We start from the raw sequence: 47,352 nt of genomic DNA, 5'->3' as shown, positions 1-47,352 counted from the left end.
CCGGCGATGGCGGTCGCCATGAGGAGCGCGGCCCGGCATTGAGCGCGGACGGGCGGCGGCTGCTGTTTGCCCGTCAGCAGGGCCGTGGTGCCGGCTGGGACCTGTTCGTGGCCACGCTGGACGCGCAGGGCGCGCGAGGGGCGGCGACGGCGTTGCAGGCCTTGAACAGCGCTGCCGATGAAACCGATGGCGACTGGCTGGGCAGCGCAGGCGCGGTGGCCTTCAGCCGTGGCAGCGGTGACACCTCGCAGGTCTGGACCAGCGGTTGCGCGTGGACGGGCGCTGCGCTGCAGCCGTTGGGGTTGTCGTTCAACCAGGCCAGCGGCTGGACCGGCGCGCCGGTGGTCGACAACGCCAAGCCGGGCGAAATGATGGTGGCCAGCAGCGCGGCGAAGTCGCCACGCGCCGGTGGCGTGGACGTGTACCGGCTGGCCGTGCCGAAGGTGGTGGCAGTGGCGGAGTGCGTGCGGTAGATCCACGCCATGCGTGGATGATCGTTTGGAAGGTGCCGACCGGCTCCCTCCGGTAGGTGCCGACCGCCCCCTCCGGTAGGTGCCGACCTTGGTCGGCACAGAAACAAAACCGCCAACCAAGGTTGGCGACTACCAGTAGATCCACGCCATGCGTGGATGATGGTTCGGTGGAGGCCGACCGCCCCCTCCGGTAGGTGCCGACCTTGGTCGGCACAGAAACAAAACCGCCAACCAAGGTTGGCGACTACCAGAACACCAGATCAGCGCGACAGCACCTTCGCGCGCTGCTGCTCGTATTCCACTTCGCTGAGCTGACCGTTGTCCTTGCGCCGGTTCAGTGCGGCCAGTTCGGCCTGCACGCTCTCCGGCATGGCCTGCTCGCGGGCAACCTGGGCGGCAGCGGAAAGCTGCTCGGGCGGGCGCCTGGCGGCACGCCAGGCAGCGACGAACACGCCGACGATGATGGCCCCGAACACCAACGTACCGGTGCCCCAGATCAACCATTGCATCCAACCCATTTCAGGTCCCATCGCGTGTTCCTCCGTCCGTCGTGGGCGCTATTGTCAGCGCTCGCGCAGCCAACGCGCCACCTGCGGCGCGAAATAGGTCAGCACGCCATCGGCGCCGGCACGCTTGAAGCCCAGCAGCGATTCCAGCACGCAGGCGCGCTCGTCCAGCCAGCCGTTGGCGAACGCCGCCTTCATCATCGCGTACTCGCCGCTGACCTGGTAGGCGAAGGTCGGCACACCGAAGGTCTCCTTCACCCGCCGCACCAGGTCCAGGTACGGCATGCCCGGCTTGACCATCACCATGTCCGCGCCCTCTTCCAGGTCCAGCGCGATCTCGCGCATCGCCTCGTCACCGTTGGCCGGGTCCATCTGGTAGGTCTTCTTGTCGGCCTTGCCGAGGCTGGCCGCGCTGCCCACCGCGTCACGGAACGGGCCGTAGAACGCCGAGGCGTACTTGGCCGAGTAGGCCATGATGCGCACGTTGAGATGGTGGTCGGCATCCAGCGCACGGCGGATCGCACCGATACGGCCATCCATCATGTCCGAGGGCGAAATGATGTCCGCGCCCGCGTCGGCGTGCGACAGCGACTGCTTGACCAGCGCTTCGACGGTGATGTCGTTGAGCACGTAGCCCTTGTCATCGATGATGCCGTCCTGGCCGTGCGTGGTGTACGGATCCAGGGCAACGTCGGTCATCACCCCCAGCTCCGGGAAACGCGACTTCAGCGCGCGGATCGCACGCTGCGCCAGGCCGTCCTCGGCCCACGCCGCAGATGCGTCCAGCGACTTCTGCGAGGCGTCCAGCACCGGGAACAGATCGATCACCGGGATGCCGAGTTCCAGCGCTTCCTCGGCCACCTTCAGCAGTTCTTCGATCGACAGGCGCTCCACGCCGGGCATCGACGGCACCGCAACGCGGCCAGCCGGTTCGTGCACGAACACCGGATAGATCAGGTCGTCGGTGGTCAGCGTGTTCTCGCGCATCAGGCGGCGCGAGAATTCGTCATGGCGCATGCGCCGCGGGCGGTAATGGGGATGAGGCATGGCAGGCTCCGAGGAGTGGCTATTGCAACAGGTAGCCCTGCGGCAGCAGGGGTTCGGGCAACGGGCGTTCGCCGAGGGCATCGAGCTGGTCGATCTCGATGGTGCGCACCAGCGCGTCCAGCGGCAGGTCGTTCGGCTCCAGGCCGAACGGGTCTTCCATTTCTTCACCCAGCTGGTCCAGGCCGAAGAAGGCATAGGCCAGCACCGCCGACAGCACCGGCGTGGCCCAGCCCAGCGAACTGGCCAGGCCGAACGGTAGCAGTACGCAGAACATCCATGCGCAGCGGTGCAGCAGCAGGGTGTAGGCGAACGGCAGCGGGGTGGTGAGGATGCGCTCGCAGCCGGCCTGGATCGAGGACATCGCGTGCAGGCGCTCTTCCAGCTGGACGTAAAGAATGGAATCGAGCGTGCCTTCGCGACGGGCCTGGGCCAGTTCGGCGGCGATCATCGCCAGCAGCGCATCGGGCACGCTCTCGCGCTGGGCGAGCTGCCCGCGCTGTTCCTCGTCCAGCCATGGCACCGCGGCCAGCGCCACGTCGCGGGCGCGCAGGCGCGCGGCCAGTGCATAGGCAAAAGCGGTGGTCAGGTAGCTGATGCGCTGGCGGCGTGGCGCATCGTCGGCCAGCAGTACCTGTACCTGCCGCGCCAGCGAACGCGATTCGAACACCAGTTGGCCCCACAGCTTGCGACCCTCCCACCAGCGGTCGTAGCAGGCGCTGTTGCGGAAGCTGAGGAAGATCGACAGGACCAGGCCGAGCAGGGTGAACGGGGTGACCGAGACGCGCTCGATGCCGACCGGCGGCGCCAGTTCCACCACCGCGGCGACCGCGATGGAGAGGGTGAGGATGGCCAGCACCTTGGGCGCGATCGCCGGGACGATGGAGCCACGCAGGATGTACAGCAGTTGCCAGCCGTGGGGACGGGAACGAATGATCATGGGAGCAGCCGCGCGGCGCGCGGTTCGACAGGCACGCGGGGGGCTCGCGCAGCCGCCCATTCTACTCCCTGCCCGGCCAGCGGCCGTGTCCCTGCGACGCCCTGTCGCACCGGCCGGGGCCGGCTCAGATCACGCCGCCACCCAGCCCCAGGCGCAGGATGCCGACCACCACCACGATGCCGTTCAGGATCAGCCCGGTCCAGGCCCGGCCGCGCTTGCTGGGGTGGGTGAACAGGATGCCGAGCGCGGCGATGATCGCGCCGACCGCAGCAAACGGGATCAGGAACCAGTTGCCCCAGCCCAGCAGCGGTATCAACGCCAGGATCATCCACAACAGGGCCAGTACGCCCCACAACAGACTGATCACACCCATAGCGCGCTCCCGTGGTTGTTCGTGCTCCCAACCATAGCCGTTCCCGGCAGCGCCGCCTACCGCCGTTGCCGTCAACCTCACCGGCGCCGTGCTAGCGTGCGGCCATGGGTCGAGCCCCGATGTTGGCGCCGATTCAGAGTGCCCGGCTGATGATCCGAACCAGTCCTACAGGGGTATACGCCATGAACATCCGTTGGGTCGCCTTGGCGGCCATGCTGCTGACCGTTGCCGGTTGCGCCAGCACCTCCAAGGTCATGCTGGGCCGCGCCCGTGCGCCGATCGATCCGGCCCAGGTGCAGATCTATTCGACGCCGCCCGCCGGTTCGCAGGAAATCGCCCAGCTGGAGTCGTCTTCGGCGGTGGGCTTCGGCACGCAGGGCCAGACCGATGCCGCCGTGGCGCGCCTGAAGCGCGAAGCGGCTGCGCTCGGTGCCAACGGCGTGATCCTGATGGGCGTGGGCAGCAGTGGCTCACCGGTCGGCATGTCGGTGGGTGCCGGCAGTTACGGCTCACACGTGGGCGGTGGCGTGGGCATCGGCATACCGACCACGCAGAAACGCGCGGCCGGCGTGGCGATCTGGGTGCCGAATCCGGCGCCGCCGGCACGCCTGCCGACGCAGACGATCACCCCGCAACCGCAGCGGTGACCCGCACGGGTCACCGCGGGTAGCGCCGGGCCATGCCCGGCGTCTCTTCCCTTCCGCTGCGCTCGCCGGGCGTGGCCCGGCGCTACCGTTACTTCTTCTGGTACTTCGGCACGAACACCTGGTTCACCGCTTCGGCCAACTGGTCCGGCGGCAACAGGCCCTGGTCGAGCAGGAAGTTGTTGAACGCCAGGCGGTCGAACTTCGCGCCCAGTGCCAGCTCGGTCTGCATGCGCAGTTCGAGGATGCGGGTGTAGCCGTAGAAGTAGCTGCCCGCCTGGCCCGGCATGCGCACCATGTAGCGGTCCAGTTCCTGGGTGGCCATCGCCTTGGACAGACCCACCTGCTCGATCAGCACGCGTTCGCCGTTGGCACGGTCGGTCAGGCCGAGATTGAGCATTGGGTCGAGCATTGCGCGGGCGGCACGCAGCAGGCGGAACTGCAGCGCGATCATCTGCCCGTCCAGCGGTTCGTACGGCACCATCTCCGCTTCGGCGTACAGCGCCCAGCCTTCCACGTTCACCGAATTGAACGCGAACATCGTGCGCGCCAGCGACACGCCGCGCTCGACCATCGCGGTGAACTGCAGTTCGTGGCCCGGGCGGCCTTCATGCGCGCTCAGCGTCCAGGCCGCCGAACCGAAGTTGAAGTCGTCGTACTGCGCGCCCGCACCGGCCGCCGGGTTGCCCAGCGGCAGCACGAAGGTGCCCTGCTGCCCGGTGTTGTTGACCAGCGGCGCAGGCAGGAAATGCGGTGCCGGGCTGGCAGCGCTTTCGGCGGCCGAGCCCAGGCGCATCTGCATCGCACGCTGCGGCACATCGACAATGCGATGTTCGCGGATCAGCGGATCGATGGCATCGATCACCTTGCGGTAATGGCCTTCAAGCTGGTCATCGGCGATCTTCTCGCCCTTCAGCGCGCGGATCACCGCCACCGGGTCGCTCGGATCACTGACCTTCAGGCCCTTCTCTTTCGCCACCAGCGGGGCCAGCTGGCGCATCGCCGAGCGCGTTTCCATGAACTCCAGCTGCGCGCGCTGCATCAGCAGCTTCGGGTCGATATCAATGCCGACCTGCTTGAGCTGATACGCGTACAGCGGGGCCGGCAGGCGCGCATCGGCACGTGCCTTCGGCAGCACCTCCTTGCGGGTCCATGCGGCGTAGTCCTTCATCTGTGCGGCGAGCGCCTTCATCGCCTCGTCGGCACCAGCAACCTGGTACTTCTTCAGCAGCGACTCGATACCGGTGATGTAGGTCTCGACGTTGTCCAGCGACTGCTGCACTTCGATCTTCGTCGGCTGCAGCAGCGTGCTGTCCTTCAACCGCTCTTCGTAGTGCTGGCGGGCCAGCGTGGTGAACGCGGTGCCACCCGGCTGCAGGCCCGCGTAGGCCTTGAGGCGATCGACCGCCTTGGCCCGGCGCTCGGCCGGCACCTGGTCGGACAGCAGCAGGTTGAGGCCGCTGAACACGCTCTGCGGCGCATCGCGCCACGGCAGCAGGTACTTCTGGTTGAGCTCGCTGCCTTCGATGTTCTGGTTGGCGGCGGCGATCATGATCTCCAGGTCCTGGCGGACGTTGGGATCCTTCTCGCTGGCCAGCTTCGCCTTCAGCTCGTCGCGGGCCTTGGCCATCGCGGCGCGGTAGCGCCGGTCGTTGTCCGGGCCGAGGTCGGCGACCTTGTCGTCGTAGCCGGGCACGCCGAAGAAGCCGGTTTCCTCGGGCTGGAACGGGCCCTGGGCATCCAGCAGGATCTGCGCCAGCGCGTTGCTGCGCGCGACCCAGGCCGGGCTGGCCGGCGTAGAGGCCTTGGCGGCCGGTGCGGCCAGGGCCGGTGGGGCCGACAGCAGCGGGGCGGCGGTCAGGGCCAGGGCGATGGCAAGCGCGATCGGCTTCATGGAGCACTCCAGGACAGGGTTGCCCGCACCCTACGCGCTCATGGCGGTGGCGACAATCGCCCGGAGGTCACGCCCTCTACAGCGCGACCGTCAGCGCACAGTCTCCGCGCGCGCGACAGGCCTGCAGTTCGCATTCGCCGGCCGCTTCGGCATCATCCAGCGCGCTCAGGTCGAAGGTCTGCTTGTCTTCGGCCAGCACGTACATCACCGGGTAATCCCACACGTCGTCGCTGCGGGTGCCCTTCACGAACAGGCGGCCATGCGCATGCGGTCCTTCCAGCGCCACGGTCAGGCCGACATCGCGCTCGCCGTTGATGGCGGTCTGCATGCTGCCCAGCGGCAGCGTGCCGGCCTGCAGCGGTTCGCCGAACACCTGCACCAGTTCGACGCTGCAGCCGGCGCGACGCATCGCCTCGCGCATCGGCGCACTGTCGTGCGCGGCCTCGGTCCAGCGCAGCACACTCCAGGCGATGGCACCGCCGAGGGCGGCCAGGAACAGCAGCACCGCCAGCGGCATCGCCCAGCGCCAATGCCGGCACCACCAGCCGGAGGCCAGGTTGGAGGGAGCAGGAATCGGCGGCGGCAGGGTCATGGGCGGGCTCCTTCCCGGATGATGATCAAGGCTTCAGGCAACGTCCCAGGAAGGCTTCGGCAACGCGGTAGCGATGCAGTGCGTCGGCACCGGACAGGCCGTGCTTGGCACCCGGATAGGTCATCAGTTCAAACGGCTGGCCACGCTTCTGCAGCGCGCTCATCAGGCTGGTCGAATTGGTGAACAGCACGTTGTCGTCGGCCATGCCGTGGATCAGCAGCAGCGGCGAGCGCAGGCCCTCGATGTGGGTCAGCACGCGTGCTTCGCGGTAGCCCGCATCGTTGCGCGCCGGCAGGTCCATGTAGCGCTCGGTGTAGTGGCTGTCGTACAGGCCCCAATCGGTGACCGGTGCGCCGGCCACACCGCAGGCATAGCTGTCCGACGCCTTGGCCAGCAGCATCAGGGTCATGTAGCCGCCGTTGGACCAGCCCTGCACGCCGATGCGCGCCGGGTCCACCCACGGCTGCTGCTTCAACCACGCCACGCCACGCAGCTGGTCGGCCACTTCCACCGTGCCCTGCTTGCCATACAGCGCGCCACCGAAATCACGGCCACGACGCGGGGTGCCGCGGTTGTCCAGCGAGAACACTACGTAGCCCTGCTGGGCCAGGTACTGGTTGAACAAATGGTCGCCACGGCCGGGCCAGCTGTCGGTGACGGTCTGGCTGGCCGGGCCGCCATACACGTACACCGCCACCGGGTAGCGCTTGGCCGGATCGAAGCCGGCCGGCTTGATCACGCTGTAGTTCAGCGGCGTCTTGCCGTCGGCGGCAGTCAGCGTGCCGAATTCGACCGGGCGCTGCGCCTCGCGGTAGCGCGCATACGGATGCTTGGGATCGGCCAGATCGTTCTCGACCAAGGTGGCGATCTTCTCGCCATTGGCGCGGAACAGTTCGATCTGCGGCGGGGTGCTGTTGTTGGACCAGCTGTCCACGTACACGCTGGCGTTGCGCGCGAAACTGGCGCTGTGCATGCCGGGCGCCTTCGACAGGCGCTGCGGCTGGCCGCCCTGCAGCGGGACGGCGTAGATCTGGCTTTCGCGCGCCGATTCGATGCCGGCACGGAAATACGCCAGGCCGGCCTTTTCATCGACCGCCAGCAGTTCATCGACCGACCAGTTGCCGTGGGTCAGCGCGGTGGCCTTGCCCTTGCTGTCGATGCGGTACAGATGCTGGAAACCGGTGCGCTCGGACGACCACAGGATGCTGCCGTCGTCGAGGAAACGCAGGCTGTTGTGCAGCGGCACCCAGGTCGGGCTGGTTTCGTGGGCCAGCACACGCTGCTGGTTCGAGGCCAGGGTGACTTCCACCAGGTCCAGCTTCTTCTGGTCGCGCGACTGGCGCTGGAAACTCAGGTGCTGCGGATCGCGCCAGTCGACGCGGGCCAGGTAGATGTCCTGCTCCTTGCCGAGGTCGATCCACTGCGTCTGCGCCTGTTCCGCCGGCGAGATCACGCCGAGCTTCACCTGCACGTTGGCATCGCCCGCGGCCGGATAGCGCTGTTCGATCACATCGGTGCGGTCGGCATAGACTTCATAGCGCTTCTGCACCGGCACCGGGCTTTCATCGATGCGGGCGTAGGCGATGGCCGAATCGTCCGGCGCCCACCAGTAGCCGGTATGGCGGTCCATCTCCTCGTCGGCGACGAATTCGGCGATACCGTTGCCGATGGTGGTGCTGCCATCAGCGGTCAGCTGCATCTGCCTGCCGCTGGCCAGGTCGATCACCCACAGGTTGCGGCCGCGGATGAAGCTGACGAAGCCGCCCTTGGGCGACAGCTTGGCGTCGGTGGCAAAGCCTTCGCCGTGGGTCAGCTGGCGCACTGCCGCCTTGCCTTCCTGCTTGAGGTCGTACAGGTACAGTTCGCCGCCCAGCGGGAACAGCAGGCGCTGCGCGTCCGGCGACCACTGGTAATCGACGATGCCGGTCATCGCGGCGATGCGCTGGCGCTCGCGGCGGGCCTTTTCTTCGTCACTGAGGGTTTCGGTGCCCGGCAGCACCACCTTCGAATCGACCAGCAGTCGGGTCTGGCCGCTGCCGATGTCGTAGCTCCACAGGTCCAGCTGGTTGCGGTCGCTGTCCTTGCCGCGCAGGAAGGTCACGCGCGAGCCGTCCGGCGCCACCTTCGGCTTCATCAGGGTCGGGCCGGACAACGGCAATGGGCCGGTGATGGCTTCCAGAGTGAGTTTTTCAGCGTGGGCGACGGTAGCGGTGGCGAGCATGAGGGCGAGCGAGGCGAACAGATGGCGCATGGAGGATCCCGGCAAACGGCAGGTCCGTCACCGCGGCGGGCGCGGGACGGTCAGCCTCCATCCTAACCAAGCCGGTGCGGGAAGACAGCATGACCTTCTGCCCATGATGTCTTCCCATAATGAGTGCCGACCAACGGTCGGCACCCACCGTGCCGGGTCAGCGCTTGCCGAACAGGTGCTTGCGCTCTTCGTCGCTGAGCGGCTTGCCAGCGTCCGGGTTCACCTGCGTGCGCAGCGCATAGGCGCGCTGGGTGGCCGGACGGGCGGCGATGGCCTGGTGCCAGCGCTTGAGGTTCGGGAACGCGTCGAAGTCGGCCGGCAGCTTGTCGTAGGCGCCAACCCACGGGTAGCTGGCCATGTCGGCGATGGTGTAGTCCGCGCCGGCCAGGAAGGCGTGCTCGGCCAGGCGCTTGTCCATCACCCCGTGCAGGCGGCGCACTTCATTGTCGTAGCGCTCGATCGCGTACGGGATCTTCTCCGGCGCGTACACGTTGAAATGGCCCATCTGCCCGCTCATCGGGCCCAGCCCGGCCATCTGCCAGAACAGCCATTCCAGGGTGGTGACGCGGCCACGCGGATCGGCCGGCAGGAAGCGGCCGGTCTTCTCGGCCAGGTACAGCAGGATCGCGCCGGACTCGAACACGCTCTGCGGGGCGCCGCCGTCGGCCGGGGCGTGGTCAACGATGGCCGGCATCTTGTTGTTGGGGGAAATGGCCAGGAATTCCGGCTTGAACTGGTCGCCCGAGCCGATGTTGACCGGGTGGATGCGGTACTCCAGGCCGGCTTCTTCCAGCAGCAGGGTCACTTTGTGGCCGTTCGGGGTAGGCCAGTAATACAGGTCGATCATGGCGGCGGCTCTGGGGTACGGAAAGGAACCTGAAGTCTAGTGCGTGCGTTGGCTTGGCACCGTCATGGCGGGCCGGTAACCTCGCCTCTCCCCCGAAACGCAGCATCCTCCGCATGAGTGCAAACCGTCCGCTACTGTCCCCGCTGTCCAGCCTGATCTTCGCTACCCGCTGGCTGCAGCTGCCGCTGTACCTGGGTTTGATCGTTGCCCAGTGCGTTTACGTGTTCCTGTTCGGCAAGGAACTGTGGCACCTGATCTCGCACTCGGTGTCGATGGGCGAGCAGCAGATCATGCTGATCGTGCTGGGCCTGATCGACGTGGTGATGATCTCCAACCTGCTGGTGATGGTGATCGTCGGCGGCTATGAAACCTTCGTCTCGCGCCTGCGCCTGGAGGGCCACCCGGACCAGCCGGAATGGCTGAGCCACGTCAACGCCAGCGTGCTGAAGGTAAAGCTGGCGATGGCGATCATCGGCATCTCCTCGATCCACCTGTTGAAGACGTTCATTGCAGCCAGCCCGCTGAACGGCCTGCCGCTGTGCAAGCCGGAACAATGGGCGGCGGCGGCTTCGTCGGCATCGGCCAGCTTCTACAACGCCGGCCCCGATACCTGCACGACCCTGACCCCCGATGGCGTGCTGTGGCAGACCATCATCCACTGCGTGTTCATCCTGTCGGCGATCGGCATTGCCTGGACCGACAAGCTGATGTCCAACAGCCATAGCAAGGCTGCCGCGCACTGACGCCAACGCCGGTGGCGGCACGACTGCCGCCGCCGGCTCCGTTCCCGGCCCTTGTACGCATGGGTGGCCGGGATGCTAGATTGCACCCTCGCTGCAGGCGACGGTGACGCTGGGAAACGTCCCCCGCCACGCCCGGACCTTCGGTCCCGGCCATGCGTATCTACGTTTTTCGTAACGTCGTCTTCTTAGAGGGGAGCAGGATGTCGCACGTCGCAATGATCGCTGCCGCGCGCCGGTGGATGCCGGTCGCTCTGGCATTGGCCCTGGCTGCCTGCTCGGGCAAGGAAGAAGCACCGGCTCCGGCCGCGCCGGCTGGCGCCGCCCCCGTCGCTGCGGCGCCAGCCGCACCGGCCGTGGCCGCCAAGGTGCAGTCGATGGGCACCGAACAGCTGCGCGAATCGGCCAGCCAGGCACTGCGCGAGAACCGCATGTACGCCCCGGCCGGCGACAACGCCATCGAGTATTACCTGGCACTGCGTGACAAGACGCCGGACGACGCCTCGGTGAAGAGCGCGCTGACCGACCTGCTGCCCTACACCCTGATCGCCGCCGAGCAGCACCTGGGCCGCGAAGATTTCGCCGAAGCGCAGCGGCTGGTCGCCCTGATCGAAAAGGTCGACGCCTCGGCTCCGGCCCTGCCGCGCCTGAAGGAAGGCCTGAGCAAGGGCGTGCAGGTTGCGGCCAAGCGCACCGAAGACGAGACCGAGAAGGTCAAGAAGGACGCTGAAGACCGCACCAAGCAGCTGGCCGAGCAGCAGCGCCTGACCGAACAGCGCGCCAAGGAAGCCGAGGCGGCCAAGCAGATTGCCGCGCAGCAGGATGTTGCCCGTCGTGACAGCGAGCGCCAGGAAGCCGAGCGCCAGGCCGCCGCCCGCCGCGATGCCGAGCAGAAGCAGCAGCAGGCCGCGGCGCAGCAGGCCAACGCCGCCCGCCAGGCAGCGACCGCCGCCGCGCCAAGCCTGCGCCCGGTCAGCACGCCGGCACCGCGTTACCCTGCCGACGCGCTGCGTTCGGGCACTTCCGGCGAAGTACTTGTGGAAATCACCGTCGGCACCGACGGCTCGGTGACCAATGCGCGCGTGCTGCGTGCAACGCCCTCGCGCGTCTTTGATCGCGAAGCACTCAACGCGGTCAAGCGCTGGCGCTTTGAGCCGGTCAATGCCCCGGTCACCACCCGCCGCACGCTGGTGTTCGCACCGGGCGGCTGATGCCCAAGGCGGTAGCGCCGGGCCGCGCCCGGCGGATCTGGAGCAAGGCCCGGCATGTCCGGGCTTTGTTCGTTTCAGGCTGCGCCGTCGATCAACCGTTGCAGCGTCGGATCGCGTGCCGCCAGCACCTGGAACAGACCCAATGCGTGCAGTCCGGGCAGCAGACTGCGCAGATCGGCTTCGGCAGCGGCACGGGTGGCGGAGTCACCGGCCGGATCCTGCCAGTCGCGGACGCTGGCGAGGAAGGCGCCGACACTGCCCTTGCGCACGGTGAGACCGTTCACCTGCACGTCGTTCTGGTGATCGGGAAGGATGTCCTGCGGTTGCATGGCGTGCTCCTAGGGAATGGACGACCAGTGTCGACGCTCGCTTCCGACCGTTCTGCCGTATAACTGCCAATCGATATGGCAGAACAGACAGTCCAGACACCCCTGATCGATCCTGCACTGGCTGATGCCAGCGCGGGGCCCGCCCTGCTCGGCACGCAGTTGGCGATGCCGGGTTCACGCCGCACCGCCCGCCACCAGCACGCGCGCGGGCAACTGCTGGGCGCCCACACGGGCCTGCTGCGGATCGAGGCGGGCGACATCCACTGGCTGCTTCCGGCCGGACACGTGGCATGGCTTCCGCCGCAGCACCCGCATGCGCTGTCCAGCATCGGCAGCTTCGATGGCTGGAGCCTGTACTTCAGCAGGGAAGCCTGCGCAGGCTTGCCCACCACACCACGCATCTTCCAGCCCAGCGACCTGCTGCAGGTGGCAGTGCCGCGGGCACTGCAATGGTCCGGGCAGGCGTTGGATGCGGTACAACAGCGCCTGGCTGGGGTGATCATCGATGAAATCGCCGCCGGCACGCCATTGCCGCTGGCCCTGCAGCAACCCAGCGACCGCCGCCTGCGTCGCATCGCCTCGGCCCTGGCGCGCGCGCCGCATGACACCCGCAGCGTCGAGGACTGGGCCGCAGCGAGCGGCCTGTCCAGTCGCAGCCTCGCCCGCCGCTGGCAGGCCGAGACCAACATGACCCTGACCCACTGGCGGCAGCGCCTGCGCGTGCTGCTGGCGCTGCCGCAATTGCTGGCCGGCGAACCGGTCACCACCGTCGCACTGTCATTGGGCTACGACACGCCCAGCTCTTTCATCGCCGTGTTCAAGCGCGAGATGGGAGTGACGCCGGCGCGGTATGGGGACGGAAACGCCTCACTGCGCTGACATGAACAAGGCCCGGGGGATGACCGGGCCTCGTTCTGCATCCGCCGGGCATGGCCCGGCGCTACCGGTTCCGCTCAGCCGGAAATCGCCAGCCGTTCGTTGTGGTAACGGCGCACCGCAGCGAGCCACAGCACCGCGGCCAGACCCAGGCTTGCGCCAAGGTAGACCGCCCAGATCGTGGGGCTGATCGCCTCATGGCGGATCACCTTCAGCAGCATCTGGTTCTGCGACAGGAACGGCACCGCGTACTGCCACAGCTCGCTCTTCACCGGGTAGGCCATCAGCGCGTAGCCGGGCAGCATCGGCAGCAGCACCAGCCAGGTCATGTGGCTCTGCGCTTCCTTCATGCTCTTGGCGGCGGCCGAGAGGAAGGTCAGCAGCGAGGTGCCGATCAGCAGCATCGGCACCATCACCAGCAGCATCTGCAGCATCGAGCCGATGTTCATGTTGAGCTGCCGGCCGACATTGCCGGGCGCGATCTGCGCACTGGCCTTGAACGCGATCAACGTCAGCAGCAACGAGGCGAAGCCGACCACGCAGGCGGCGGCGATCTTGCCGCTGACGATGGCACTGCGCGAACCCGGGGTCGCCAGCAGCGGCTCAAGTGATTGCCGCTCGCGCTCACCGGCGGTGGCATCCATCACCAGATAGGCGCCACCGATGAACGAGGTCAGCGTCAGCAGTACCGGCAGCAGCATCGACAGCATCATGCCGCGCTTGGCCTCGGCACTGGCCATGTCCTGGGTGGCCACATCCAGCGGCCGCGCGACCTGTGCGTCGACGCCACGTGCCATCAGCCGCAGCGCACCGACTTGGCCGTTGTACGTCGCCAGGGCCGCCTGCAGGCGGGCGCTGGGTACCTCGGCGGCGCGCCGGGTGCTGTCACGGATCACTTCCACCAGTGCGGGCTTGCCGTTGGCCCAGTCCTTGCCGAAATCGGGGCTGATGCGCAGGGCCACGTCGATCTCCTGCGAGCGGATCGCCTCGGCCAGATCCTTCGGCGCCGGCGCGGTGTTCAACCCCTGCGCCGCCAGGAAAACCACCAGGTTCGGCGCATTCTCGGCACCGATGGTCGGGATCTGCAGCGGCTGTTCAATCTGGATGCGCACACGGCTTTCGGCCAGCTTGCCCATGCCCAGGATCAGCAGCGGGTACAGCAGTGGACCAAACAGCAGGGTCAGCATCAGGGTGCGGCGGTCACGCGAGAGGTCGCGCAGTTCCTTGCGCATCACCGTCATCATGGTCGACATCATGCTCATGCGTGCAGGCCCTCTTCGCTGCCGATCAGTTTCACGAACGCATCTTCCAGGTTGGGTTCGCCGGACTGCGCACGCAGTTCATCGGCGCTGCCGGCGGCCATCACCGTGCCCTTGGCGATGATCACGATGTGGTCACACAGCGCACCGACCTCCTGCATGATGTGGCTGGACAGGATCACGCAGCGCCCTTCCTCGCGCAGGCCCAGCAGGAAGCGGCGAAGTGCGCGGGTGGTCATCACGTCCAGGCCGTTGGTGGGTTCGTCGAGGATCACGTTGCGCGGATCGTGCACCAGCGCGCGGGCAATGGCGGTCTTGGTGCGCTGGCCCTGCGAGAAGCCATCGGTCTGGCGGTCGAGGATGTCGCCCATGTCCAGCGCATGCGACAGCACTTCGATGCGTTCGCGGATGCGCGACGCGGACAGGCCATGCAGCTCGCCGAAGTAAGCGATGTTCTCGCGCGCGGTCAGCCGCTTGTAGACGCCTCGCGCGTCGGGCAGTACGCCGAGATGGCGACGTACTTCCACCGGATTGCGGGCTGCGTCGATGCCATCGACGGTGATGCTGCCTTCATCCGGCGTCATCAGCGTGTACAGCATGCGCATGGTGGTGGTCTTGCCGGCGCCGTTCGGACCGAGCAGGCCGGTGATGCGCCCATCCTCGGCGCGGAAGCCGACATCGGCCACGGCCTGGATACGGCCGGTGCGGGTATTGAAGGCCTTGTGCAGGTTGTCGGCGACGATCATGGGGCCCATCCGTTGAACGAGGTGAACGCCGGCACGTAGCTCAGCGTGTCCAGGCAGCTGGCATCCAGCGCCTTGGCATCGGTGGTGTCGATGAACTGGCCGAGCAGGCGCGGCATGCAACCGGCGGCCAGGGTGCCGTGGCCTTGCCCGCGGGCAACCAGCGCACGTCCCTTCGGCAGCCCCTTGAGCACCTGTTCGGCGTAACGCGGCGGCGTCACCGGGTCCAGCTCGCCGGACAGCAGCAGCACCGGCAGATCACTGCGCAGTGGCGCTGCTGCTGCCGCCGGTGCCGGCTGGTGCGGCCACACCGGGCAGGCGGCAAAGAACGCACGCGCCGCTTCCGGTCCGAACAACGCATCTCCGCTTTCCGCCGGCGCCTGGTAGCGCGGTGCATCTTCGCTGCAGATCACCGACCACTGCATCCCGCGGTTGATCTGGAAATCCATGCTGCGGGTCGCACCGCGTACCAGCGAGGCCAGTGGCGCGTAACGCCCCTGCGCGGCCTCGTCCAGCACCAGTGGCAGCAGCGAGGAATACTGCGGCACGTAGGAGAAGGCGAACGCCAGGCCGACCACGCTGTCCGGGGTCAACACATCCTTGCGCGGCGCATTCGTGCCCGGATCGCGGTACTCGACGGTAACCGGCGTGCGGCGCAGGGTGTCCGCGACGCTGCGCAGCTGTGCGCGGGTATCGACCGGGAAGCGCTTGCTGCAGGCAGCATCCTTGCGGCACTGCGCCGACTGCAGGGTGATGGCGTTGTCGAAGGTATTGGCGAACTCACCCCCTACCACCAGATCGTTAGGTACCACGCCGTCGATGACGATGCTGCGGGTGTGCTGCGGATAGGCAGCCGCATAGCGCTGGGCAACACGAGTGCCATACGAGCCGCCGACCAGGTTGAGCGTGTCGGCGCCCAGCGCCTGGCGTACCGCGTCCAGATCAGCGATGGCCTCGGCGGTGGTATAGAAGCGCGGGTCGGCACGGCCCTTCAGCGACGCAGCGCAGCGTTCGGCGTACTCGCGCAGCAGCGCTTCGCTGGGCGCAGCCTCTTCATCCATCGGCAGCTCCTTGCCATCCGCGCCCAGGCAGCTGAGCGGATTGGAGCCGCCGGTGCCGCGCTGGTCGATCAGGAAGATGTCGCGCTGCTTGCGCACCTGGCGCAATGCCGTATCGACGATGACGGCCACCTCACTGGCCGCCTGGCCGGGGCCGCCGGCCAGGAAGAACACCGGGTCTGGCAGACCGGAACCGCTGTTGCCCGACTCCAGCCAGGCCACGCGCAGGTCGATCCTGCGGCCATCCGGACGGGACCGGTCTTCCGGCACCTGGAAGGTGGCGCACTGCGCCTCGACGTTGGCGCTGGCGCCTTCGGTGGCCAGCGTGCAGGGGCGGAAATCGATCTGGCCGTAGCGGCGGCTGGGCGAATCGCCTGCGCCGTCGGACCCTGCCTGCGGCGGTGCGCTGCAGCCGGCAATCAGCATGCTGGCCAGCAACCCGGCCCGCGCGAAATGGTGTCGTTGCATCGTGCGTGATTCCCCTGGGAATGTTCCTGTCCACCACGACGGTGTGCCGCGGCAGATGTGACCAAACAGATGTGACCCAACTTACACGCGCCGGGCGCTGGCGGCGACAGGCGGATGTCCTAGGCCGGCGTCGGCACCGCCACCAGGCGGTTGCGGCCCTCGGCCTTGGCCCGGTACAGGGCGGTGTCGGCCAGCGCGATCAAGCCGGAAAGATCGGTCCGGCCATCGTCCAGCACCAGTCCGATGCTGGCGGTCACCGCCACCGGACCGGTATCGAGCAGGGCCGGACGCTGCTGCAGCCCCTGGCGGATCGCGTCGGCCAGCGCTGTCGCCTCGTTGCCGCTGCTGCCAGGCAGCAGCAACAGGAACTCCTCGCCCCCATAGCGGCTGAGCAGATGCACGCGGCCGATCGCGCAGCGCTGCAGCACCCCGGTGAAATGCTGCAGCACGTGGTCACCCGCCAGATGACCCCAGCGATCGTTGACCTGCTTGAAATGATCCACATCCAGCAACAGCAGCGCCAACGGCGTACCGTGCCGGCGCGCCTGTTCCAGCTGCAGCTGCCCATCCGCCAGCACCGCGCTGCGATTGAGCAGGCCGGTAAGACCATCGATCCGCGCAGCCCGGCGCAGTTCCACCAGCATGCGTTCGACCAGCAGCAGCACCAGAGCGAAGCAACGGGCCAACTCCAGCATTACCCCGGCCAGGTAGGTCACGAACATCGGCGTGCCGGTGCGCATGATGTCCTCGCCGGCACCGGGCGCCACGGGCAGGAACAGGCGCACCACGTACAGCAGGCCCTCGGCGAGGAATACCGCAGCGGCCAGCCTGCAGCTGGTGCGCTGCTGTGGCGGGGCTTGGCGCAGCAGCAGCCAGGCGATCCAGCCGTCGATGATCGCAGCGAACACACTGAATACATGCAGGCGCACGACCAGGTTCGGCCACGGCACCAGGAACAGGAAGATGCCGGCCATGAACGCAGCTACCAGCAACAGCGGTCGCCATACCGGCAGGGGTTGGTCCAGATGCAGGGCCATGCCACGCAGCAGCAGCACCGCGCAGGCAGCCATCGCTGCGTTGCCGGCCAGAATCGCCGGCACCTGCGGCAGGTAGGGACGCAGCGCCAGCAGGGTCACCCCCAGGGTCAGGGCCCACAGGCTGAGCGTCCACAGCCGCAGCACCGGTTGCCCGCGCAACACCACCAGCAGCAACGAGAACCCCAGCGCGATGCCCACGCAGAGCAGGAAGCCAAGCACGGCGACGGTGGGGAAATCCAGGGACATGCGGCGCTGCAGGAAGGGCGGCGCGCGCATCTTAGCGCCTTGCGGCGGCCGCACGGACCGTTGCACCTGGGCAGGGCCAGGCGAGCCATCGAATCCGGTGGCGGAAAACGGCGAGCACGCGGCCCATGGCGCCGACAGAATGCGCGGAAATCCGGGAGACACTCCATGCATTCGTGGCAACTCAGTGGCATCGACCACCAGCCGTTCGAAGCGCTTTTCGAAACCAGCGACGACACCTTGGCCGCACGGGGAATCGTGCGGCGACGCGCCGGCGACAGTGGTGGCTACCCCTGCAGGGTCAGCCTGACCGACGCGCCTGCGGGTGCGGAACTGCTTCTGCTGCCATACACACACTTGGCCTCGCATTCGCCCTACCGCGCCTCGGGCCCGATCTTCGTGCAGCGTGGTGCCACCCGCTGCGTGCTGCCGGCAGGCGTGGTACCTGCCTACGTGCACCGTCGGCTGATGTCAGTGCGTGCCTATGACAGCGCGGACTTCATGCTGAGCGGCTTGGTATGCCAGGGCAACGAGGTTGCTGCGCACCTGGACCGGTTATTCGCCGATGCGACGGTGGCCTTCGTGCAACTGCACAACGCAGGGCATGGATGCTTTTCGTGCCAGGTGGATCGGGCAGGAAATCAACGGTCGTGAAGGTACGCACGAACGTGATCGTTGCCGCGATGCAGGCGTGACCGCCAACGCATTCGTTCAGTGTGGCGTGAAGCCTGCGGGAAGGGCTTCACACGCGCAGTCACGGATCGGCATCGACGAGGTTTCGCGCTGTGCATTGCCGCTCGATACTCGCGGCGGTACCGCTCATCGTCCGTCGCGCGGCACAGCGCGGGTACAGCGGTCACCGCTCTCTTCGACGACCACAAGGATGCGCCATGTCTCTGCGATACACCCCCTTGCTGTTGGCTACCGTCTTCGTTGGCGCCGGTGTTGGCGTTGCCGGCAACGCGGCCGCACACGGCACGATGATCACCCCGGTCAGCCGCGTCTATGCCTGTTTCCAGGGCAACCCGGAAAACCCCACCAACCCGGCCTGCGCGGCCGCCAAGGCAGTGGCCGGTTCGCAGGCGTTCTACGACTGGAACGGCATCAACCAGGCCAACGCCAACGGCAACCACCAGGCCGTGGTGCCCGACGGCAAGCTGTGCAGCGGCAACAACCCGACTTTCCGCGGCCTGGACCTGGATCGCAGTGACTGGCAGACCACGCCGATCCAGCCCGATGCGAACGGCAGGTTCACCTTCGTGTTCAAGGCCACCGCCCCGCATGCCACGCGTGACTGGAAGTTCTTCGTCACCCGCGCCGGCTGGCAGCCGGGCAGCCCGCTGCGCTGGGCCGACCTGCAGGAATTCTGCTCGCTGGGCAATACGCCGCTGTCGGCCGATGGCACCTACAAGCTGCAATGCACGCTGCCGCAGCGCAGCGGCCAGCATGTGATCTACAACACCTGGCAGCGCTCGGATTCGACCGAAGCGTTCTACACCTGCATGGATGTGCGCTTTGAAGGCGGCGGCGGTACCACGCCGGTACCGCAGTGGCAGGATGCCGGGCCGGTCACCGCGCGTACCGAGCTGCCGGTCGGCACCACGTTGGCGCTGCGTGTGTTCAATGCCAACGGCAACGATGTGGAACGTGTGGAAGCCACGCTCGCCGCAGGCCAGACCGCGCCAGCGCAGTGGCCGCTGGCGCTGGCCCGCAAGGTCAATGCCAGTGCCCAGCATGCGCGCGTGGGGGTGCTCAGCAACGGCGCGATCACGCCGATCGCCTCGGCCACCGACAACCGCGTGTACCTGAAGGACGGCAACCGCTTCCAGCTGGACACGAAGGTGCCGGACCCGGGCACGCCGTCGCCCGGCGGCGACTTCGACCATGTGTATCCGGCCGGCATCGGCAGCTACGTACCCGGGCAGACCGTGGTGAAGAGCAGCGACGGCAAGCTCTACGCCTGCCGCCCGTTCCCGGAAGGTGCGTGGTGCAACGTCAATGCCGAGGCGTACCGGCCGGGCGTGGGCTCGGCGTGGCGCGATGCCTGGGTGCCGTACTGAGTGAGTGAGAGATGGAGCGGGAGCGGCGCGCACGTGCCGCCCCGCTTCTGCAATCGGGCAGATGCAGACCCGCGGGTACAACATGAAGTGTTAACCCGTTCGCGCAGGCAATGCACATTGCGTCGCAACCTGCAGCTTTTCGGAATCGTTGAATGGATGGCGCTGTGCATCGTGTGGAGACTCGCTGGTCCTTCCACCGTTCACAGGATCCCCACCATGCAACCGCTCAATCGACTCGCTCTCGCGATGACTGCCATCGCCGGCCTGGGCGTCTCTGCCAGTGCGCTGGCACACGGCACCATGTCCAAACCCAGCAGCCGGGTCTATGCCTGCTACCAGGGCAATCCGGAGAACCCGACCAATCCGGCGTGCGCCGCCGCAAAAGCGATCGGCGGTGCACAGCCCTTCTATGACTGGTCCGGCATCAACCAGGCCAATGCCAACGGCAATCACCAGGCCGTGGTGCCGGACGGACAGTTGTGCAGCGGTGGCAACAGCAAGTACCGCGGCCTGGATCTGGATCGGTCCGACTGGTCGACCACCCCGATCCGCGCCGATGGCAACGGCCGCTACACCTTTGAATTTCTTGCGCCCGCCCCGCATGCCACCCGTGACTGGAAGTTCTATGTGACGCGCGAAGGATGGCAGCCAGGTTCGCCCGTGGGCTGGTCGGATCTGCAGGAGTTCTGCACCTTGGGCAACGTGCCGCTGTCGGAAGGTGGTGTCTACAAGCTGGATTGCCCGTTGCCCCAGCGCACCGGCCAGCATCTGATCTACAACACCTGGCAGCGCTCGGATTCGGCCGAGGCGTTCTACACCTGCATGGACGTGCGTTTCGAGGGTGGCGGTGGTGTAACGCCGCCGCCGCAATGGCACGATGCCGGCCCTGTCACCGCGCGCGGAGCCCTGGATGCGGGTACGACCCTCACCCTGCGCGTGTTCAACGCGAACGGCAATGATCTGGAACGCATCGACACCACGCTGACCACTGGCCAGACGCTGCCAACGCAGTGGCCGCTGACGTTGGCCCGTGCGGTCAATGCAGGCGCGCGGCATGCCCGCATCGGCCTGCTGGAGAATGGTGTGATCACGCCGATTGCCTCAGCAACGGCGAACCGCGTCTACCTGGCGCAGGGGCATCGGTTCCAGCTGGATACGAAGGTGCCCGATCCGGTGCAGCCGCCGGGCGACTTCGATTTCATCTATCCGGCCGGCATCGGCAGCTACGTGCCCGGGCAGACCGTGGTGAAGAGCAGCGACGGCAAGCTCTACGCCTGCCGCCCGTTCCCGGAAGGCGCGTGGTGCAACGTCAATGCCGAGGCGTACCGGCCGGGCGTGGGCTCGGCCTGGCGCGATGCCTGGGTGCCGTACTGAGGCATGGTCCAGGGGCGGCCGGGTGCCGCCTCCGGTTCATGAGGTTGCCGGCCAGCGGCCGGCACTACCCGGGTTCGTGGGGTTGCCGGCCAGCGGCCGGCACTACCCTTGGGTTTACTTGCTGCTGACGTACTTCTCGCGGCGGATCTGCGGATTGCCCAGGCCCGCCGCCTTCAGCGCTTCGGCGCAGGCGTCGACCATGTCCGGGTTACCGCACAGGTAGGCGATGTCGGTGGCCGGGTCCGGCGTGAATTCCGCCAGCGCCTGCTGCACGTAGCCATGGTGTACATCCGGGTGCGGCTCGGCCGGCGGTTCCCGCGACAGGCACGGCACATACCGGAAGTTCGGGTGCTTTTCGGCGAAGCTGTAGAAGTCTTCGCTGTACAGCAGCTCGCCCGGGCTGCGTGCACCCTGCAGCAGGACCACCTGCACGCCGCGCTCGGCCATCGCCGTTGCCAGCAACGGCAGCATCGAGCGGTACGGGGTGACGCCGGTACCGGTGGCAATCAGCAGGTAGCGGCCGTTGTGGTCGCCCGGATTCAGGCAGAACCGACCGTAGGGGCCGGACGCGCTGACCTGGCCGCCGATGTCCAGCGCCTCGAACAGGGCCGTGGCGGCGCCGCCGGGGACGAAGCTGACCGCGATATCCACCGCCTCGCCCGGGCCCAGCGCGTGATCGTGGATGGTCGCCAGCGAATAGCTGCGCTTGGTTTCGGTGCCATCGGCGTAGCTGAAATGGACCTGGATGAACTGGCCGGGCTGGAAATCCAGCGGCTGGCCGTCGTCACGCACGAACTGGTAATGGCCGATGGAGGGCGCCAGCATGCGGCGGTCGACCAGTTTGATGGGGAATTGGACAGGCACGACTTTTCGGGACAGTGTGTAGCCGGGGCAAGCCCTCGGGGTCTTCTATAATAGACCTTCCCCGCCCCTCTCCAGCGCCAGCCCATGGGCGCGAAGGCTTCGAGCTTGGCTTCCCAGAACGATACGGCGCCCGCCCTGCGCGTGCGCGACCTGCGTAAAACCTATGACAACGGCACCCAGGCCCTGAAAGGGGTCTCGCTGGAAGTGGCCCCGGGCGATTTCTTCGCCCTGCTGGGCCCGAACGGCGCCGGCAAGTCCACCCTGATCGGCATCATCAGCTCCTTGGTCAACCTCAGCGAGGGCCAGGTGGAGGTGTTCGGCAGCGACCTGGTGCGCAACCGCAGCGCCACCATGCGCCTGATCGGGCTGGTGCCGCAGGAGATCAACTTCAACTTGTTCGAAAAGCCCTTCGACATCCTGGTGAACTACGCCGGTTTCTACGGCGTGCCGCGCGCGGAAGCCGAGCAGATGGCCGAGGTCGAGCTCAAGCGCGCCCACCTGTGGGAGAAGGCGCAGGTGATGAGCCGCACCCTGTCCGGTGGCATGAAGCGCCGGCTGATGATCGCCCGCGCGATGATGACCCGGCCGCGCCTGCTGATCCTGGACGAACCGACTGCCGGCGTGGACATCGAGATCCGCCGCGACATGTGGCGGGTGCTGAAGGAGATCAACGCCGCCGGCACTACGATCATCCTGACCACCCACTACCTGGAAGAGGCCGAGCACCTGTGCCGCAACCTGGCCATCATCGACCATGGCCAGATCGTCACCCAGGGCCCGATGCGCGAACTGCTGGCCAAGCTTGATGTGGAAGGCTTCCTGCTGGACATCGACGGCGCCCTGCCCGCGCAGCTGCCGGTGATCGAGGGTGCGACCCTGATCGCCACCGACAGCCACACGCTGGACATCGACATGCCGCGCGCGATGGATCTGAACCGCGTGTTCGAAGCACTGAACGCAGCGGGCATCCGCGTGCGTTCGATGCGTACCAAGAGCAACCGCCTGGAGGAACTGTTCGTGCGCCTCACCGGCAACCAGGAGACGTCCGCATGAGCAGCACCCCGACCCCGGTCCTGACCGACGGCCAGCGCAACCGCATCGCACTGATGACCATCGTGCGCCGCGAAGTCGCCCGCATCATGCGCATCTGGGGCCAGACCCTGGTGCCGCCGGCGATCACCATGACCCTGTACTTCCTGATCTTCGGCGGCCTGATCGGTTCGCGCGTGGGCGACATGGGCGGCTACACCTACATGCAGTTCATCGTGCCGGGCCTGGTGATGATGAGCGTTATCCAGAACAGTTACGGCAACATCAGTTCGTCATTCTTCGGCGCCAAGTTCGGCCGCCACGTGGAAGAACTGCTGGTCAGCCCGATGCCGAACTGGGTGATCCTGTGGGGCTACGTGGCCGGTGCGGTGCTGCGCGGCCTGATGGTCGGCGTGATCGTGCTGATCATCGCGATGTTCTTCACCCCGGTGCGCATTCCGCATCCGCTGGTGACCCTGACCACGGTGATCCTGGGCGCGACGATCTTCTCGCTGGCCGGCTTCATCAACGCGGTGTATGCGAAGAAGTTCGACGACGTGGCAATCGTGCCGACCTTCATCCTGACCCCGCTGACCTACCTGGGCGGCGTGTTCTATTCGGTGAAGCTGCTGCCGCCATGGGCGGAGGCGGCCACGCACGCGAACCCGATCTTCTACATGGTCAACGCGTTCCGCTATGGCCTGCTGGGCAGCAGCGATGTGCCGGTGGTGGTGGCGTATGCGCTGATGATCGGTTTCGTGGTGGTGCTGACGGCGCTGGCGCTGTGGTTGTTGAAGCGTGGCGTAGGCATGCGCAGCTGAGGATGTTCTGCAGGGCCTGCGGCCCTGCACCCGCGGTGGTAGTGCCGGCCGCTGGCCGGCAACGTCAACGTCAACGTCAACGTCAAAAGCGAGCTATCCGTGGGATGGCGGGGTGGGTCCAGTGGCGGGGGACGCCGTGAACCCATCCATGGGGGCTTGGCCGCGGCATCCATGCCGCGGACACCCCCGCCACCGGACCCACCCCGCCTTTGACAGTTTCCCGATGCTGTTGGAACGGCGGTCTTTGCTGCTGTTGGTGGGTGTCGACCTTGGTCGACACGGCAGATCCACGCCATGCGTGGATGGCTGGAGATCATGTAGAGCCGAGCCAATGCTCGGCTCTTTTTGTTTGCGATCTGATGGATGTGGATCCACGGGAAAGATGATCGAGAGAACCGAGCGGAGCGACCCGCTGTTGCTTTTGATTTTCTTCTTTGTTTTCCGTGGTGGACGCACACGGAAACCGTCAGGGGTCGGGCGGTGTGGGCTCGCGGGGGTGTCCGCGCCATGGATGGCGCGGCCAAGCCTACAAGGACGTATTCACGGCGTCCCCCGCGAGCCCACCCCGCCCGACGCAAACACGGCTTGTGCTTCAAGCCACCACGAGGGGCGCAGCCGTTGGCCGCAAACTCCGGCACAATCACAGCAGTGAATCCCCCAACTGCAGTGAGCGTGCAATGCGTATCCTGATCCTCGGCGCCGGCGGTACCGGCGGTTACTTCGGTGGTCGCCTGGCCCAGGCGGGTGTGGACGTGACCTTCCTCGTGCGCCCTGCCCGCGCCGCGCAACTGGATCGCGATGGCCTGGTGCTGCGCAGCCCGGTGGGTGACGCCACGTTCCCGGTGCAGCATGTCACCGCAGATGCCCTGGCGACGCTGGCTGCAGACACGCCGTTCGATCTGGTGATCCTCAGCTGCAAGGCCTACGACCTGGACAGCTCGATCGATGCCATCGCACCGGCCGTGGGCGCGAGCACCACCGTGCTGCCGATCCTCAACGGCCTGCATCACTACAACGCGCTCGACGCGCGCTTCGGTCGCGAGGCAGTGCTCGGGGGGCTGTGCTTCATCAGTGCGACCAAGGCGCCCGATGGTGCCGTGCTGCACCTGGGCAAGCCGGCCAAGCTGACCTTCGGCGAACGCGATGGCGGTGCGGTCTCCGCGCGCGTGCAGGCATTCGCTGCAGCCTGCGCACAGGCGAATCTCGATCATCTGGCCAGCGAACACATCGGCCAGGAACAGTGGATCAAGTACACGTTCCTCACCGCGCTGGCGGCGGCTACCTGCCTGCTGCGTGCGGACATCGGCACCATCGTGGCCACCGACGACGGCGATGCCATCGTGCGCGGGCTCTACGATGAATGCCTGGCGGTGGCCGAAGCCGCGGATGAACCGGTGCCGCAGGCGGCGCAGGACACCGCGCGCGGTACCCTGACCCAGGCCGGTTCGGCGTTGAAGGCGTCGATGCTGCGCGACCTGGAAGCGGGCCAGCAGGTGGAAGCCGCGCAGATCGTCGGCGACATGCTGGCGCGTGCGCGCGCCGCGGGCCAGGAAGCGTTGCTGCTGCAGGTGGCCTACAGCAGCCTGCAGGCCTATCAGGCCCAGCGCGCGGCGTGACCCGATGAACCTGGCTGGCCCGTTGCCGAAGCGGGTACTGATCCTCGGCATGGGCTGGAGTGGGCGCGTGTTGGCTGCGCACCTTCAGGCCCTAGGCGTGCAGGTGGAAGGCACGGTGCGCGATCCGGCGTCAGCACCTGACGATGGCCTGCAGCGCCATCAGCTGCAGGCCGACGCTGCGCTCTCACCTGCCCTGCTCGCTGCCATCGCCCACACCGACGCGGTGCTGTGCAGCGTGCCACCCGATGCCGAGGGCGACCCGGCACTGCGACTGCTGCATGCCGCGCTGCGTGACAGCGTTTCCTTGCGTTGGCTTGGCTACCTGTCGTCGACCTCGGTCTATGGCGACCGTGACGGTGGCTGGATCGACGAGAGCAGCGTTGCCGATGCCACAGAACCCACGGGCATGCAGCGTCAACTCGCCGAAACGCAATGGCGTACGCTGGCGGATGCGCGCGGCATCGCCTCGGCGGTATTTCGCCTGCCGGGCCTCTATGGGCCCGGGCGCAATGCGCTGCTGCAGCTGTCCCAAGGCCGCGCGCGGCACGTGGTGCGGCCAGGGCTGGTGTTCAATCGCCTGCATGTCGAAGACCTGGCAACGGTGGTGATCGCCGCGATGCGACGCCCCACGGCCAATGCGCTGTATCTGCCGAGCGATGGCGAACCGGCGCCGTCGCAGGATGTACTGGCCTTCGCCGCACAGCTGGGCGGGTTCGCCATGCCACCCGCAGTGGCCTGGGATGATCCATCGCTCAGCGCGACATTGCGGCGCTTCTACCAGAGCAACAAGCGCATCGACAGCCGGGGCACGCGCGAGGCGCTGGACTGGACGCCGCAGTTTCCAACGTATCGGGAAGGGCTGACGGATCTTGCAGCTTCGCTCGCCGGGCATGGCCCGGCGCTACCGGATCCGGGCGTTCCCGGCTGACGGGTAGTGCCGGCCGCTGGCCGGCAGCACACTTTGATTGCCGGCCAACGGCCGGCACTACCGCCTGCTATCAGGCAGCGCCCGGCAGGCGGAAGAACGCACGCGTGGCAGCCGTGGCGTTTGCCGCCGTGGTCTGCACATCCTCGCCACGGTCCCGCGCCAGTTCTTCCACGATGTGCGACAGGAACACCGGTTCGTTGCGGCGGTCCTTCGGCATCGGCTTCAGGGTGCGCGGCAGCAGGTACGGTGCGTCGGTCTCGATCATCAACCGGTTGGCCGGAATGTTCTTCACCAGCTCGCGCAGGTGCCCACCACGACGCTCGTCGCACAGCCAGCCGGTGATGCCGATGTACCAGTCCTGGTCCAGGTAATCAAACAGCTCCTGCCGCTCGCCGGTGAAGCAGTGCACCACGGCCGGACCGATGTGGCCTTCGAAGTTCTTCATCTGCGCCATGAAATCGGCATGCGCATCGCGCTGGTGCAGGAACAAGGGCTTGCCATTGTCCGCAGCCAGCTGCAGCTGGCGTTCAAACGCGCGGTGCTGCGCCGGGCGCGGCGAGAAATCGCGGAAATAGTCCAGCCCACACTCGCCCACTGCGACAACTTCAGGGTGGGCATGCAGCGCACGCATCTCCGCATCGCACTCATCGGTGTACTCCACCGCGTGGTGCGGATGCACGCCGGCGGTGGCGTACAGGAAGCCGGGGTGCTGCTGCGCCAGCTGCAGGGCCAGCGGCGAATGCTCGCGACTGGCACCGGTGATGATCATCTGCACCACACCGGCCTGCCGAGCGCGGTCCAGCACGGCATCGCGGTCGCGGTCGAAGGAGTCGTGGGTCAGGTTGGCGCCGATATCGATCAGATGCATGAGGGCAGCAGGGACAGGAAAACCCGCGCATTGTACCCGTGCCCGCCATGGCCCCTTATCCTTTGCACATGAATGCCCCGCAATTCCCCATTTCCCCGCTGCTGCCGCAGATCCAGCAGCACCTGGCCGCACACCCGCGGCTGGTGCTGGAAGCCCCGCCCGGCGCCGGCAAGACCACCCAGGTGCCGTTGGCGCTGCTCGATGCGCCCTGGCTGCAGGGCCGCAGGATCATCCTGCTGGAACCGCGCCGGGTGGCTGCGCGCAGTGCCGCGATGTTCATGGCGCGCCAGCTCGGCGAGGAGGTCGGCGGCACCGTCGGCTACCGCATCCGCTTCGAGAACAAGGTATCGGCGCGCACCCGCATCGAGGTGGTCACCGAGGGCATCCTGACCCGGATGCTGCAGGACGACCCGATGCTGGAAACCGTCGGCGCGATCCTGTTCGATGAATTCCACGAGCGCCACCTCAGTGGCGATCTCGGCCTGGCGCTGGCCCTGGATGTGCAATCGCAGCTGCGCGACGACCTGCGTTTGCTGGTGATGTCGGCGACGCTGGACGGTGAGCGCCTGGCCCGCTTCCTCGATGCACCACGGTTGAGCAGCGAGGGCCGCAGCTATCCGGTGGCGATCAGCCACTTCCCGGCGCGGCGTGACGAGGCACTGGAGCTGCAGGTGCGGCGCGCGGTACAGCAGGCGCTGGCCGAGCACCCCGGCGACCTGCTGGTGTTCCTGCCCGGCCAGCGTGAGATCGCACGCGTGCAGGCCGGCCTGCAGGACAATCTTGATGGCGCTGCGGTGGACGTGCTGGCCCTGCACGGTGAACTGCCGGTGGAACAGCAGGCGCGCGTGCTGCAGGCCTCCAGCGACGGCCGCCGCCGCGTGGTGTTGGCCACCAACGTGGCCGAATCCTCGGTGACGCTGCCCGGCGTGCGTGTAGTCATCGACAGCGGTCAGGCACGCGAGCCACGCTACGACCCCAACAGTGGCTTCACCCGCCTGGACGTGGTGGCCATCGCGCAGGCCTCGGCCGACCAGCGCGCCGGCCGTGCCGGGCGTGTGGCCGAGGGCGTGGCCTGGCGGCTGTGGCCGCAGTCGCAACGGCTGGAGCCGCAGCGTCGCGCCGAGATCGACCAGGTTGAACTGGCCGGCCTTGCGCTGGAGCTGGCCGCCTGGGGCAGCAGTGACCTGCGCTTCCTCGACCCGCCACCGAGCGGGCCGATGGCCGCCGCACGCGAACTGCTGCAGCGCCTGGGTGCGTTGTCCAGCAGCGGCGCGATCACCGCACTCGGCCGTCGCGTGCTGGCGCTGGGCACCCATCCGCGGATGGCCGCGATGCTGCTGGCCGCACCCGATGCCCGCGCACAGGCCTTGGCCGCCGATCTTGCCGCATTGCTGGAAGCCCGCGACCCGTTGCGCCAAGGCGGTGATGCATTGGCCGCGCGCTGGCGTGCACTGGCGGCCTTCCGTAATGGCCGTGCGCCCGCCGATGCCAATCGCAGCGGCTTGGCCGCCATCGATGCCGCTGCCAAACAGTGGCGCCGTCGCCTGCGCTGTGAGGCCGCGCCACCGGCCAGCATCGAGGCGCACGAACTGGGCGACCTGCTGGCGCACGCCTTCCCCGACCGCATCGCCTTCCAGCATCCGAACGACCCGCTGCGTTACCTGCTGGCCAACGGCCGCAGCGCCCGCCTGCATGAACTGAGCGACCTGCGGGGCGAACCGTGGCTGGTGGCGAGCGAACTGCGTTTCGAGGCACGCGACGCGCTGCTGCTGCGCGCCGCACCGGTGGATGAAGGCTATCTGCGCAGGCGCTGGCCCGACCGCTTCGTGACCGAAGACGCGGTGCGCTGGGATGACACGCGCCGCGCCCTGGTCGCGCTGCGCGAAACACGCTTCGACCGCATCGTGATGGACAGCCGTTCGGCCGGCCGGGTTGATCCGCAGCTGGCGGCGCAGGCGCTGACTGACGCCGTTGCCGAGCTCGGCCTGCAGGCATTGCCATGGACCGAGGGTCTGCGCCAGTGGCAGGCGCGGGTGGAATCGCTGCGGCGCTGGATGCCCGAGCTGGGCCTGCCCGACTGCAGTGACGTCGCATTGCTGGCCAACCGTGCGCAATGGCTGCAGCCGGCATTCGCTGGCAGGACACGTCTGGATGCGCTGGACGAGGCCAGTTTCGGCGAAGCGCTGAAGTCGCCACTGGAATGGACGCAGCGGCAGCTGGTCGAGCGCCACGCGCCCACCCGGATCACCGTACCTTCAGGGCTGGAGCGGCCGATCACCTACGCGCTGGACGGCGAAAGCGGCGAGCCGCTGCCGCCCGTGCTGGCGGTGAAGCTGCAGGAGTTGTTCGGGCTGGCCGACACGCCGCGCATCGCCGATGGCCGGGTGCCGCTGACCCTGCACCTGCTGTCACCGGGCGGCCGGCCGTTGCAGGTCACCCAGGATCTGCGAAATTTCTGGGAGAACACCTACGCCGAGGTGAAGAAGGAGATGAAGGGCCGTTACCCGCGCCACCCCTGGCCGGACGATCCGTGGACGGCCACGGCGACCCACCGGGCCAAACCGCGCGGGACCTGAGTGGCGGGGTCGGATCCCTTTGCATGGCAAAGGGCTCTGACCCCAAGGATGCGCGCCGGGGTCAGAGCCCTTTCCCAACGGAAAGGGATCCGACCCCAGCCCGCCCGTTCCTGAATGGCTGCGTTAGAGTCACACCACGCGCCCGCCTGACTGACATACCGTTTACGGGCAACAGGCGACACTGGACTTCGACCCGAGGCAAGGACACCCCCGCATGAGCAAACTGACCGTAATCACCGACCGCGCCCTGGAGCGCGCCCTCGACCTGGCCCACACCGCGGGCGATGGCCTGAAGAGCGCTGGCGGCAGCCTGCGTCACCTCGGCCCGCAGGCCAGCGACTGGATCAAGACCGGCGCCGCGCTTGGCGCGGTGAAGACCGGCGGCAAGGTCGCCACCAAGTTCGCCCGCCGCAATCCGGCGGTGACCATCGCGGCGGCTGCCGTGGGCGTGGGCCTGCTGGGTTACGCGCTGTACCGCAAGCAGCAGAAGAAGAAGGCCGCCAATGGTCACGTCGTGAACGGCCAGGCCCAGCGCATCAATGCGCGCGACCGCCGCAACGACACCGTAGTCGATGAGCACAGCGATATCGGCAGCGACGCCTGATTGGCCGGGGTCGGATCCCTTCCGCAGGAAGGGCTCTGACCCCATGACGCTGCACGAGGGCCGGACGCCGCAAGGACTCCGGCCCTTTTTTGTTTCAGCCGATCTGCCGCCACTGCCCCGGCTGCAGGTCATCCAGCCGGTACGGCCCCATCGCAGCACGTACCAGGCGCAGCGTCGGCAGGTTCACCGCAGCCGTCATCCGCCGCACCTGACGGTTGCGTCCTTCGCGGATCGTGATCGCCAGCCAGCTGTCGGGCACCGTCTTGCGGAAGCGCACCGGTGGATCGCGGAGCCACAGCTCAGGCGCAGGGTCGAGGCGCTCGATTTTCGCCGGCAGCGTCAGCCCATCATTGAGCACCACGCCATCGCGCAGCTGCTGCAGCTGCTCGTCGCTGGGCGTGCCTTCCACCTGCACCCAGTAGAGCTTGTCCGCCTTGTGCTTCGGGTCGGTCAGCTTGTGCGCAAGCGTGCCGTTGTCGGTCAGCAGCAGCAGGCCTTCGCTGTCATGGTCGAGGCGGCCGGCAGCGTAGACGCGCGGCGGTAAACCAAAACCCGCGAGGGTCGGCCGCGGCGGCACGCTGCGGTCGGTGAACTGGCAGAGCACGTTGAACGGCTTGTTGAAGGCAATCAGCATTACGGGTACGGCAGGCGGCGGGTAAGGCATTGTCCCACGCCGCGCGTCGTGCAACCGACCTGTAGAGCCGAGCCAATGCTCGGCTCCTGTTGCGTTCCGTCGCGCTGTGCGCGATGAGCCGAGCATGGGCTCGGCTCTACAGCGGGGAATCCGTGCTGGCAGTACGACGTGCCGGCTTACGGCTTCACGAAACGCAGGGTCATGCGGTCGCTTTCACCGATGGCCTGGTACTTGGCGTCATCCGCCTTGTCATGCTGGTTGGTCGGCGGCAGGGTCCAGACGCCATTCGGATGGTCCTTGGTATCGCGCGGGTTGGCATTGACCTCGGTACGCGCATCCAGCTTGAAACCGGCGGCCTCGGCCATCGCGATCACCTGCTGCTGGCCCACATAACCGGTGTCGTCAGCGTCGGCCACGTCGGCCTTGGCGCGGTGCTCGACCACGCCGAGCACGCCGCCCGGCTTGAGCACGTTGAAGAAGCCCTGGAACATGCCCTGCGCCTGGCCGGCCTTGCGCCAGTTGTGCACGTTGCGGAACGTCAGCACCACATCAGCCGAGTTGGCTGCGCCGAACACCGGCTTGGCCGGGTCGTAGGCGACCACGGCGGTCTTGTCGAACTGTGCCGGTGCCGCGGCGTACTTCTTTTCCAGGCTGTCGCGGCTGCGCTGCTGGTAGTCGCGGCCGCGGCCTTCCGCCACGGCCTGCGGATCGACCACCGCAGCGATGTAATGGCCCTTGTCGCGCAGCAGCGGCGCCAGGATTTCCGAGTACCAGCCATTGCCGGGCGTGATCTCGATGACGGTCTTCTCCGGCGCCACGCCGAAGAAGCCCAGCGTCTGCGCAGGATGACGGAAACCGTCGCGCTTGACGTTGGCCGGGTCGCGGGTCGAGGCCTTCACCGCCGCATCGATCGCCGGCGACACCTGGATCTTTGCCGGTGCGACCGTGACCGGCGCAGCGAATGCGGGAACGGCGACCAGCAGCGCCGAGGCAAGCAGCACGCGGCAACCACGCAGGGATGAGGCAGCAATCATCGGGGCGACTCCAGCGGAAGATGCGGCGAGACTAGCAGCCGCCGCGCCGCAGGTGTTCACAAAACGTTAGCCGCGTGCGCGTCGCGGAACACAGTTTTGTGGTCAGCGCCGCAGCGCGGTCACACATCGCGCTCTATCCTGAAGGACTTTCCCCAAGGAGTCCGTGCCCATGACGGCAATCCGCGAACTGGGCCGTTCCGGCCTGCATGTAGCTCCGCTCGCCTTCGGTGGCAACGTATTCGGCTGGAGCGCCGATGAGAAGGCCAGCTTTGCGCTGCTGGATGCCTTCGTCGATGCCGGCTTCAACCTGGTCGACACCGCCGATGTGTATTCAGCGTGGGTGCCGGGCAACCAGGGTGGCGAGTCGGAGACCCTGCTCGGCAAGTGGTTCGCGCGCAGCGGCAAGCGCGACAAGGTGGTGCTGGCGACCAAGGTGGCCAAATGGGCCGAGCGGCCCGGCCTAACCCCGGACAACATCAATGCAGCGGTGGAGGATTCGCTGCGTCGCCTGCAGACCGATGTGATCGATCTGTACCAGGCCCACGAGGACGATGAATCCACGCCGCTGGAAGCCACCCTGGCTGCGTTCGGTCGCCTGATCGAGGCAGGCAAGGTGCGTGCGATCGGTGCGTCCAACTACAGCGCCACGCGTCTGGCCGAAGCACTGAAGGTGTCCACCGACTACAAGCTGCCGCGTTACGAAACCCTGCAGCCGGAGTACAACCTGTACGACCGCGCCGGCTACGAGAAGGAGCTGGAACCGCTGGTGCAGCGCGAGCAGATCGGCGTGATCAATTACTACGCACTGGCCAGTGGCTTCCTCAGTGGCAAGTACCGCACGCCGGACGATGCCGGCAAGAGCAGCGCGCGTGGCGCAACCGTGGTCAAGCGCTATCTGAACCCGCGCGGCCTGCGCATCCTGCAGGCGCTGGATGATGTGGCCAGCAAGCACAACGCCACTGCCGCGCAGATCGCGCTGGCCTGGCAGATTGCACGGCCGTCGATCACCGCACCGATTGTCAGCGCCACCAGCGTGGAACAGCTGCACGACCTGCTGGCGGCGGCGAACGTCGCGTTGAGCGTGCAGGACGTGGCGCAGCTGGATGCGGCCAGCGTGGAAGGTTGAGCAAGGACGGTGCCGACCAACGTCGGCACCGTTCAGTAGATCCACGCCACGCGTGGATGCAGCAGCTCAACGCGGCAGGCTGTCTTCGCCGACCAGCGCATGGTGCACGCCGATACCCGCACGCACCCCTTCGGCCATGGCCAGGGTGATGTTGCCGACCGTGGTCGCATCTCCGGCCGCATGGACGTTCGGCACCGAGGTCTGTTTCATCATGTCCACCTCGATCAGCACGCCCAGCGGACTTTCCACCAACGCGCAGCCCAGTTGCTGCACCAGCGGCGTGGCCATCGCCTGCCCGGCAGGCACGAACAGCGCACGCTGGGCGATGCGGCGGCCATCGGCCAGCTCGACCTCCAGCCATGTGGGCTGTTCGCCGTGCACGCCGACCACCGGCGTGGTTTCGATCTGCACGCCGCGCTGCTGCATGGCGGCCAGTTCCTCGTCGCTGATCGGCAAGCCCTGGCTGAAGAAGGTGACGTTGCCCCAATCGGCGAACAACGGCGCCTTGCCGGCCGACATCGGATGGCCGCCGAGCAGGCCGATCGAACCGCCACCCACTTCGTAACCATGGCAGTACGGGCAGTGCAGCACGGTGCTGCCCCAACGTTCGGCCATGCCGGGCAGTTCGGGCAGCTGGTCGGCGATGCCGGTGGCCAGCAGCAGCTTGCGCGCGGTCAGCATCTGGCCGTCGGCGGTATGCACCTCCACACCCTCGGCGCTGGCCGTGGCCCGCACCGCTTCGGCATTCAGCCAGCGCACGGTCGGGTAATCCAGCAACTGCTGGCGTGCGCTCTTCAGCAACTCGGCGCCACTGATGCCGTCCATGCCCAGTACGCCGTGCGAATGGCTGGCAAAGCGGTTGCGCGGTGAACCCGCGTCGATGATCGTGACCGGCCGACGCGCACGCGCCAGGATCAGTCCGGCGGCGATGCCGGCGTAGCTGCCGCCGACGATGAGGACATCAGGATTCATGGTGAGCTTCCAGGGAACGGTGATGGGCAAGATGGCGGGCGAAGTCGGCGCCAAGCTGGTCGAGGGTGGTTGCCTGCAGCCGCTGCTCGAGCAGGCGCTGCGCTTCGCGGGCGCTCTCCAGCAGGGCCTGGTTGACCAGCTGCTGGATCGGGCAGCCGCCCCGGCCTTCGCGGGTACCGACCTGGACCATCGGCGGCGCGCCGATGGCCTGGTAGACGTCGTGCAGGGTGATCGTCGCCGCATCGCGGGCGAGCTGGCTGCCGCCACCGTGGCCGCGCGTGCTGCGGACCAGTCCAGCCTTGTGCATCTGCGCCAGCAGGCGGCGGATCACCACCGGATGGGTCGGCAGGCAGGTGGCCAGCTGTTCGGAGGTTCGCGGCCCGGGCTGGCCGACCAGATGGGCCATCACGTGCAGGGCATCGGAGAGCGGATTCGCGGATTTCATGTAACTACGATAGTTACATTTAAACCAGCTGTCGAGGGTCTGCTTTCGTTCCATATGGACACATTTGTCCTATGAAACACATTCTTCACATCACTAAACAGAACGGGAATGTGACACGCATCGCACTTCAGAGACCTAAAGGATGGTCGATACCGCATCGCACCCCTTCCGAGATCTCGTCCCATGAAAGCCTCTTCCCATGCGCCGCGGCTGCAGTCGAAGCTGCTCGGCGCCGTTTCTGTTGGTCTGGCCGTTGTCCTGGTGTGTGCCCTCGCGGGCCTGGCATCTGCCTGGTTGAAGCTGTCCACCGAAGTCCCCCCGGAGGTCGCCCACAGCCGCGACGCCGAGCGCCTGCAGCGTGAGTTCCGCGGGCAGGTGCAGGAATGGAAGAACGTGCTGCTGCGCGGCCACGATGACGCGTTGCGCCAGCACCACCTGCAGGCCTTCGACAGCGAAGGCCGCCTCGTTGCCGAACTGGCCAAAGGCCTGGCCGCCAGCCCCGATGCGCGCACGCGTGAACTGGCTCAAGCGTTTTCCGGCCTGCATGCTCAATTGCAGCTGGATTACCACGCGGCACTGCAGGCCTTCGCTGCAGCCGACTACGATCCTGCGGCCGGCGATTCACTGGTGCGTGGCAAAGACCGACCGGTGGCGACCGCGCTGGATGCGCTGGGTACGCAGGCCACCCAGGTGGCCGAAGCCGCGGTGACCGCGCGTTCGCAGCAGGCACGGCAGACGCTGCTGCTGTGCGCCGCGCTGACCATTGGTGCGGCCGTGCTGCTGTTGATCGGCCTCGGCTGGTGGCTGCGGCGTGCCGTAGTGCAGCCGGTGCTGGCCGTGGAAGCGGCCGCGCGTGCGGTCGCTGCCGGCGATCTCGACTACCACGTGCAGGTGCGCAGCCGCGACGAGATCGGCCGCCTGGCGCAGGCGATGCAGGCCGTGCAGAGCACCGTGCGCGGCGTGCTCGACGCGCAGACTGCGATGGCCAAGGCACACGACGCCGGCACGATCAGCCACCGCATGGACAGCAGCGCCTTCCCCGGTGCCTACGGCACGATGGTGGCCGACACCAACACCCTGGTCGATGCGCACATCCAGGTGAAGATGCGCGCGATCGCGATCATGGGCCGCTATGCGGTGGGCGACCTCAGCCTGGACATGGAGCGTCTGCCGGGCGAAAAGGCGGTGATCACCCAGGCACTGGATGCGGTCAAATCCAACCTCGGCGCGATCAACAGCGAGATTCGTCACCTGGCCGAAGCCGCTGCCGCAGGCGACTTCAGCCAGCGCGGCGACAGCGCGCGCTTCGAGCATGATTTCCGCGCGATGGTCGATGGCCTGAACCGGTTGATGCAGACCACCGAACACAACCTCGGCGACGTCTCGACGATGCTGCGTGCCATTGCCGATGGTCGCCTGGGGGCACGCATGCACGGCGATTTCCAGGGCGTGTTCGCCCGCATTGCCGGCGATGCCAACACCACGGCGGCACAGCTGGCCACGATCGTCACCGACATCAAGCACGCCTCGGGCAACATCCACACCGCCGCCGCCGAGATTGCCGCGGGCAACAACGACCTGTCGCATCGCACCGAACAGCAGGCGGCGAACCTGGAAGAAACCGCTGCGTCGATGGAAGAACTGACCTCCACCGTGCGCCAGAACGCCGAGCATGCACGGCAGGCGAACCAGCTGGCGATCGGTGCACACAGCGTGGCCTCGCATGGCGGTGAAGTGGTCGGCCAGGTCGTGGCGACGATGGATGCGATCGAAGGCTCGTCGCGGCAGATCGCCGATATCATCAGCGTGATCGACGGCATCGCATTCCAGACCAACATCCTGGCGTTGAATGCGGCGGTGGAAGCGGCGCGTGCCGGCGAGCAGGGCCGCGGCTTCGCGGTGGTCGCCAGTGAAGTGCGCACGCTCGCGCAGCGGTCGGCGGCAGCGGCCAAGGAAATCAAATCGCTGATCGAGGCATCGGTGGAACAGGTGGGCCACGGTGCGCAGCGTGTGCGCCAGGCCGGCGACACCATGGCTGAGATCGTCGCTTCTGTGCAGCGCGTGACCGACATCATGGCCGAGATTTCGGCTGCTTCGCAGGAGCAGTCGGCCGGCATCGAGCAGGTCAGCCAGACCATCATCCAGATGGATGGCACCACCCAGCAGAATGCCGCGCTGGTGGAAGAAGCGAGTGCGGCGGCGCGCAGCCTGGAGCAGCAGGCGAACCGGTTGATCGACTCGGTGGATGTGTTCGATCTGTCGACCACGTCGACGGCAAAGGGTGTGCTGGCGCACGCGGCCTGAGTGTGTCGTGTGCCGGCCAGCGGCCGGCACTACCGGTAGTGCCGGCCGCTGGCCGGCAACCCACACAATGCATCAGCGCAGGTAATCCGATGCGGCCATCGCTTCACCCAGGTAATCCAGGAACGAGCTGATCCGCGCCGATACGGCCGTGTTGCGGTAGTACACCGCGTGGATCGGCTGGTACACATCCAGCGTCTGTGCGGCCAGCACCGGCACCAGCGTGCCGGCCGCGCGATCGCGTTCAGTCACGAAGTCGGACAGGCAAGTTATGCCCACGCCCTCCACCGCCAGCGTGCGCAGCGTCTCGCCGCTGGATACCGCGATATCCGGGCGCACCAGCAACTGCCCGTCGGCATCGCCCGGCAGCGGCCAGCGGTTCAGCGATTCCGGTTCGTTGAAGCTGAGCAGCGTGTGCTGGCCCAGCGCCGCCACGCTGGCCGGCTCGCCGTGCGCGGCGAGATAGCCCGGGCTGGCCAGCACCTGCAGCCGGCAGCGCCCCAGCGGCCGTGCATGCAGGGTGGAATCAGCCAGCGGGCCGATGCGGATCGCCAGGTCGGTACGCCGTTCCAGCAGGTCGATGTAGCGCTCGGAACTGTTCAACTCCAGCTGCACGTCCGGATAGCGCGCGCGGTAGCCAGCCACCAGCGGCGCGATCACGTGCAGCACGAACGGCATCGCCGCATCCACCCGCAGTCGGCCAGCCGGGCGCTCGCGGCGCGCGGCCATCTGTTCCTCGGCCGATTCCACTGCATCGATGATCGCGCGCGCATGACGCAGGTAGGCCTCGCCCTCGGCGGTCAGGTGCAAGCGGCGGGTGGTACGGGTCAGCAGGGTGGTGCCCAGCTTGTCCTCCAGCCGGCCCAGCGCGCGGCTCACGCCTGAAGGCGTCTGCCCCAGCTGCTCGGCAGCGGCGCTGATCGAACCGCTGTCGATCACCGCCAGGAAGGCCTGCATTTCGTCGAGGGTGGTTTTCATGACGCCATTATTGACCATCAGGCAAGAGTGATTGGCGTGAAGACCGGTTTTTCGGCAAAGGTCGGCCGCGCACACTGCGCCCCTTCCTTCGCTCTGGACACTGTCATGATCCGTGGCATTCCGCTCGCCCTGCTGGCGCTGACCCTCGGCGCCTTCGCCATCGGCACCACCGAGTTCGTCATCGTCGGCCTGATCCCGACCATCGCCGCCGACCTGCAGGTCAGCCTGCCGTCGGCCGGCCTGCTGGTCTCCCTGTATGCCCTCGGCGTGGCCGTCGGCGCACCGGTGCTGACCGCACTCACCGGCCGTGTGCCGCGCAAGACCCTGCTGGTCGCGCTGATGGTGCTGTTCACCCTCGGCAACGTCATCGCGTGGATGGCACCGGGTTACACCTCGCTGATCGTCGCCCGCATCCTCACCGGCCTGGCCCACGGCGTGTTCTTCTCGATCGGCTCGATCATCGCCACCGCCGTGGTGCCGAAGGAGAAGGCCGCCAGCGCGATCGCCATCATGTTCACCGGCCTGACCGTGGCACTGGTAACCGGCGTACCGCTGGGTACCTTCATCGGCCAGCACCTGGGCTGGCGCGCCACGTTCCTGGCGGTGGCCGGGCTGGGCGTGATCGCGCTGCTGGGCGCCCTGCTGTTCGTACCGCGCGGCCTGGCGCAGAGCGCGCCGGCCACCTTCCGCCAGCAGCTGGGCGTGCTTGCGCAGCCGCGCCTGCTGATGGTCTACGCCATCACCGCACTCGGTTACGGCGGCACCTTCCTGTCCTTCACCTACCTGACGCCGATCCTGCAGGACGTCACCGGCTTCTCGGCCAACGCGGTCAGCCTGGTACTGCTGGTGTATGGCGTGTCGGTGGCGTTCGGCAACCTGTGGGGCGGCCGCATGGCCGACCGCATGGGCCCGGTGCCCGCGTTGAAGCGCATCTTCGCGCTGCTGGCCGTGGTGCTGCTGGCGATGACCTTCACCGCCCACAACACCTGGTTGATGCTGCTGACCGTACTGGCACTGGGCGCGGTGGCATTCGGCAACGTGCCCGGCCTGCAGGTGTATGTGGTCAAGCAGGCACAGCGCTACGCACCGCAGGCCACCGATGTTGCCTCAGGCCTGAACATCGCCGCCTTCAACATCGGCATCGCGCTGGGTGCGTCGCTGGGCGGCCTGGTGGTCGAGCACATCGGCCTGATGCACACGCCGTGGCTGGGCGCGTTGGTGGTGGTCGGCGCGTATGGCCTGACCGTGCTGAGTGGCCGTCTGGACCGTCGCGACGGCATCGATGATCGCGCCGACGGCATCACGGTGGCGGCGCATTGATGAGCGCAATGCACCGTTGCCGGCATGCACACGGCCCCTGCCCTACCCTTTGCAATCACCTCCTTCCCCCGCTTTGGAGTTCCCCATGACTGTCCCCGCTTTCGGCCTTGGCACCTTCCGCCTGAAAGACCAGACCGTGATCGACTCGGTGCGCAACGCACTGGACGTCGGCTACCGCGCCATCGACACCGCGCAGATCTACGGCAACGAAGCCGAGGTCGGCCAGGCCATCGCCGAGTCCGGCGTGCCGCGTGACGAGATCTACCTGACCACCAAGGTGTGGATCACCGAGTTCAATCGCGATGCGCTGCTGGCAAGCCTGCGCACCAGCCTGGAAAAGCTGCGCACCGATTATGTCGACCTGGCGTTGATCCACTGGCCGTCGCCGAACGACAAGGTCGACACGCCGATGGAGGAGTACCTGACCGCGCTGGCTGAAGCCAAGGCACAGGGGCTGACCCGCGAGATCGGCATCTCCAACTTCACCATCGCCCAGACCCGCAAGGCGATTGAAATCCTCGGTGCCGATGCGATCGCCACCAACCAGGTCGAGATCCATCCGTACCTGCAGAACCGCCTGCTGGTGAAGTTCCTGCAGGACAACGGCATCCGCGTCACCGCGTACATGAGCCTGGCCTATGGCGAGGTGATCAAGGACCCGGTGATCCAGGCCATCGCCGGCCGCCACCAGGCCAGCCCGGCGCAGATAGCGCTGGCGTGGGCGCTGCAGCAGGACTACGCGGTCATTCCGTCGTCGACCAAGCGTGAGAACCTGGCCAGCAACCTGGAAGCGGCAGCGATCCGCCTGACCGAGGACGACATGGCGCAGATCGCCAAGCTGGACCGCGGCCATCGCCTGGCAAATCCGGAAGGCATTGCGCCGGCCTGGGATTGAGCAAAAGCCGCCGGGCATGGCCCGGCGCTACCGGTAGGTGCCGACCTTGGTCGGCGCTTTCCTCTGATCGATTGATGAAACACCGTGCCGACCAAGGTCGGCACCTACCAGAAGCGTGGATTCAATCCTCGCCTTGCAACAGCCACGCCCGCATCGCTGCACTCACCTCTTCCGGCTTTTCCATCGGCGCGAGGTGCCCACAATCGGGCACCACCACCAGCTGCGAATGCGGCACCAGCGCGTGTATCTCTTCGCTCACCGCCAAGGGCGTGATGCGGTCGTTCGCACCACAGACGATCAGCAACGGATCGCGGTAGCCGGCCAGCACGTCGTGGCCGTCACTCCGTTCCAGTGCGCTCTGCCGCAGGAATACCTCCGCACCCAACCGCGCGGTCATGTCGCGCACGCGCTGCACCAGCACGTAGTCGTCCAGCCGCGAGGCATCGATGTAGCTGCGCATCAGCACATCGCCGAAGCCATGGAATTTCCCCGGCAGGCGCACGCTGGCGCGCTGGCTGCGGCGTTGTTCGGCACGTTCCGGGGAGTCGGCATGGATCGAGGTGTCGATCAGGGCCAGTTGCAGCACGCGCTCCGGCGCGGTGCGCAGGATCTGCTGGGCGACGAAGCCACCCAGTGAGAAACCGGCCAGCGCGAATCGCGGGGGCGCCTGCGCCAGCACGTCCTCGACCACCGCCTGCAGGGTCTCGCCCCGGGTCTGGTCGCCCACGGTGCAGTCGGCGATATCGGCCAGGTCGGCCAGCTGCGCGCGCCAGAGTTCGGCATCGTTGAGCAGGCCGGGGAGGAGGAGCAGGGGAATACGGTCGGTCATGGCGGTATTGTGGCGCCTTCAAACCCACAAGACGACCAGACACCCATGGCCGATCCCTACAACAGCGGCACTCCCACCACCTCCGCAGCGCGCTTCGACGATTCGATGGTGACCACTGCCTTCGAGCTGCCCGGCTACCGCATCGCGCGCAACCTGGGCGTGGTGCGCGGCATCACCGTGCGCTCGCGCTCGATCGTCGGCAACTTCCTCGGTGGTATCCAGACGATTTTCGGCGGCAACATCACCATCTACACCGAACTGTGCGAGCAGGCGCGCGAGGAAACCTACCGCGATATGGTCAAGCACGCGCGGCAGCTGGGTGCCAACGCGGTCATCGGCATGCGCTACGACGCCACCGACGTGATGACCGGGCTGACCGAAGTGCTGTGCTATGGCACGGCGGTGGTGGTCGAGCCGCTGCGTTGAATCCGGCGTTCCGCCGGGCATGGCATCAAGTGCAGCCGAGCGTGGGCTCGGCTCTACAGCAGAGGCGCAGCGACTTCCACCTGCTGCACCGGCAACGTCACCATCATCACCGTCGGGTCGTCCGGATCCAGCCGGGTCTTGAAGCCCAGGCTCTGGCACATCGCCAGCATGGTGCTGTTCTCGCGCAGCACCTGCCCTTCCACCACGTCCAGGCCCAGCCATTTGGCGTACTCGATCATGATCGCCATCAGCCGCCAGCCGATACCGTGCCCCTTCAGGTCCGAACGGATCAGGATGCCGTACTCGCCGCGGTGGTAGTCCGCATCGGCATGCAGTCGTACCGCACCGAGCATCTCGCCGGTGCGCGGCTCAATAGCCACCAAGGCGATCGAGCGCGCGTAGTCCAGCTGGGTCAGGCGGGCGATGAACTCGTGGCTGAAGTGCTTGACCGACTGGAAGAAGCGCAGGCGCAGATCCTCATCGCTGACGCGCGCGAAGAACGCGCGGAACAACGCGTCATCTTCCGGCCGCACCGGGCGTACGAAGGCGCGACCGCCATCGGACAGTTCGATGGTGCGCTCCCATTCCTTCGGATACGGGAACACGGCGAAGCGTGGATGGCCACGCCCTTTGTGCAGGATGCGCGACGGCGCAACCGCCACGCGCGCGTCCAGCGCCAGGATGCCCTTGCTGTCGACCAGCAGCGGATTGATGTCCAGCGTGCGCACTTCGGGAATATCTGCTGCCAGCTGCGCCAGCTTGACCAGCGCCAGCGCCAGTGCGCGCTCGTCGGCCGCTGGCACATCGCCGTAGGCCTTGAGGATGCGCGAGGCGCGGGTCTGGCCGATCAGCTCGTGGGCCAGACGCAGGTCCAGCGGCGGCAGTGCCAGTGCCTTGTCGTTGATCACTTCCACCGCCGTGCCACCACGACCGACCACGATCACCGGGCCGAACGTGGCGTCGTCGGCGATGCCGACGATGAGCTCGCGCGCCTTCGGGCGGACGATGGTCGGCTGCACCAGCAGGCCGTCGATACGCGCGTCCGGACGTAGCTGTCGCGCACGGGCAAGGATTGCCTTGGCCGCGCTCTGCACCGCAGGCAACGTCGCCAGGTTCAGGCGCACGCCATCCACTTCGGATTTGTGCGGAATATCGGGAGACAGGATCTTCAGCGCGACAGTCGCACCACGCTCCAACAGCGGTTGCGCCAGGTCCATCGCCTCGTGCGCATCACGTGCGTGCATCACCGGTGCAGAGGGGATGCCGTAGGCCTTCAGCAGTTCATGGGTGGCCAGTGGATCCAGCCAGCCTTGACCGTTGGCCAGCGCGGCCTCGACCAGCGCACGTGCACGCACGGTATCCACGCTGAAGTCCTGCGGCAGGCTGGGCGGCGTTTCCATCAACGCGTTCTGTGCTTCGCGGTAACGCACCAGATGCTGGAAACCGCGCACGGCCTCGGCTTCGGTGGGATAGGTTGGCACGCGTGCCGCGTTGAGGGTGGCGGTGGCCTGGTCGTCGTTGCCCAGCCACACCGCGAATACCGGCTTGTCGCGGTGATGGCGCGGGCGCAGGCCGAGCGTGCGGGTCAACGCCTGCGCGGCGTCGGCCGAGGAGGTGAACGCCGTGGGCACGTTGACCACCAGCACCGCATCGTTCTCGTTGTCGGCCAGCAGCGCCTCGATGGCCGTGGCATAGCGATCACCATCGGCGTCGACCACGATGTCGACCGGGTTGCTGCGCGACCAGCCCTGCGGCAGTACCGCATCGAGCTTCTGCACGGTGCTGTCGGACAGTTGCGCCAACGTGCCATGCAGGGCGATCAGCTGGTCCACCGCCAGGTGGCCGACACCGCCGCCGTTGCTGAGGATGGCCAGGCGACGCCCGGGGAAGGTCCCCAGGCGGCCCAACGATTCGGCCGCGGTGAACAGTTCGTCCAGCGCGCTCACCCGCAGCAGGCCGGCACGGTTGAATGCCGCGCCGTAGACATCATCGGCGCGCGCCAGTGCCTGCACGTGGGTATCGGCGCTGCCCGGCTGCACCCGTTCGGCGCGGCCGGACTTCACCACCACTACCGGCTTGGCACGCGCCGCGGCACGTGCGGCCGACATGAACTTGCGGGCGTCCTTGATCTGCTCGACGTAGAGCAGGATGGCGCGCGTGCGGTAGTCGGTGGCGAAATAATCCAGCAGGTCGCCGAAGTCCACGTCCATGGTGTCGCCCAGCGAGACCACGGCGGAGAACCCCACCGAACGTGCCACGCCCCACTCCACCAGGGCGGCGGCGATCGCCGAGGATTCGGAGATCAGCGCGAGGTCGCCGGCCTGCGGGAAATGCGCGGCGATACTGGCATTGAGCCGTGCATGCGGTGCGATCACACCCAGGCAGTGCGGGCCGAGGATGCGCAGGCCATGCGCGCGCGCGGCGGCCTCCACCTGTGCCCACGGCGAGCCTGGGCCCTCACCCAGATGCGCAGTGAGGATGATCGCGGCCTGCACGCCACGTTCGGCAGCGGTGCGTACCACCTGCGGCACGATCGCCGCCGGCGCGGTGATCACCACCAGTTCCGGCACCCAGTCCAGGTCCTTCAACCGCTTTACCGTGCGGATGCCATCGATCTCGGCGTGGCGCGGGTTGATCCATGCCACCTTGCCGGGGAAGCCGGTGCCACGCAGGTTGCGCATCACTGCGCGGCCGGCCGAGCGCTCACGCGGGCTGCCGCCGATCACCGCGACCGACTGCGGACGGAACACGGACTGCAGGTGGTAGGTACTCATGTGCCTACGGTACACGGACCGGCGCTGCGGCGGCATGATCGTGCGCAGGAACCTGGCATCGCATCCACGCATGGCGTGGATCTACTACGGCGGCCAGGACCAGTAGATCCACGCCATGCGTGGATGACGCCCCCCTTACAGTAGATCCACGCCATGCGTGGATGACGCCCCCGTTACAGCAGGGTGCCGTGCAGAATCATCGCGGCGATGCTGAAATAGATCACCAGGCCGGTCACATCCACCAGGGTGGCGACGAACGGGGCCGAGGCGCTGGCCGGGTCGAAGCCCAGCCGCTTGAGGATGAAGGGCAGCATCGACCCGGACAGCGAGCCGAAGGTAACGATGCCCACCAGCGCGGCGCCGATGGTGATCGCCAGCAGGATCCAGTGCTCGCCGTAGTCATGGAATCCGCCGAGCTGCCAGATCACGATGCGTACGATGGCCAGGCAACCGAGGATGGCGCCGAGCACCATGCCGGTGGGCACTTCGCGCAGGGCCACCTTCCACCAGTCGCGCAGGCGCAGCTCGCGCAGGGCCAGGCTGCGGATCAGCAGCGAAGTGGCCTGCGAACCGGAATTGCCGCCCGAGCTCATGATCAACGGAATGAACAGGGTCAGCACCACCGCGCGCGCCAGTTCGTCTTCGTAGTGCTGCATCGCGCTGGCGGTCAGCATCTCGCCCACGAACAGCACGCTCAGCCAGCCGGCACGCTTGCGCAGCATCTCGAAGAAGCCGATCTGCATGTACGGCTTGTCCAGCGCTTCCATGCCGCCGAACTTGTGCGCGTCTTCGGTGGACTCTTCGATCAGCGCATCGAGGATGTCATCGACGGTGACGATACCCAGCATGTGCTGCTGCGCGTCCACCACCGGAATCGCCAGCAGATCGTGGCGGCGGATCAGCCGTGCCACGTCTTCCTGATCCATCTGCGCATCCACCATCACCGGTGGATTGACCTGGGCCACGTCCAGGATCGATTCCTCCGGCAGACCGGTGATCAGCCGCCGCATGGTCACCACCTGCTGCAGCCGCTGGTTGGCCGGGTCGAGGACGTAGATCGCGTACACGGTCTCGCGCGTGCGCTCGACCTGGCGGATGTGCTGCAGGGTCTGGGCCACGGTCCAGGTGGCGGGCACGGCGACGAACTCGGTGGTCATCAGCGCGCCGGCGGTATTCGGCGGGTAGCTCAGCAGCTTCTGGATGGTCTGCCGGGCTTCGTTGCCCAGCAGCGGAATCAGCCGCGCGCGTTCTTCTTCATCCAGCTCGTGGACAATGTCGGTGGCACGGTCGTCGGCCATCAACCCCAGCAGCGCGGCGGCGCGTGCCGGCGGCAGCGCGGCAACCAGTTCGCCGCTGCGGTGCAGCTCCGGCGCCTCCAGCATCTTCACTGCACGCGGCAACGACAGCGCGGCCAGCGTCTCGGCGGCGCGCTGCAGTTCGAGCGTGTTGAGGAATTCCACCGCGTCGGCGGTGTTGTAGTTCGCCAGCGGTGCCGACAATGCTGCGGCATCGGCCACCGGACGCAGCAATTGCTTCTGGTTCATGGTGATTCGCCTTCATGGGGTGCGACATCGCGCAACGCCAACGCAGGCAAACCGTCCCGATGTCAGGCGGTGGCCATCGCTGGCGTCGACCGAGGTCGACTTCTACTGTCGCTGGACATGGGTTGGGGACTCCGGAAGGGTGTACTGACGGACATGCCGGCAGCGGCGGGCAGTCTGGACCTGCGGTCGGTGCAGGTCAACCCGCGGTCGGTGACCGGGCAAGCGGCCCACTGCCGTTCTCGTGCGTACACAGCCGCGCGCGCATAATGGCCAAGTGGCATCCGCCGCGCTTCCCCCCGCCGAACGGACGCACAGCCGGCCTCCCGATGACCAGGTATTCCCATGCATAGCGGTGGTCTAGAACTGGCATTGGTGCTGCTGCTGGCCGCGGTGATCGCGGTGCCGGTGTTCAAGAAGTTCGGCTTCGGCGCGGTGCTGGGCTACCTGGCGGCCGGCGTGGTGCTGGGGCCGGATGGCCTCGGCTTCGTACAGGACGCCGACCGCATCCTCGGCGCGGCCGAGATCGGCGTGGTCATGCTGCTGTTCGTGATCGGGCTGGAGCTGTCCCCTGCCCGCCTGAAGGTGATGCGGCGCTCGGTGTTCGGTGCGGGCGCGGCGCAGGTGGCGCTGTCCGGGCTGGTGCTGGGCGGCCTGCTGCTGCTCGATCACTTCCAGTGGAAGAGCGCGCTGGTGGTGGGCGTGGCGCTGGCGCTGTCGTCGACCGCGGTCGGCCTGCAGCTGCTGTCCGAGCACAAAGCGATCAACAGCGACCATGGCAGGCTGGGGTTTGCCATCCTGCTGTTCCAGGACCTGATCGCCATTCCGCTGCTGGCCGCGATTCCGCTGCTGGGTGGGGTCAAGAACGAGACACTGCGCTGGGAAGATGCAGCTGTGGCGCTGGGCGCGCTGGCAGTGGTGATCCTGTGTGGACGGCCGGTGCTGCGCCGTCTGTTCGGCATCATCGCGCGCACCCGCAGCCCGGAAGTGTTCACCGCTACGGCGCTGCTGGTGGTGCTGGGCACCGCCTGGTTCATGCAGGAAGCCGGCCTGAGCCCCAGCCTGGGGGCGTTCCTGGCCGGCGTGCTGCTGTCCGATTCGGAATTCCGGCACGAGCTGGAATCGCAGATCGAGCCGTTCAAGGGTTTGCTGCTGGGCCTGTTCTTCATCGCGGTGGGCATGGGCATCGACCTGGACCGCATCGCCGCCGAACCGTGGATGATTGCCGCGGGTGTGGCGATCCTGCTGGTGGTGAAGTTCAGCCTGCTGTACGCCATCGGCCGCATCGCCAAGCTCAGTTCGCGGCAGTCGCTGCTGCTGGGCAGCGTGTTGTGGCTGGGCGGCGAATTCGCCTTCGTGGTGTTCAACGAAGCGCAGCGCGCGCACCTGCTGGGTAATGCCAACCATGACCGGCTGGTGGCGATCGTCGGCCTGTCGATGGCGATCACCCCGTTGCTGATGATCGCCCTGCTGCGCCTGCTCGGCGAGGAGAAGGTCGCGCCACGGCAGGCGGCGGAGGCCGACAAGGTGGCGCCGGACAATCGGCCGAAGGTGCTGATTGCCGGCATGGGCCGCTTCGGCCAGGTGATCGCGCGCCTGCTGACCGCGCAGAAGGTGCCGTTCGTGGCGCTGGAAGCGAACCCGGACACCGTGGCCGACCTGCGCCGCTTCGGCAACCAGCTGTACTACGGCGACCCGACCCGGCCGGAGATGCTGCGCGCCGCCGGTGGCGAGCACATCGACGTGTTCGTGATCACCGTGGACGATCCGGAGACCAACCTGCGCGCGGTGCGCATGGTGCGCCGCCTG

Annotated in this window: 43 protein-coding genes (1 of these 43 running past the window's edge); 20 read left to right on the top strand and 23 right to left on the bottom strand. The window is 67.3% G+C overall.

Annotated elements, in window-relative coordinates:
• On the top strand, positions 1-473 hold a 473-nt coding region (locus AC27VL_RS09090), incomplete at its 5' end, for a TolB-like translocation protein (RefSeq protein WP_488766084.1).
• Between the two features lie 260 nt (positions 474-733).
• Here the strand turns inward: AC27VL_RS09090 and AC27VL_RS09085 are convergent.
• From AC27VL_RS09085 to AC27VL_RS09070, 4 genes are all read right to left on the bottom strand, one after another.
• Entirely contained in the window at positions 734-1,003 is a 270-nt protein-coding gene (locus AC27VL_RS09085) for a gas vesicle protein GvpG (RefSeq protein WP_108265739.1), read from the bottom strand.
• A gap of 33 nt (positions 1,004-1,036) precedes the next feature.
• Positions 1,037-2,026: a porphobilinogen synthase gene (hemB, locus tag AC27VL_RS09080; protein ID WP_100553950.1), complete on the bottom strand. Its 990-nt coding sequence runs from the start codon at positions 2,024-2,026 to the stop codon at positions 1,037-1,039.
• A gap of 19 nt (positions 2,027-2,045) precedes the next feature.
• Positions 2,046-2,963: a bestrophin family protein gene (locus AC27VL_RS09075; RefSeq protein ID WP_488766083.1), complete on the bottom strand. Its 918-nt coding sequence runs from the start codon at positions 2,961-2,963 to the stop codon at positions 2,046-2,048.
• Positions 2,964-3,087: 124 nt separating this feature from the next.
• A complete protein-coding gene (locus AC27VL_RS09070) occupies positions 3,088-3,336 on the bottom strand; it encodes a hypothetical protein (RefSeq protein ID WP_032952021.1) in 249 nt (82 codons plus the stop codon).
• 182 nt (positions 3,337-3,518) lie between these two features.
• Between AC27VL_RS09070 and AC27VL_RS09065 the strand changes: the two genes are divergently transcribed.
• Positions 3,519-3,983, top strand: coding sequence for a hypothetical protein (locus AC27VL_RS09065; RefSeq protein WP_089237661.1), 465 nt, complete (start codon positions 3,519-3,521; stop codon positions 3,981-3,983).
• Between the two features lie 88 nt (positions 3,984-4,071).
• Here AC27VL_RS09065 and AC27VL_RS09060 read toward each other — a convergent pair whose 3' ends face one another.
• The 4 genes from AC27VL_RS09060 to AC27VL_RS09045 all read right to left on the bottom strand — a co-directional run bounded on the left by AC27VL_RS09060 (position 4,072) and on the right by AC27VL_RS09045 (position 9,564).
• Positions 4,072-5,874: a DUF885 domain-containing protein gene (locus AC27VL_RS09060; RefSeq protein ID WP_488766082.1), complete on the bottom strand. Its 1,803-nt coding sequence runs from the start codon at positions 5,872-5,874 to the stop codon at positions 4,072-4,074.
• A 76-nt stretch (positions 5,875-5,950) separates the two neighbouring features.
• Entirely contained in the window at positions 5,951-6,466 is a 516-nt protein-coding gene (locus tag AC27VL_RS09055) for a cytochrome c oxidase assembly factor Coa1 family protein (protein ID WP_191077638.1), read from the bottom strand.
• A gap of 25 nt (positions 6,467-6,491) precedes the next feature.
• Positions 6,492-8,717 (bottom strand): S9 family peptidase, encoded by a 2,226-nt coding sequence (locus tag AC27VL_RS09050; protein WP_488766081.1) that lies wholly within the window; start codon positions 8,715-8,717, stop codon positions 6,492-6,494.
• Positions 8,718-8,874: 157 nt separating this feature from the next.
• Positions 8,875-9,564: a glutathione binding-like protein gene (locus AC27VL_RS09045; RefSeq protein ID WP_180165037.1), complete on the bottom strand. Its 690-nt coding sequence runs from the start codon at positions 9,562-9,564 to the stop codon at positions 8,875-8,877.
• A 113-nt stretch (positions 9,565-9,677) separates the two neighbouring features.
• On the opposite strand from AC27VL_RS09045, the gene AC27VL_RS09040 reads away from it, so the two are divergent.
• Complete coding sequence (locus AC27VL_RS09040) at positions 9,678-10,307, top strand: TIGR00645 family protein (RefSeq protein WP_100553955.1); 630 nt, start codon at positions 9,678-9,680, stop codon at positions 10,305-10,307.
• Positions 10,308-10,507: 200 nt separating this feature from the next.
• Positions 10,508-11,515 (top strand): energy transducer TonB, encoded by a 1,008-nt coding sequence (locus AC27VL_RS09035; RefSeq protein WP_488766080.1) that lies wholly within the window; start codon positions 10,508-10,510, stop codon positions 11,513-11,515.
• Between the two features lie 74 nt (positions 11,516-11,589).
• On the opposite strand, the gene AC27VL_RS09030 is transcribed toward AC27VL_RS09035, so the two are convergent.
• Positions 11,590-11,844: a hypothetical protein gene (locus AC27VL_RS09030; protein WP_180165033.1), complete on the bottom strand. Its 255-nt coding sequence runs from the start codon at positions 11,842-11,844 to the stop codon at positions 11,590-11,592.
• A gap of 75 nt (positions 11,845-11,919) precedes the next feature.
• Between AC27VL_RS09030 and AC27VL_RS09025 the strand changes: the two genes are divergently transcribed.
• Complete coding sequence (locus AC27VL_RS09025; protein ID WP_488766079.1) at positions 11,920-12,723, top strand: AraC family transcriptional regulator; 804 nt, start codon at positions 11,920-11,922, stop codon at positions 12,721-12,723.
• Positions 12,724-12,797: 74 nt separating this feature from the next.
• Here AC27VL_RS09025 and AC27VL_RS09020 read toward each other — a convergent pair whose 3' ends face one another.
• The 4 genes from AC27VL_RS09020 to AC27VL_RS09005 form a co-directional block, all read right to left on the bottom strand.
• On the bottom strand, positions 12,798-13,982 hold the full coding sequence (locus AC27VL_RS09020) for an ABC transporter permease (RefSeq protein WP_488766078.1): 1,185 nt from the start codon (positions 13,980-13,982) through the stop codon (positions 12,798-12,800).
• Positions 13,979-14,725, bottom strand: a complete 747-nt coding sequence (locus tag AC27VL_RS09015) for an ABC transporter ATP-binding protein (protein WP_100462046.1) — start codon at positions 14,723-14,725, stop codon at positions 13,979-13,981. Before AC27VL_RS09015 ends, AC27VL_RS09020 begins: the two co-directional genes overlap by 4 nt.
• Complete coding sequence (locus AC27VL_RS09010) at positions 14,722-16,248, bottom strand: alpha/beta hydrolase (protein WP_488766077.1); 1,527 nt, start codon at positions 16,246-16,248, stop codon at positions 14,722-14,724. The genes AC27VL_RS09015 and AC27VL_RS09010 overlap by 4 nt, the downstream gene beginning before the upstream one ends.
• A gap of 119 nt (positions 16,249-16,367) precedes the next feature.
• Positions 16,368-17,561 carry a GGDEF domain-containing protein gene (locus tag AC27VL_RS09005; RefSeq protein ID WP_488766076.1) on the bottom strand — a complete coding sequence of 398 codons (1,194 nt, stop codon included), beginning with the start codon at positions 17,559-17,561 and terminating at the stop codon, positions 16,368-16,370.
• A 135-nt stretch (positions 17,562-17,696) separates the two neighbouring features.
• On the opposite strand from AC27VL_RS09005, the gene AC27VL_RS09000 reads away from it, so the two are divergent.
• The 3 genes from AC27VL_RS09000 to AC27VL_RS08990 all read left to right on the top strand — a co-directional run bounded on the left by AC27VL_RS09000 (position 17,697) and on the right by AC27VL_RS08990 (position 20,962).
• Complete coding sequence (locus AC27VL_RS09000) at positions 17,697-18,182, top strand: DUF1203 domain-containing protein (protein ID WP_191077630.1); 486 nt, start codon at positions 17,697-17,699, stop codon at positions 18,180-18,182.
• 236 nt (positions 18,183-18,418) lie between these two features.
• Positions 18,419-19,588 carry a lytic polysaccharide monooxygenase gene (locus AC27VL_RS08995; RefSeq protein WP_191077629.1) on the top strand — a complete coding sequence of 390 codons (1,170 nt, stop codon included), beginning with the start codon at positions 18,419-18,421 and terminating at the stop codon, positions 19,586-19,588.
• Positions 19,589-19,804: 216 nt separating this feature from the next.
• Positions 19,805-20,962: a lytic polysaccharide monooxygenase gene (locus AC27VL_RS08990; RefSeq protein ID WP_100553964.1), complete on the top strand. Its 1,158-nt coding sequence runs from the start codon at positions 19,805-19,807 to the stop codon at positions 20,960-20,962.
• Positions 20,963-21,076: 114 nt separating this feature from the next.
• Here AC27VL_RS08990 and AC27VL_RS08985 read toward each other — a convergent pair whose 3' ends face one another.
• Positions 21,077-21,826 carry a ferredoxin--NADP reductase gene (locus tag AC27VL_RS08985; RefSeq protein WP_488766075.1) on the bottom strand — a complete coding sequence of 250 codons (750 nt, stop codon included), beginning with the start codon at positions 21,824-21,826 and terminating at the stop codon, positions 21,077-21,079.
• A gap of 84 nt (positions 21,827-21,910) precedes the next feature.
• Between AC27VL_RS08985 and AC27VL_RS08980 the strand changes: the two genes are divergently transcribed.
• The 4 genes from AC27VL_RS08980 (at position 21,911) to AC27VL_RS08965 (ending at position 26,220) form a co-directional block, all read left to right on the top strand.
• Positions 21,911-22,879, top strand: coding sequence for an ABC transporter ATP-binding protein (locus AC27VL_RS08980; RefSeq protein WP_162291996.1), 969 nt, complete (start codon positions 21,911-21,913; stop codon positions 22,877-22,879).
• On the top strand, positions 22,876-23,676 hold the full coding sequence (locus AC27VL_RS08975) for an ABC transporter permease (protein ID WP_099819852.1): 801 nt from the start codon (positions 22,876-22,878) through the stop codon (positions 23,674-23,676). Before AC27VL_RS08980 ends, AC27VL_RS08975 begins: the two co-directional genes overlap by 4 nt.
• A gap of 677 nt (positions 23,677-24,353) precedes the next feature.
• The gene (gene panE / locus AC27VL_RS08970) at positions 24,354-25,292 is read left to right on the top strand and encodes a 2-dehydropantoate 2-reductase (RefSeq protein ID WP_488766074.1); all 939 of its coding nucleotides are present in this window, start codon (positions 24,354-24,356) and stop codon (positions 25,290-25,292) included.
• Positions 25,293-25,296: 4 nt separating this feature from the next.
• Positions 25,297-26,220, top strand: coding sequence for an NAD-dependent epimerase/dehydratase family protein (locus AC27VL_RS08965; RefSeq protein ID WP_488766073.1), 924 nt, complete (start codon positions 25,297-25,299; stop codon positions 26,218-26,220).
• A 70-nt stretch (positions 26,221-26,290) separates the two neighbouring features.
• On the opposite strand, the gene AC27VL_RS08960 is transcribed toward AC27VL_RS08965, so the two are convergent.
• A complete protein-coding gene (locus tag AC27VL_RS08960) occupies positions 26,291-27,088 on the bottom strand; it encodes a TatD family hydrolase (RefSeq protein ID WP_488766072.1) in 798 nt (265 codons plus the stop codon).
• Between the two features lie 68 nt (positions 27,089-27,156).
• Here AC27VL_RS08960 and hrpB point away from each other — a divergent pair, with 68 nt between their 5' ends.
• A complete protein-coding gene (gene hrpB, locus AC27VL_RS08955) occupies positions 27,157-29,664 on the top strand; it encodes an ATP-dependent helicase HrpB (RefSeq protein WP_488766071.1) in 2,508 nt (835 codons plus the stop codon).
• 214 nt (positions 29,665-29,878) lie between these two features.
• Entirely contained in the window at positions 29,879-30,268 is a 390-nt protein-coding gene (locus AC27VL_RS08950; protein ID WP_025877588.1) for a hypothetical protein, read from the top strand.
• 94 nt (positions 30,269-30,362) lie between these two features.
• Here the strand turns inward: AC27VL_RS08950 and AC27VL_RS08945 are convergent, their stop codons facing one another.
• Together AC27VL_RS08945 and AC27VL_RS08940 are read right to left on the bottom strand one after the other, a co-directional pair.
• A complete protein-coding gene (locus AC27VL_RS08945; protein ID WP_100553967.1) occupies positions 30,363-30,902 on the bottom strand; it encodes a pseudouridine synthase in 540 nt (179 codons plus the stop codon).
• Positions 30,903-31,078: 176 nt separating this feature from the next.
• Entirely contained in the window at positions 31,079-31,936 is an 858-nt protein-coding gene (locus AC27VL_RS08940; RefSeq protein ID WP_488766070.1) for a class I SAM-dependent methyltransferase, read from the bottom strand.
• Between the two features lie 169 nt (positions 31,937-32,105).
• On the opposite strand from AC27VL_RS08940, the gene AC27VL_RS08935 reads away from it, so the two are divergent.
• The gene (locus tag AC27VL_RS08935) at positions 32,106-33,062 is read left to right on the top strand and encodes an aldo/keto reductase (RefSeq protein ID WP_099819859.1); all 957 of its coding nucleotides are present in this window, start codon (positions 32,106-32,108) and stop codon (positions 33,060-33,062) included.
• A 66-nt stretch (positions 33,063-33,128) separates the two neighbouring features.
• On the opposite strand, the gene AC27VL_RS08930 is transcribed toward AC27VL_RS08935, so the two are convergent.
• Positions 33,129-34,034, bottom strand: a complete 906-nt coding sequence (locus AC27VL_RS08930; RefSeq protein WP_100553969.1) for an NAD(P)/FAD-dependent oxidoreductase — start codon at positions 34,032-34,034, stop codon at positions 33,129-33,131.
• Positions 34,024-34,479 (bottom strand): Rrf2 family transcriptional regulator, encoded by a 456-nt coding sequence (locus AC27VL_RS08925; protein ID WP_100553970.1) that lies wholly within the window; start codon positions 34,477-34,479, stop codon positions 34,024-34,026. The genes AC27VL_RS08930 and AC27VL_RS08925 overlap by 11 nt, the downstream gene beginning before the upstream one ends.
• Before the next feature lie 183 nt (positions 34,480-34,662).
• Here AC27VL_RS08925 and AC27VL_RS08920 point away from each other — a divergent pair, with 183 nt between their 5' ends.
• On the top strand, positions 34,663-36,783 hold the full coding sequence (locus tag AC27VL_RS08920; protein WP_488766069.1) for a methyl-accepting chemotaxis protein: 2,121 nt from the start codon (positions 34,663-34,665) through the stop codon (positions 36,781-36,783).
• A gap of 72 nt (positions 36,784-36,855) precedes the next feature.
• Here the strand turns inward: AC27VL_RS08920 and AC27VL_RS08915 are convergent, their stop codons facing one another.
• Complete coding sequence (locus tag AC27VL_RS08915; protein ID WP_100462033.1) at positions 36,856-37,758, bottom strand: LysR family transcriptional regulator; 903 nt, start codon at positions 37,756-37,758, stop codon at positions 36,856-36,858.
• A gap of 105 nt (positions 37,759-37,863) precedes the next feature.
• Between AC27VL_RS08915 and AC27VL_RS08910 the strand changes: the two genes are divergently transcribed.
• Both AC27VL_RS08910 and dkgB read left to right on the top strand, forming a co-directional pair.
• Positions 37,864-39,078, top strand: a complete 1,215-nt coding sequence (locus AC27VL_RS08910; protein ID WP_100553972.1) for an MFS transporter — start codon at positions 37,864-37,866, stop codon at positions 39,076-39,078.
• 85 nt (positions 39,079-39,163) lie between these two features.
• Positions 39,164-39,973, top strand: a complete 810-nt coding sequence (dkgB, locus tag AC27VL_RS08905) for a 2,5-didehydrogluconate reductase DkgB (protein WP_488766068.1) — start codon at positions 39,164-39,166, stop codon at positions 39,971-39,973.
• A gap of 121 nt (positions 39,974-40,094) precedes the next feature.
• On the opposite strand, the gene AC27VL_RS08900 is transcribed toward dkgB, so the two are convergent.
• Positions 40,095-40,802, bottom strand: a complete 708-nt coding sequence (locus AC27VL_RS08900) for an alpha/beta fold hydrolase (RefSeq protein ID WP_488766067.1) — start codon at positions 40,800-40,802, stop codon at positions 40,095-40,097.
• Between the two features lie 45 nt (positions 40,803-40,847).
• Between AC27VL_RS08900 and AC27VL_RS08895 the strand changes: the two genes are divergently transcribed.
• Positions 40,848-41,228 (top strand): YbjQ family protein, encoded by a 381-nt coding sequence (locus tag AC27VL_RS08895; protein ID WP_089237720.1) that lies wholly within the window; start codon positions 40,848-40,850, stop codon positions 41,226-41,228.
• A gap of 53 nt (positions 41,229-41,281) precedes the next feature.
• Here the strand turns inward: AC27VL_RS08895 and AC27VL_RS08890 are convergent, their stop codons facing one another.
• Together AC27VL_RS08890 and mgtE are read right to left on the bottom strand one after the other, a co-directional pair.
• Positions 41,282-44,002, bottom strand: coding sequence for a bifunctional acetate--CoA ligase family protein/GNAT family N-acetyltransferase (locus AC27VL_RS08890; protein WP_265951654.1), 2,721 nt, complete (start codon positions 44,000-44,002; stop codon positions 41,282-41,284).
• Between the two features lie 173 nt (positions 44,003-44,175).
• Positions 44,176-45,546 (bottom strand): magnesium transporter, encoded by a 1,371-nt coding sequence (gene mgtE / locus AC27VL_RS08885; RefSeq protein WP_100553978.1) that lies wholly within the window; start codon positions 45,544-45,546, stop codon positions 44,176-44,178.
• 342 nt (positions 45,547-45,888) lie between these two features.
• Here mgtE and AC27VL_RS08880 point away from each other — a divergent pair, with 342 nt between their 5' ends.
• A protein-coding gene (locus AC27VL_RS08880; protein ID WP_191077619.1) for a monovalent cation:proton antiporter-2 (CPA2) family protein crosses the window boundary here: on the top strand, positions 45,889-47,352 show its 5' portion. Its footprint extends 315 nt past the window's final position; only the first 1,464 of its 1,779 coding nucleotides appear in the window; it begins with the start codon at positions 45,889-45,891; the stop codon falls past the right edge of the window.

The sequence above is a fragment of the Stenotrophomonas sp. 14P6.2.3 genome (assembly GCF_057799055.1).
This window is presented reverse-complemented; position numbering and strand designations above follow the sequence as displayed.

Excerpts from the sequence above, each read along its gene's own strand:
- AC27VL_RS09060 (WP_488766082.1), bottom strand. The coding sequence starts at position 5,874 with ATGAAGCCGATCGCGCTTGCCATCGCCCTGGCCCTGACCGCCGCCCCG.
- mgtE (WP_100553978.1), bottom strand. The coding sequence starts at position 45,546 with ATGAACCAGAAGCAATTGCTGCGTCCGGTGGCCGATGCCGCAGCATTG.
- AC27VL_RS09035 (WP_488766080.1), top strand. The coding sequence starts at position 10,508 with ATGTCGCACGTCGCAATGATCGCTGCCGCGCGCCGGTGGATGCCGGTC.
- AC27VL_RS08925 (WP_100553970.1), bottom strand. The coding sequence starts at position 34,479 with ATGAAATCCGCGAATCCGCTCTCCGATGCCCTGCACGTGATGGCCCAT.
- dkgB (WP_488766068.1), top strand. The coding sequence starts at position 39,164 with ATGACTGTCCCCGCTTTCGGCCTTGGCACCTTCCGCCTGAAAGACCAG.
- AC27VL_RS09025 (WP_488766079.1), top strand. The coding sequence starts at position 11,920 with ATGGCAGAACAGACAGTCCAGACACCCCTGATCGATCCTGCACTGGCT.
- AC27VL_RS09045 (WP_180165037.1), bottom strand. The coding sequence starts at position 9,564 with ATGATCGACCTGTATTACTGGCCTACCCCGAACGGCCACAAAGTGACC.
- AC27VL_RS08910 (WP_100553972.1), top strand. The coding sequence starts at position 37,864 with ATGATCCGTGGCATTCCGCTCGCCCTGCTGGCGCTGACCCTCGGCGCC.
- AC27VL_RS09000 (WP_191077630.1), top strand. The coding sequence starts at position 17,697 with ATGCATTCGTGGCAACTCAGTGGCATCGACCACCAGCCGTTCGAAGCG.
- hemB (WP_100553950.1), bottom strand. The coding sequence starts at position 2,026 with ATGCCTCATCCCCATTACCGCCCGCGGCGCATGCGCCATGACGAATTC.
- AC27VL_RS09040 (WP_100553955.1), top strand. The coding sequence starts at position 9,678 with ATGAGTGCAAACCGTCCGCTACTGTCCCCGCTGTCCAGCCTGATCTTC.
- AC27VL_RS09020 (WP_488766078.1), bottom strand. The coding sequence starts at position 13,982 with ATGAGCATGATGTCGACCATGATGACGGTGATGCGCAAGGAACTGCGC.
- AC27VL_RS08920 (WP_488766069.1), top strand. The coding sequence starts at position 34,663 with ATGAAAGCCTCTTCCCATGCGCCGCGGCTGCAGTCGAAGCTGCTCGGC.
- AC27VL_RS08990 (WP_100553964.1), top strand. The coding sequence starts at position 19,805 with ATGCAACCGCTCAATCGACTCGCTCTCGCGATGACTGCCATCGCCGGC.
- AC27VL_RS08890 (WP_265951654.1), bottom strand. The coding sequence starts at position 44,002 with ATGAGTACCTACCACCTGCAGTCCGTGTTCCGTCCGCAGTCGGTCGCG.
- AC27VL_RS09015 (WP_100462046.1), bottom strand. The coding sequence starts at position 14,725 with ATGATCGTCGCCGACAACCTGCACAAGGCCTTCAATACCCGCACCGGC.
- AC27VL_RS09050 (WP_488766081.1), bottom strand. The coding sequence starts at position 8,717 with ATGCGCCATCTGTTCGCCTCGCTCGCCCTCATGCTCGCCACCGCTACC.
- AC27VL_RS09005 (WP_488766076.1), bottom strand. The coding sequence starts at position 17,561 with ATGCGCGCGCCGCCCTTCCTGCAGCGCCGCATGTCCCTGGATTTCCCC.
- AC27VL_RS08950 (WP_025877588.1), top strand. The coding sequence starts at position 29,879 with ATGAGCAAACTGACCGTAATCACCGACCGCGCCCTGGAGCGCGCCCTC.
- AC27VL_RS09075 (WP_488766083.1), bottom strand. The coding sequence starts at position 2,963 with ATGATCATTCGTTCCCGTCCCCACGGCTGGCAACTGCTGTACATCCTG.
- panE (WP_488766074.1), top strand. The coding sequence starts at position 24,354 with ATGCGTATCCTGATCCTCGGCGCCGGCGGTACCGGCGGTTACTTCGGT.
- AC27VL_RS09055 (WP_191077638.1), bottom strand. The coding sequence starts at position 6,466 with ATGACCCTGCCGCCGCCGATTCCTGCTCCCTCCAACCTGGCCTCCGGC.
- AC27VL_RS08935 (WP_099819859.1), top strand. The coding sequence starts at position 32,106 with ATGACGGCAATCCGCGAACTGGGCCGTTCCGGCCTGCATGTAGCTCCG.
- AC27VL_RS08945 (WP_100553967.1), bottom strand. The coding sequence starts at position 30,902 with ATGCTGATTGCCTTCAACAAGCCGTTCAACGTGCTCTGCCAGTTCACC.
- AC27VL_RS09030 (WP_180165033.1), bottom strand. The coding sequence starts at position 11,844 with ATGCAACCGCAGGACATCCTTCCCGATCACCAGAACGACGTGCAGGTG.
- hrpB (WP_488766071.1), top strand. The coding sequence starts at position 27,157 with ATGAATGCCCCGCAATTCCCCATTTCCCCGCTGCTGCCGCAGATCCAG.
- AC27VL_RS09070 (WP_032952021.1), bottom strand. The coding sequence starts at position 3,336 with ATGGGTGTGATCAGTCTGTTGTGGGGCGTACTGGCCCTGTTGTGGATG.
- AC27VL_RS08975 (WP_099819852.1), top strand. The coding sequence starts at position 22,876 with ATGAGCAGCACCCCGACCCCGGTCCTGACCGACGGCCAGCGCAACCGC.
- AC27VL_RS08900 (WP_488766067.1), bottom strand. The coding sequence starts at position 40,802 with ATGACCGACCGTATTCCCCTGCTCCTCCTCCCCGGCCTGCTCAACGAT.
- AC27VL_RS08965 (WP_488766073.1), top strand. The coding sequence starts at position 25,297 with ATGAACCTGGCTGGCCCGTTGCCGAAGCGGGTACTGATCCTCGGCATG.
- AC27VL_RS08960 (WP_488766072.1), bottom strand. The coding sequence starts at position 27,088 with ATGCATCTGATCGATATCGGCGCCAACCTGACCCACGACTCCTTCGAC.
- AC27VL_RS08995 (WP_191077629.1), top strand. The coding sequence starts at position 18,419 with ATGTCTCTGCGATACACCCCCTTGCTGTTGGCTACCGTCTTCGTTGGC.
- AC27VL_RS08930 (WP_100553969.1), bottom strand. The coding sequence starts at position 34,034 with ATGAATCCTGATGTCCTCATCGTCGGCGGCAGCTACGCCGGCATCGCC.
- AC27VL_RS09085 (WP_108265739.1), bottom strand. The coding sequence starts at position 1,003 with ATGGGACCTGAAATGGGTTGGATGCAATGGTTGATCTGGGGCACCGGT.
- AC27VL_RS09065 (WP_089237661.1), top strand. The coding sequence starts at position 3,519 with ATGAACATCCGTTGGGTCGCCTTGGCGGCCATGCTGCTGACCGTTGCC.
- AC27VL_RS08915 (WP_100462033.1), bottom strand. The coding sequence starts at position 37,758 with ATGAAAACCACCCTCGACGAAATGCAGGCCTTCCTGGCGGTGATCGAC.
- AC27VL_RS08980 (WP_162291996.1), top strand. The coding sequence starts at position 21,911 with ATGGGCGCGAAGGCTTCGAGCTTGGCTTCCCAGAACGATACGGCGCCC.
- AC27VL_RS08895 (WP_089237720.1), top strand. The coding sequence starts at position 40,848 with ATGGCCGATCCCTACAACAGCGGCACTCCCACCACCTCCGCAGCGCGC.
- AC27VL_RS08940 (WP_488766070.1), bottom strand. The coding sequence starts at position 31,936 with ATGATTGCTGCCTCATCCCTGCGTGGTTGCCGCGTGCTGCTTGCCTCG.
- AC27VL_RS09010 (WP_488766077.1), bottom strand. The coding sequence starts at position 16,248 with ATGCAACGACACCATTTCGCGCGGGCCGGGTTGCTGGCCAGCATGCTG.